The 57,671-nt window shown below is 39.1% G+C and carries 50 protein-coding genes and 2 pseudogenes (1 of these 52 running past the window's edge); 21 read left to right on the forward strand and 31 right to left on the reverse strand.

The window, feature by feature from the left end; genetic code table 11:
* Nucleotides 1-461: 461 nt before the first annotated feature.
* Nucleotides 462-701: a hypothetical protein gene (locus tag ADHAQ_RS0101255; protein ID WP_026461382.1), complete on the forward strand. Its 240-nt coding sequence runs from the start codon at nucleotides 462-464 to the stop codon at nucleotides 699-701.
* Between the two features lie 257 nt (nucleotides 702-958).
* Here the strand turns inward: ADHAQ_RS0101255 and ADHAQ_RS0101260 are convergent, their stop codons facing one another.
* Nucleotides 959-2,065: an MBL fold metallo-hydrolase gene (locus ADHAQ_RS0101260; protein ID WP_034256461.1), complete on the reverse strand. Its 1,107-nt coding sequence runs from the start codon at nucleotides 2,063-2,065 to the stop codon at nucleotides 959-961.
* A 220-nt stretch (nucleotides 2,066-2,285) separates the two neighbouring features.
* Here ADHAQ_RS0101260 and ADHAQ_RS0101265 point away from each other — a divergent pair, with 220 nt between their 5' ends.
* The 3 genes from ADHAQ_RS0101265 to ADHAQ_RS0101275 all read left to right on the forward strand — a co-directional run bounded on the left by ADHAQ_RS0101265 (nucleotide 2,286) and on the right by ADHAQ_RS0101275 (nucleotide 4,527).
* Nucleotides 2,286-2,711, forward strand: a complete 426-nt coding sequence (locus tag ADHAQ_RS0101265; protein ID WP_026461384.1) for a MarR family winged helix-turn-helix transcriptional regulator — start codon at nucleotides 2,286-2,288, stop codon at nucleotides 2,709-2,711.
* A gap of 100 nt (nucleotides 2,712-2,811) precedes the next feature.
* Entirely contained in the window at nucleotides 2,812-3,645 is an 834-nt protein-coding gene (locus ADHAQ_RS0101270; RefSeq protein WP_026461385.1) for an SDR family NAD(P)-dependent oxidoreductase, read from the forward strand.
* A 291-nt stretch (nucleotides 3,646-3,936) separates the two neighbouring features.
* Nucleotides 3,937-4,527: a glutathione peroxidase gene (locus ADHAQ_RS0101275; RefSeq protein WP_026461386.1), complete on the forward strand. Its 591-nt coding sequence runs from the start codon at nucleotides 3,937-3,939 to the stop codon at nucleotides 4,525-4,527.
* A 263-nt stretch (nucleotides 4,528-4,790) separates the two neighbouring features.
* Here ADHAQ_RS0101275 and ADHAQ_RS0101280 read toward each other — a convergent pair whose 3' ends face one another.
* The 4 genes from ADHAQ_RS0101280 to ADHAQ_RS0101295 all read right to left on the reverse strand — a co-directional run bounded on the left by ADHAQ_RS0101280 (nucleotide 4,791) and on the right by ADHAQ_RS0101295 (nucleotide 8,449).
* The gene (locus ADHAQ_RS0101280; protein WP_026461387.1) at nucleotides 4,791-5,498 is read right to left on the reverse strand and encodes a hypothetical protein; all 708 of its coding nucleotides are present in this window, start codon (nucleotides 5,496-5,498) and stop codon (nucleotides 4,791-4,793) included.
* A gap of 354 nt (nucleotides 5,499-5,852) precedes the next feature.
* On the reverse strand, nucleotides 5,853-6,722 hold the full coding sequence (locus ADHAQ_RS0101285; protein WP_157433311.1) for a T9SS type A sorting domain-containing protein: 870 nt from the start codon (nucleotides 6,720-6,722) through the stop codon (nucleotides 5,853-5,855).
* A 207-nt stretch (nucleotides 6,723-6,929) separates the two neighbouring features.
* A complete protein-coding gene (locus tag ADHAQ_RS0101290; protein WP_026461389.1) occupies nucleotides 6,930-7,580 on the reverse strand; it encodes a hypothetical protein in 651 nt (216 codons plus the stop codon).
* Nucleotides 7,581-7,732: 152 nt separating this feature from the next.
* Nucleotides 7,733-8,449 (reverse strand): hypothetical protein, encoded by a 717-nt coding sequence (locus tag ADHAQ_RS0101295; RefSeq protein ID WP_026461390.1) that lies wholly within the window; start codon nucleotides 8,447-8,449, stop codon nucleotides 7,733-7,735.
* 161 nt (nucleotides 8,450-8,610) lie between these two features.
* Between ADHAQ_RS0101295 and ADHAQ_RS29010 the strand changes: the two are divergent.
* The 3 genes and pseudogenes from ADHAQ_RS29010 to ADHAQ_RS0101305 all read left to right on the forward strand — a co-directional run.
* Nucleotides 8,611-8,885: pseudogene (locus ADHAQ_RS29010) on the forward strand (transposase); the annotation flags it as partial.
* Between the two features lie 154 nt (nucleotides 8,886-9,039).
* Nucleotides 9,040-9,564 carry an RNA polymerase sigma factor gene (locus ADHAQ_RS0101300; protein WP_026461391.1) on the forward strand — a complete coding sequence of 175 codons (525 nt, stop codon included), beginning with the start codon at nucleotides 9,040-9,042 and terminating at the stop codon, nucleotides 9,562-9,564.
* 18 nt (nucleotides 9,565-9,582) lie between these two features.
* On the forward strand, nucleotides 9,583-11,154 hold the full coding sequence (locus ADHAQ_RS0101305) for an outer membrane beta-barrel protein (protein ID WP_026461392.1): 1,572 nt from the start codon (nucleotides 9,583-9,585) through the stop codon (nucleotides 11,152-11,154).
* Nucleotides 11,155-11,502: 348 nt separating this feature from the next.
* Here the strand turns inward: ADHAQ_RS0101305 and ADHAQ_RS0101310 are convergent, their stop codons facing one another.
* The 6 genes from ADHAQ_RS0101310 to ADHAQ_RS0101335 form a co-directional block, all read right to left on the reverse strand.
* Nucleotides 11,503-12,459, reverse strand: coding sequence for an aldo/keto reductase (locus ADHAQ_RS0101310; RefSeq protein WP_026461393.1), 957 nt, complete (start codon nucleotides 12,457-12,459; stop codon nucleotides 11,503-11,505).
* A 418-nt stretch (nucleotides 12,460-12,877) separates the two neighbouring features.
* Complete coding sequence (locus ADHAQ_RS0101315; protein ID WP_026461394.1) at nucleotides 12,878-13,135, reverse strand: hypothetical protein; 258 nt, start codon at nucleotides 13,133-13,135, stop codon at nucleotides 12,878-12,880.
* A gap of 42 nt (nucleotides 13,136-13,177) precedes the next feature.
* The gene (locus tag ADHAQ_RS0101320; protein WP_034256463.1) at nucleotides 13,178-14,470 is read right to left on the reverse strand and encodes a TolC family protein; all 1,293 of its coding nucleotides are present in this window, start codon (nucleotides 14,468-14,470) and stop codon (nucleotides 13,178-13,180) included.
* Between the two features lie 16 nt (nucleotides 14,471-14,486).
* Nucleotides 14,487-17,597 (reverse strand): efflux RND transporter permease subunit, encoded by a 3,111-nt coding sequence (locus ADHAQ_RS0101325; RefSeq protein WP_026461396.1) that lies wholly within the window; start codon nucleotides 17,595-17,597, stop codon nucleotides 14,487-14,489.
* 19 nt (nucleotides 17,598-17,616) lie between these two features.
* Nucleotides 17,617-18,681: an efflux RND transporter periplasmic adaptor subunit gene (locus ADHAQ_RS0101330; RefSeq protein WP_034256465.1), complete on the reverse strand. Its 1,065-nt coding sequence runs from the start codon at nucleotides 18,679-18,681 to the stop codon at nucleotides 17,617-17,619.
* Nucleotides 18,682-18,746: 65 nt separating this feature from the next.
* Complete coding sequence (locus tag ADHAQ_RS0101335; protein ID WP_026461398.1) at nucleotides 18,747-19,340, reverse strand: TetR/AcrR family transcriptional regulator; 594 nt, start codon at nucleotides 19,338-19,340, stop codon at nucleotides 18,747-18,749.
* Between the two features lie 417 nt (nucleotides 19,341-19,757).
* Here ADHAQ_RS0101335 and ADHAQ_RS0101340 point away from each other — a divergent pair, with 417 nt between their 5' ends.
* Nucleotides 19,758-19,988: a hypothetical protein gene (locus ADHAQ_RS0101340; protein ID WP_157433312.1), complete on the forward strand. Its 231-nt coding sequence runs from the start codon at nucleotides 19,758-19,760 to the stop codon at nucleotides 19,986-19,988.
* A gap of 285 nt (nucleotides 19,989-20,273) precedes the next feature.
* Here the strand turns inward: ADHAQ_RS0101340 and ADHAQ_RS0101345 are convergent, their stop codons facing one another.
* The 12 genes from ADHAQ_RS0101345 to ADHAQ_RS0101405 all read right to left on the reverse strand — a co-directional run bounded on the left by ADHAQ_RS0101345 (nucleotide 20,274) and on the right by ADHAQ_RS0101405 (nucleotide 35,594).
* Complete coding sequence (locus ADHAQ_RS0101345) at nucleotides 20,274-21,080, reverse strand: DUF4249 domain-containing protein (protein WP_026461400.1); 807 nt, start codon at nucleotides 21,078-21,080, stop codon at nucleotides 20,274-20,276.
* Nucleotides 21,077-23,428: a TonB-dependent receptor gene (locus ADHAQ_RS0101350; RefSeq protein ID WP_051359640.1), complete on the reverse strand. Its 2,352-nt coding sequence runs from the start codon at nucleotides 23,426-23,428 to the stop codon at nucleotides 21,077-21,079. The genes ADHAQ_RS0101345 and ADHAQ_RS0101350 overlap by 4 nt, the downstream gene beginning before the upstream one ends.
* A 233-nt stretch (nucleotides 23,429-23,661) precedes the next feature.
* Nucleotides 23,662-24,792, reverse strand: coding sequence for a BamA/TamA family outer membrane protein (locus tag ADHAQ_RS0101355; protein ID WP_084523698.1), 1,131 nt, complete (start codon nucleotides 24,790-24,792; stop codon nucleotides 23,662-23,664).
* A gap of 347 nt (nucleotides 24,793-25,139) precedes the next feature.
* Nucleotides 25,140-26,282, reverse strand: a complete 1,143-nt coding sequence (locus ADHAQ_RS0101365) for an MBL fold metallo-hydrolase (RefSeq protein WP_034256480.1) — start codon at nucleotides 26,280-26,282, stop codon at nucleotides 25,140-25,142.
* A gap of 55 nt (nucleotides 26,283-26,337) precedes the next feature.
* Entirely contained in the window at nucleotides 26,338-26,604 is a 267-nt protein-coding gene (locus tag ADHAQ_RS0101370; protein WP_084523694.1) for a phosphopantetheine-binding protein, read from the reverse strand.
* Between the two features lie 86 nt (nucleotides 26,605-26,690).
* Nucleotides 26,691-27,290: a TetR/AcrR family transcriptional regulator gene (locus tag ADHAQ_RS0101375; protein WP_026461405.1), complete on the reverse strand. Its 600-nt coding sequence runs from the start codon at nucleotides 27,288-27,290 to the stop codon at nucleotides 26,691-26,693.
* Nucleotides 27,291-27,484: 194 nt separating this feature from the next.
* The gene (locus tag ADHAQ_RS0101380; RefSeq protein WP_026461406.1) at nucleotides 27,485-30,664 is read right to left on the reverse strand and encodes an efflux RND transporter permease subunit; all 3,180 of its coding nucleotides are present in this window, start codon (nucleotides 30,662-30,664) and stop codon (nucleotides 27,485-27,487) included.
* A 38-nt stretch (nucleotides 30,665-30,702) separates the two neighbouring features.
* Nucleotides 30,703-31,755, reverse strand: a complete 1,053-nt coding sequence (locus tag ADHAQ_RS0101385) for an efflux RND transporter periplasmic adaptor subunit (protein ID WP_026461407.1) — start codon at nucleotides 31,753-31,755, stop codon at nucleotides 30,703-30,705.
* A 12-nt stretch (nucleotides 31,756-31,767) separates the two neighbouring features.
* Complete coding sequence (locus ADHAQ_RS0101390; RefSeq protein WP_245590559.1) at nucleotides 31,768-33,120, reverse strand: TolC family protein; 1,353 nt, start codon at nucleotides 33,118-33,120, stop codon at nucleotides 31,768-31,770.
* Between the two features lie 67 nt (nucleotides 33,121-33,187).
* Complete coding sequence (locus ADHAQ_RS0101395) at nucleotides 33,188-33,682, reverse strand: GbsR/MarR family transcriptional regulator (protein ID WP_034256470.1); 495 nt, start codon at nucleotides 33,680-33,682, stop codon at nucleotides 33,188-33,190.
* Between the two features lie 209 nt (nucleotides 33,683-33,891).
* Nucleotides 33,892-34,857: a nucleotidyl transferase AbiEii/AbiGii toxin family protein gene (locus tag ADHAQ_RS0101400; protein WP_026461410.1), complete on the reverse strand. Its 966-nt coding sequence runs from the start codon at nucleotides 34,855-34,857 to the stop codon at nucleotides 33,892-33,894.
* Nucleotides 34,854-35,594 (reverse strand): DUF6088 family protein, encoded by a 741-nt coding sequence (locus ADHAQ_RS0101405; RefSeq protein WP_026461411.1) that lies wholly within the window; start codon nucleotides 35,592-35,594, stop codon nucleotides 34,854-34,856. Before ADHAQ_RS0101405 ends, ADHAQ_RS0101400 begins: the two co-directional genes overlap by 4 nt.
* Nucleotides 35,595-36,820: 1,226 nt before the next feature.
* On the opposite strand from ADHAQ_RS0101405, the gene ADHAQ_RS0101410 reads away from it, so the two are divergent.
* Both ADHAQ_RS0101410 and ADHAQ_RS0101415 read left to right on the forward strand, forming a co-directional pair.
* The gene (locus ADHAQ_RS0101410) at nucleotides 36,821-37,189 is read left to right on the forward strand and encodes a hypothetical protein (protein ID WP_026461412.1); all 369 of its coding nucleotides are present in this window, start codon (nucleotides 36,821-36,823) and stop codon (nucleotides 37,187-37,189) included.
* Nucleotides 37,190-37,249: 60 nt separating this feature from the next.
* A complete protein-coding gene (locus tag ADHAQ_RS0101415; RefSeq protein ID WP_026461413.1) occupies nucleotides 37,250-37,429 on the forward strand; it encodes a hypothetical protein in 180 nt (59 codons plus the stop codon).
* A gap of 1,213 nt (nucleotides 37,430-38,642) precedes the next feature.
* Here ADHAQ_RS0101415 and ADHAQ_RS29015 read toward each other — a convergent pair.
* A pseudogene (locus ADHAQ_RS29015) lies at nucleotides 38,643-38,783 on the reverse strand (IS982 family transposase); the annotation flags it as partial.
* Between the two features lie 619 nt (nucleotides 38,784-39,402).
* Entirely contained in the window at nucleotides 39,403-40,032 is a 630-nt protein-coding gene (locus ADHAQ_RS0101425; RefSeq protein WP_026461415.1) for a sterol desaturase family protein, read from the reverse strand.
* Nucleotides 40,033-40,187: 155 nt separating this feature from the next.
* On the opposite strand from ADHAQ_RS0101425, the gene ADHAQ_RS0101430 reads away from it, so the two are divergent.
* Nucleotides 40,188-40,373, forward strand: a complete 186-nt coding sequence (locus ADHAQ_RS0101430; RefSeq protein WP_026461416.1) for a CNNM domain-containing protein — start codon at nucleotides 40,188-40,190, stop codon at nucleotides 40,371-40,373.
* Nucleotides 40,374-40,637: 264 nt separating this feature from the next.
* Here ADHAQ_RS0101430 and ADHAQ_RS0101435 read toward each other — a convergent pair whose 3' ends face one another.
* The 6 genes from ADHAQ_RS0101435 to ADHAQ_RS0101480 all read right to left on the reverse strand — a co-directional run bounded on the left by ADHAQ_RS0101435 (nucleotide 40,638) and on the right by ADHAQ_RS0101480 (nucleotide 45,651).
* The gene (locus ADHAQ_RS0101435) at nucleotides 40,638-40,883 is read right to left on the reverse strand and encodes a hypothetical protein (protein ID WP_026461417.1); all 246 of its coding nucleotides are present in this window, start codon (nucleotides 40,881-40,883) and stop codon (nucleotides 40,638-40,640) included.
* Nucleotides 40,884-40,887: 4 nt separating this feature from the next.
* On the reverse strand, nucleotides 40,888-41,184 hold the full coding sequence (locus ADHAQ_RS0101440; RefSeq protein WP_026461418.1) for a hypothetical protein: 297 nt from the start codon (nucleotides 41,182-41,184) through the stop codon (nucleotides 40,888-40,890).
* Between the two features lie 774 nt (nucleotides 41,185-41,958).
* Entirely contained in the window at nucleotides 41,959-43,086 is a 1,128-nt protein-coding gene (locus tag ADHAQ_RS0101450) for a hypothetical protein (RefSeq protein WP_026461419.1), read from the reverse strand.
* 1,017 nt (nucleotides 43,087-44,103) lie between these two features.
* Complete coding sequence (locus tag ADHAQ_RS0101470) at nucleotides 44,104-44,394, reverse strand: hypothetical protein (RefSeq protein ID WP_026461422.1); 291 nt, start codon at nucleotides 44,392-44,394, stop codon at nucleotides 44,104-44,106.
* A gap of 87 nt (nucleotides 44,395-44,481) precedes the next feature.
* Entirely contained in the window at nucleotides 44,482-44,856 is a 375-nt protein-coding gene (locus tag ADHAQ_RS0101475) for a hypothetical protein (protein WP_026461423.1), read from the reverse strand.
* A gap of 321 nt (nucleotides 44,857-45,177) precedes the next feature.
* Complete coding sequence (locus ADHAQ_RS0101480) at nucleotides 45,178-45,651, reverse strand: hypothetical protein (RefSeq protein ID WP_026461424.1); 474 nt, start codon at nucleotides 45,649-45,651, stop codon at nucleotides 45,178-45,180.
* A 231-nt stretch (nucleotides 45,652-45,882) separates the two neighbouring features.
* Here ADHAQ_RS0101480 and ADHAQ_RS0101485 point away from each other — a divergent pair, with 231 nt between their 5' ends.
* From ADHAQ_RS0101485 to ADHAQ_RS0101535, 10 genes are all read left to right on the forward strand, one after another.
* Complete coding sequence (locus tag ADHAQ_RS0101485) at nucleotides 45,883-46,263, forward strand: hypothetical protein (protein ID WP_026461425.1); 381 nt, start codon at nucleotides 45,883-45,885, stop codon at nucleotides 46,261-46,263.
* Between the two features lie 774 nt (nucleotides 46,264-47,037).
* A complete protein-coding gene (locus ADHAQ_RS0101495; protein WP_026461426.1) occupies nucleotides 47,038-47,553 on the forward strand; it encodes a hypothetical protein in 516 nt (171 codons plus the stop codon).
* Between the two features lie 555 nt (nucleotides 47,554-48,108).
* Nucleotides 48,109-48,708: an RNA polymerase sigma factor gene (locus tag ADHAQ_RS0101500; RefSeq protein WP_026461427.1), complete on the forward strand. Its 600-nt coding sequence runs from the start codon at nucleotides 48,109-48,111 to the stop codon at nucleotides 48,706-48,708.
* A gap of 11 nt (nucleotides 48,709-48,719) precedes the next feature.
* Complete coding sequence (locus ADHAQ_RS0101505) at nucleotides 48,720-50,141, forward strand: T9SS type A sorting domain-containing protein (protein WP_026461428.1); 1,422 nt, start codon at nucleotides 48,720-48,722, stop codon at nucleotides 50,139-50,141.
* A gap of 87 nt (nucleotides 50,142-50,228) precedes the next feature.
* Complete coding sequence (locus ADHAQ_RS0101510) at nucleotides 50,229-51,371, forward strand: 6-bladed beta-propeller (protein WP_026461429.1); 1,143 nt, start codon at nucleotides 50,229-50,231, stop codon at nucleotides 51,369-51,371.
* A gap of 147 nt (nucleotides 51,372-51,518) precedes the next feature.
* Nucleotides 51,519-51,896 carry a hypothetical protein gene (locus ADHAQ_RS0101515; protein WP_026461430.1) on the forward strand — a complete coding sequence of 126 codons (378 nt, stop codon included), beginning with the start codon at nucleotides 51,519-51,521 and terminating at the stop codon, nucleotides 51,894-51,896.
* A gap of 580 nt (nucleotides 51,897-52,476) precedes the next feature.
* On the forward strand, nucleotides 52,477-54,309 hold the full coding sequence (locus tag ADHAQ_RS0101520; protein WP_026461431.1) for a DUF6035 family protein: 1,833 nt from the start codon (nucleotides 52,477-52,479) through the stop codon (nucleotides 54,307-54,309).
* A 393-nt stretch (nucleotides 54,310-54,702) separates the two neighbouring features.
* Complete coding sequence (locus ADHAQ_RS24165; RefSeq protein WP_034256473.1) at nucleotides 54,703-55,902, forward strand: helix-turn-helix domain-containing protein; 1,200 nt, start codon at nucleotides 54,703-54,705, stop codon at nucleotides 55,900-55,902.
* Between the two features lie 7 nt (nucleotides 55,903-55,909).
* Nucleotides 55,910-56,455 (forward strand): hypothetical protein, encoded by a 546-nt coding sequence (locus tag ADHAQ_RS24170; RefSeq protein ID WP_051359641.1) that lies wholly within the window; start codon nucleotides 55,910-55,912, stop codon nucleotides 56,453-56,455.
* 196 nt (nucleotides 56,456-56,651) lie between these two features.
* A protein-coding gene (locus ADHAQ_RS0101535) for a type ISP restriction/modification enzyme (protein ID WP_026461432.1) crosses the window boundary here: on the forward strand, nucleotides 56,652-57,671 show its beginning. It continues 2,163 nt past the right edge of the window; only the first 1,020 of its 3,183 coding nucleotides appear in the window; the start codon lies at nucleotides 56,652-56,654; its stop codon lies off the right edge, out of view.

A 57,671-nucleotide genomic window follows, 5' to 3' on the forward strand; every position in this document is an offset into this window, starting at 1 on the left:
GGGATGTTAAGGGAACTCTTTATTTTTGATTCAAATATATAATTAAAAATATATTTTATTTAATTTTTACTGGAAACAGCCAGGTTTTTTTGATTATTCTATTTTTTATACGTTCGTATAAAGTTATCGATATAGTATTAAATAAGGTACAGATAAAAGAATGTAGCCAGGCGGGTTACCTTTTTTTATTTATATTAACCCTATGAAGATAGATAAGCAGAAGTTGAAACGGACATTAATTCAAAAAAGAATAAACAAATTAAGCCCTTAGTTTATTTATTCTTTCTATACATTTGAATACCATTTAGATAAAAATGATTCTTTACCAAAATTAAGTTACCTTTGAATATGATCCAAGTACAGATATTTTATCAGTTATTTGGCATAATACCGTAGAATATTTATAGCCTTAACTAAAAGAAACACTAAAAATAATAATAGAATTTATTCGGAATTATGATGTGAAAAACCTTTTAATTGATGCCAGTAAAACCACCATTGACCCTACACTGGATGAAGCCGAATACGAGTCTATAGTAACCTCCTTTGCACAAGCCTTGGCAAAGACCCGTCTACAAAAATCCGCCCGGGTGGTTTCTAAGAACCAAGCACGCGAGACAAAAGCAAAGGAGTTATCCGCTGAGGTTGTGAAGGCAACTCAATTAAATATTCATAACCAAAATTTCCCTACTAGATCCTAGGCTTTAGAATGGCCTTTTGCTAAATAAATTCCAAGACCATTTTCTTTTGGTTTTCCAGTTTGCTTTTGTTGAGTAGTAATTTAATGCGCTGCACTTTTAGTTTTTATTGCGGGCAACCAGCCCGGAAAAGCAGAGCCTTTGACAAAGAAGCAGCAGACAAGCCAACTTTATCTGGCTTTTGATAAGGTTATAGCCTCCATTCCCAGGCAAGGGAGCTTTCAACTAACACTGCCATTTAAGGGAAAAGTGGCTGGAACCTACTGAATATTTTCCCACCAGAAACCGGCATTTGAAACGGCTTCATTTAAAATGACCTTATCTCCAATCAGGGGATGCAACACTGGCAGGTTGATTTTACGAGCCTCCTCTGTCAGGCGGATGATAGGTTCATTCCAGGCATGATTCGAAAGTGAAAATTTCCCCCAATGCCCGGGGAATATCATTTTCGCCTGAAGGTCCACTGCAGCCTGCACCACCTCTTCAGGCATCATATGAATATATTTCCAGCTTTTATCATATTGGCCGTTTTCCAGTATTACAAGGTCAAAAGGTCCAAACTGTTCTCCTATGCTTTTAAAGTGTGTATCATAACCGGAGTCTCCTCCCAGGTATATTTTTTTGGTGGGTGTATTGAGGATGAATGACATCCATAAAGAAGTATTTCTTTGCAAGCCCCTCCCGGAAAAATGCCGGGCAGGAGCCGTATTCACCCTGAATCCACCTCCCAGCAATATCTCTTCATTCCAGTCGCTTTCGGTAATTTTTGCCGTGCTGTATCCCCATCGCTCCAGGTGGGCACCAACGCCAAGACCAGCGAACACATGCATTACCCTGTCTTTCAAGACCTTCATAGTTTCAAAATCCAGGTGATCCCAATGGTCGTGGGTAATAAAGAGGTAATCTATTTCCGGAAAATCCTCGGTGGTATATACGTCGCTTCCGTTAAAACTGCGGGTAGTGAATTTTACGGGTGAGGCACTTCCGCTCAGGACAGGATCAACCAGTATTTTTTTTCCCTCCAGCTGCATAAAATAAGAGGAGTGGCCGAACCACACCAGGATATCTTCGGCCGGATCGAGTTGTAACAGATCAACCTTTCTGCTTGGCAAACTACCGGAAGGCACCCTGCCTGCCCGGTCGCCAAAAACAAACTCCTTCATCATGGAAAAGTAGCTGGAGCCTTCCGTGAGCATAGGGGTAGGACTTAAATTCCGGAACTGACCATTTTTATAATTGAGTGACTGCTGTATCCGGGCCAACCTTTCCCCTGAAGGCACTTTCCCAAACTGGGGCTGTTGCATGAAAAGATAAACCACCCCTACCAGCACACTAAGGATACCTGCAATAATTCCTATGATACTCATTCGTTATAGTATATTCTAATAAACCTGGAGGGTTTCTTTAACCCCGGCACCAGCCAATTGCAGCAGATAATCACTCAGCTAAGCAGCAACAGTACCAACATTCAGAGTTCCTGGCAGACTGCAAGGTAGTACAGAAAAATTAAAACCTGATCGGTTTTATAAAATTAAATTTTGCACAATTTAATTTTATAAAATTTAATTGCAATATATTTACAGGCAAATGGAAAAGCTATTAATTAGAAATCAGCTGTGCTTTAAGTTTTATGCTTTTTCAAGGCACATTACAACTCTGTACAAACCATTACTGGCAGAGCTAGGACTTACCTATCCGCAATACCTGGTAATGCTGGTGTTATGGGAAAAGGAACAGACAACTGTTAAAGTCCTGGGTGAACAATTAATGCTCGATAGCGGAACGCTTACCCCTCTGTTAAAACGATTAGCACAAAAGGGCCTGCTCAACAGAAGCAGAAGCACTACTGATGAGCGCGTTGTGGAAATCAGCCTGACAACCGAAGGAAGAAAAATAAAGCAGAAAGCCTCCTGCATCCCAGACCAATTGATGCAGGCAGTGAATACAGAATCTTCCGATCTTCCTCAGTTGCACGCTATCCTCAGTAAGATGATAGATCAAATACAGGAATAAGTCCAGAAACCAACTCACTGGCACGACCCGTTGCATGAGTTGTGATTTTAAAAACTAAAATCAATTATCGCGTATTGAGGGTACCGATAAGAAATTAAGCATGAACAACGAACTTAAAGATACAACGATCGTTATTACCGGCGGCAGCTCAGGAATAGGTGCCGCCGCTGCCAGGATATTGGCTAAAAAAGGAGCGAATCTGGTGATTACCGGTCGCTCTGCCGATACTAAAATAATCGCCACTGAACTGGGCTGCGATTATTACCTGGTAAATTATTCCAGCTTCTCTGATGTAAGCCGCTTTGCACAGGAATTGCTAAATAAATATCCTAAAATCGATTTTCTGGTCAATAATATTGGAGGCATTATCGCCGATAGGCGCATCACAGAAGATGGCCATGAAATGACATTGCAGGTAAATCATCTCTCCGGCTTTCTGCTCACCCAACTGCTGCAGGAACGCCTGGAAGAATCGAAAGCAATTGTAATCAATACTTCCAGTTATGCCAATGTTGTTGGTAAAATCAACTTTAACGACCTGGAGAATCAAAAGAATTACAGCGCCATGAAAGCCTACGGAACTGCCAAGTTAATGAACATCCTCCATGCCATGGAAATCAACAGGCGCTTTAAAGGCGTTCGGGCGACATCTTTCCATCCCGGTGTTGTTAGAACAGGCTTCGCCCGGGAAGGAAGCAGCCTGGCTAAGTGGTTTTATAATTCAATGCTTAAGAATTTATTTATGATTTCTCCTGAAAAAGGAGCCGATACCCTTATCTGGTTCATTACCGGAGAACAGGCCTGGAGAGAGGGAGAATACTATTATAAAAAAAGGCCGGGCAGAAAGAATCCTCAGGCCAACAACGACAACGCACAAAAGCTCTGGGATAAGTCTGTACAACTTACAAATAATTTTACAGCCCATACCCTTTAAATTCCAACCAGGCATCGCCATGAGCCAGACCTTAAAGTCTTTCTACCATGTTAACTTTCTCCACGGCTTTTTCGAATACCTTTCTTAGTTACTTGCTTTCCACAAAGGCCTTCTAAAGCCTGAAAAACTAAAGGACTAAGTGGAAACAGCTGTAGCGGCGACTAAAAATTGATTTAACCATAACCCGACACTGACCATAGAATTGAAGAACTCGGTTCGGGAAAAACAGGCTACTCAGGAAACATATACCCAATTAACTGGGTGCTTAAATACATTTTTAAAAATATAATTATGACATTCAAACAACTTATCTTAAAAAAGCTTTACCCACTGATCATGCGCTTAACCAAGAATGTGGGTGGAAAAGGCTCTATCCTGAACAACCAGCAAGGCACCAGGCCTAAAGTGCCTTTTTACCAGCTCAGGAGTACTCAAAACAACGGTCAGCCACTAGATTTCAGCGAGTTTAAAAACAAGAAGGTACTATTGGTAAATACCGCCTCTAATTGCGGTTATACCGGGCAGTATGAAGAGCTGCAACAGCTGCACGAACAATTAAAGGACAAGCTGGTGATCGTGGGCTTTCCGTCCAATGACTTTAAGGAACAGGAAAAAAACAATGACAGCGATATTGCCCGGTTCTGCCAGCTAAATTATGGCGTTAGCTTTCCTCTGGTAAAGAAAAGCAGCGTGGTAAAAAGTAAAGAGCAGAATCCCATATACCAATGGCTTACCCATTCCGAGCAAAATGGATGGAATGTCCAGGAGCCCGAATGGAATTTCAGTAAATACCTGATCGATGAAAACGGGGTACTAACCCATTACTTCGGCCCGGCCGTTTCTCCCTTAAGCCAGGAGGTGGTAAAGGCTTTAGAAGCATGACCTCTACTCCCTTGTTGACTGCTCAACCGGGCCCGCTGCCAGCCATCTAGGCTGGGCTATTTTCTCATTTTAGCCTTTCCTATTTTAATATGAACGCGGGAATTAAGCAGCAATACTAGCAGAGTTAGATGTGAACAGCCAGACTGAAACTGGCCAGTTAGTATGAAAAGGTAAATGAGGCGAACACACCCTCTAAAAATTAATTTGGTTTAGCACTGATTATTTATTTTTAGCGGTTGCAGCTTTTGAAAAGCTTTCAGAAATCATCTCTTACTGATAGTATAAACAAAGGCAACCTGGATGCTGGGAACATAAGCATTTTCCCGGTACACGTCCTTCAGGTAAACATCCACTCTTTCGCTAAGTGTAGGAAGTGCCGGTGAAAGTGAACTGTTGGACCTTACATTCATACTCATGCCCAGTTCTAAATGGATTTCCGTATTTTTGAGGTTTATAGGAATACGGTTTCCATATAATACCCCTAATTGCAACAAATTTGATTTTAATGTAGATAATGATGGGTTTCGATTGAATGGACTTGTTGGAAACCGTATACCTGTTGCAAGTTCAATCAACTTATTTTGTGTTTCCTTTCCAGTTAAACTAATCTGCTGCAGAAACCCGCCAACATAATTTTTTTTAAAATTGTAATTAATACCTGCTTCTAAAACAAGCCCAGATTCAAAGGCGTTGTCAATCATCAGCACTACATCTTTTTCAGCTCCGAGTTGCTTCATTGAAAAAAGGATGATAGAAGAATGTGGCTCTGTAAGAACCCCAAATTGAAAATTTGCAGAAAGTCTTTTAGAAACTCGAACTTCATAGCCAATACCAAATTGGATCGGCACTTCTACAAGTGATTTAAAATAATGCTGCACACTGTCCGTTCTCTGTTGGGCAGCTGTTTCTGAAAACGGTAAAAACAATAATAAACCATAAAATACTGTTAAGAATTGCAAAAGCTTCCTCATTTATTAAAATCTTTAGCCACTACTGTCCGAACCCAATAGTGCTCCTGGCTATCCCTACCATGGCCTGCGGCTTTTTCCTCTCGCCCAAGGAATGGCGGCAGCCAAAGATTATTTCGCCCGTATAAAAGCCGAGCGGAAAATAGGTGCTAAATAAGATAGTTTAGAATATATCTGGAGTCTAAATAGATTCCGTATTATGGTGCGTTTTCTCATCGATATTTTCTAAAAAATTAATGGCGAAGCTAAAGTAGCTATGCGATAACCAAGCAGAGAACTACCACCGTTAATGCATTAGCAAAGTATATTCTGGCGAAATTTTAATTCCATCTTGTATTCTCACCCAAATGCTTATCATCATTGGATAAGAAGTTTGCCTATATTCTTTACGTGGTTTTTTTTCAACAAACTCAACAGATACACCCCGGGTGGCAGCACTGTCGGTAACAATACCTGACCTTGGCTACTTACCGGAACTGTTCCGCGGTTCCTTCCCTGCATATCGATTAATTGGGCCTTGCTGTACCCTGGCGGCACCTCTTTTATAATGATTTTTCCGGAGGCGCTTGCCGGATTCGGAAAAACAGAAATAGTAGAAGGGGATTGGGTCTCGTCAGAGATACTGGTAATCAAACAACTTGCCTTGGTTTTCACTACTACCGTGTCTCTGGCGTTACAACCTAAGGGGTCTGTTACCTTAACCCAATAAGAGCCGGGTTGGCCTACTTTTATAGATTGGCTTTTAGCGCCCGTTGACCATTGGTAGGTGGCATTAGGCAAAAATGCCTCTAGGGTTAAACTGTCGCCAGGGCATAATTCGGTTCCATTGGGCGTATTAATAGTAGCTGTCAAAGCAGTACTTGTAATAATAACGGTATTGGGCGATGCACTGCCTATAACCGCCGGGTTGTTGGAAACAACACGTATCCGGTAAAGGAAACCGAATTGTGCATTTTTGGGCAGGGTAGCCATAATAAGGCCCACGTTAAAATTTGTAGTTCCAATATTTACCGGATTAGTAAACTGTCCCCACTTGTTAGAGAGTTGGGCAGTGAAAGTGTTTCCAAACCTAGGGAAAGTGCCCTTGGTGGCGAACCTGACAATAACCTGCGAACCGGCACATGTCCCGGTTTGCAGTACAGAGTCGGTGCTGATGGTAATCTGGGCAAAGGAACTATAGCTAAGCACCAACGAAAGAAATAGGAAAAGTGTAAATTTTTTGTTCATAAACCTAATACCTGAAAGCAAACCAAAGTGCTTGTTTACATTCCTTTTTTTGCGCTGCAAACAACCATGGAGGAACCCTGCGTTTGCAATTTTAGCACCTCGTAGCACTGCTACACTGCTAAAAAATCCCTGCCTAGAGCCTTTTCCTGGCCGTTTTCGCTGGTAAAAGTCAACTGTAAACAAGCTCTAAATGTTTTTGTGAGAGGTTTATTTAATTGTGTAATTGGTAAGGGTTTCTGATTGGTTTACAATTTTGCTACCCTGCAGAGACAGGTTGAAATTACTTTGCACCAGTCCTACTTTGTCTGCGTAATAGAAATCGCCCCCACCTAACGAACCAATAGTAGGTATGGAAACATTTAACCGCACCCGTATTACCTTTGTGAATATCTTATTATTTACCGTAAGCGTAGTGTCCTTGGTTTTTATGGCATAATTTAAATCCGCTGTTAGCGGAATAGGGATAGAGGGAATACTAATAGGCAAAGATGATTTCCAGGTCGCTTTTACGGGTTGGTTATCTTTCAGATAAAGCTCTGAGAAGCCATTAGGCGCTAATCCCGGAATAACGGTTAATTGGTAATACTCATTCGCACTTTTTAAACGGTACCTGTTCTGTCCGTCGGTGCTGGTAAATACTTTGAAGGTCTTGCCAGAAGCGGTAGTGTCTTTGTTGGTAGCCGTTAGCGTGTAGGAAGTCCCCAGGCTGGTTTGGTAGGACCAGGTGCTCCCCGCTGTCATGGGCATGTAATTAGGCTCCGACTTAGGCTCTGGCTTAGGCTCAGTATCAGAAGCATTCTTCTCACATGAAGCAAGAAAAAACAGGGCAAGAATCAAGGATGTCAAATTTATTTTCATTTTTATTGGTTTTTATAAGTAGAGACCCATTTATGGGCAGGGTTAAGTGTGAAATAAGTTAAGGATGCGTTTTAGCGTTTTTTCAGGAAATAAGCTCATTCGAGCTTGTTGTTCATGCTTTGGTAGAGCTATCAGTCCGGTGATATATAATTTTATAAGCGAATGGTGTATGATTTTCCGTTGTTTAGCATAAGGGTAGCTGTATTATTGCCATTAAAGGTTACTTGCCCCTGGTAGCGAGATGGTTTTTTTTGCTCAATTTCTATGTTGAGATGAACGACACCTGATTTGATCTTCCTTGTCTTTTTATCCATGACAATATTAGTAGAATTTAATATTGTTTTTCCTTTGATAAAAGGTTGGTCTTTAAAGGCGGATGTATAACTTCCTTCCTGCACTGCCTGTTTAATGAAATACTCCGTTGAAGAGGCTTCTAAACCAGACACTTCAAATGCAGATGTAGTTTTGCCTGCAGAAGCAAGCATTATTCCGTCAAAACCGGAAGCGCCGCTGGAGCTGAAATTCACCTTTGAAGGCTGCTTATTAACACAGGTAAGGTTCCAGTTCAGTTTTAAATCATAGGAAGAGGAACCAGTAAGGCCTGAATAGCGCTTGGCTAACGTTGTATCCTTTTTGGCTCCACAGTTTTCTGGGGTAAGGAACCGGTCAAGAATATTAATAGAATTATCAAAGTGGGTTAAGAGACCCCCTCTTTCAAAAGTAAGCGCCTGTTTTGTCATTTCTACGGCTACGTCTTCGGTAAAAGAAGGCTCTGGCGCTGGTTCTGAATTTTCTTTACATGATGTAGTAAAAAGGAAAATGAAAGCAGAGAAAAAGAAAAGAGAATTTAAGCTTTTAGGGGGTTTCATGTTTTTAATTTTTAAAGTTTTATTGTTTTTGATTTAAAGTTTGATTGTCTAAACTGATAGATGTAGAGAATTAAAAAATGGTTGGGTGAACAGGAAATATTTTTTTAGACTGTAGGCAGAGAAGTACAATGGCCTGATTTTTCTTAAAGTAATTTAGGGCACAGGCGCTCTTCCTGGACGGCATTCACCTGATAAATAACATCAGTAATAATATGAGGAACTGCCTGATGGAGTTGAAAGATAAAATCCTGGTGTAAGCGGACCTTTAAAGGATGAACACAAGAATATCTGCCAGATTAAGCACTCCGGACATCGGTGCATCGCCAGTTTTCTCTCTAACCTTATCTCAGGATTGTTTGCCTACTGCTTTTTCCCAAAGAAACCGGCTATAAGTTCCCAACAGAGTATGCTCACCAAGTGGGCTTCTTTTATTTAATCGGACTCAGGTTACTAGGTATTTTAGCATGCACCTGATTTAAATTCACTATTTTTCCCAGGGCACCCAACCAAAACTCCTGGTTAAGCATCTATAACAATAACTACTTGCAACCTATACGAACTATAAATACTTTCACGGGTAATAATTTTTTTTGGAATCAGAACTGATAGAAGGCTGCCAAAATCGGGACCGGCAGAGCCAAAGTAAGCTCTACTCTTTATTGGCGCCCAAAATGTTAGTAGTGTGCCTGCGCTATACCAAAAGCAGGGAAGAAGCTGAAGAAGTTTTACAAAAGGGATTTCTAATTGTATTTCAGAAGATTTCACTTTTCCGCTTTGAAGGTTCATTAGAAGGTTGGGTGAGGAAAATAATGGTTAACTGCGCACTTCAGGAAGTAAGGGCTAAATCGCCGATGCAGTACCAAACCCTTCAAACGCTACCAGATATCGAGGATAAGGAGTATATTTTACCGGAAATAAGCGCTAAAGAATTGATTGCATTGATACAGAAATTACCGCCTATGTATCGTGCCGTTTTCAATCTTTATGTTTTTGAAGGAATGAAGCATAAGGAAATTGCATCTCTCCTGAATATTTCAGAAGGTACGTCTAAATCAAATTTATCGGATGCAAAGAAGATACTGCAGAAAACGGTTATGCGGCAAAATAAGGTGTAAAACAAAACATTCGCCAGTATGAGTAAAAAATCTTTAAATGATCTTGAAAGTCTCTTTAGAGAAAAAATAGAAGAGTATCAGGAGTTACCTTCTGACAAGACGTGGCAAGAAATAGAAAGTAAGTTAGACAGAGACCCCTATACTATAGGAAAGGATAATAGCTTTCCTAAAAAATGGACTCTTCTTTCAGTTTTATTTATTATCGGGTTGGTAGGCTGCTTTATTTACTATTACCCCAATTTAAACGCTGAGCGTAGGCAAGCAAACAGCAGCAAAGCTGCGCAAAATCAAATTGGTAAGACCATGCCTGGCAACGTTGCTTTGTCTACGGAACAATCTGTCCAAGAAGTAGTAGCATCTGCCAATAATAAAAACAAGAAAGTAGCCGGAAAGAGTAATGTTGCAGAAATTAGTCTAGGTGAGCTTAGCAGAAACAACAGCGAGTTAGATAGTGAGGCAATAAAAAAAGAAGAAAGAAAGCTGAATGATAAAAGAAAGCAGCCTTATAAAGTAAATGCCTTGCCTGCTAAAAAAAGAAAAATCAGGTCATTTAGCCTGGCCATAAGAAAGAAAAAGGCTTTGAGTATTTTTTCTGAAATAGACACAGAAAATGGAAATAAAAAGGCTAATGCAAATGCTGATTCATTTTCTAAAGGCAACAGCATTTTGGGGGAACAGCCAGGTAAGATGCCTATAGATTCTTTAGGAGAGAAAAACAACTATGCGTTAAAGCCTTTACCCCAACAGAACATAAATAGCCCGATAGAAAAAGCAGATACCATAGAGGCTTTTTCAAGTAATAAAATGCCCTCTGCAGATACCATAGCTGAAAAATTTGCTTTTAAGCAGAAGGACTTGGTGTTTAAACGCCACTTTTCTATTGCCGCAGTTTATGCGCCTAATAAAATCGATAATAAACTAGAACAAGGTGTACAACGGTATAAAGAAGATGATAAGAATGTAATCGAGCAGCAGGAAACAATTAAAAGCTCATTTGTTTATGGCGTATTGGCAGAATATAAGTTCAGAGAACATTGGGCTATCCAAAGTGGCTTGAAGGTTTCTTCAACTACAACCTCTATTCAATCAAAAAATATATTTGCGCGGCCGGAGCTTGCTACCATAACAAGTATTCTTAGCTATAAATATAACTCCACGGCAGGGTTTACTTATATACCAAATATAAGCGGAGTGCTACTTGCGCTAGGTGACAGTGTGAAAACATTACCATCAGTAAGCAAAGTAAATTATGCGGTCGTGCCTTTGACCTTACAGTATTCAACTATGGGGCGTTTGTTTTTCACAGGCTCAGCTGGTGTTAACATTAATTTACTCACTCGTGCCACATTAGATACAGAAACAGACTTCTTTGGTTTCAGGTTCGCTAGAACGTACAGTTTGCAAGGTTTAAAAAAGAGCTATTTTTCTGGCAGCCTTGGGCTGGGTATAGGCTATAATGTGTCTGAAAAAATATCTGTATTCTTTTCACCGGCCCAAACCTTTTCTTTTGGACCAGTGAATGAAAATACGCCTGTAAAAAAATATGAACGGACCATAGGTTACCAGGCCATACTTCGTTACAGGCTTTAACCTTTGTTATACTACTATAAAAATCTTATTAAAGAAAGAAGCTACATCTGTCAGTAAAAATCTGGGGCAAATGCTGTTGAAAAGTTCAACAGCATTTGCCCGGCGATAAAAGATAATTACTGGCTTTTGTCATGTCAGCCTAGAGCTCACTTACCTGCGGAAGGTCGACGGGCATCCCTTTAAAGACGGTGACGTTGGCAAGGGATCCAGTTTGAAATAGCTTTTATCAATTTAGAACTTTAGGTTTAAAATGTTTTCGCAAACAGTTTTACCTTCCTAATCATTTGGAAGTTAAAAACTCTAAACAGCTTCGCGTTGAATAAGAGGAGTAAATTAACATATTTACTTTTAATATCTTTCTCCGGCCGCTGAATCGGGCGGAAAGATGCTGTCAATTTCGGATACTTCTGCTGGACTTAAATTTACTTCCACAGACTTCACGTTTTCTTCCAAATATTTCCGGCGTTTGGTTCCCGGTATGGGCACCAGCTCTTCTCCTTTAGCCAATACCCAAGCTAAGGCTAATTGCGAAGGCGAAATGCCTTTGTCTTTTGCCAGTTGCTCAACCTTTTTTACGATGTCCAGGTTCTTTTGGAAATTTTCCCCCATAAACCTTGGATTAAACCTCCGGAAATCCCCTTCTTCAAAATCATCCGGGCTTTTAATCGCGCCGGTTAAAAACCCCCGGCCTAACGGGCTATATGGCACAAATCCTATTCCTAAACGCCGCGTAGTTTCCAGTACGCCATTGGTTTCTACATCTCTCGTCCACAAGGAATATTCGGTTTGCACCGCAGTGATGGGATGGGTTCGGTGGGCTCTTTCTATGAGGGCTGGTTCCGCTTCCGAAATACCCAGGAAACGCACCTTTCCTTGCTTTACCAGCTCGCTCATCGCGCCAATGGTATCTTCTATGGGCACCTTGGGGTCCATCCGATGCTGGTAATACAGGTCAATGGTTTCTATGCCCAACCGCTTTAAACTCCCTTCTGCCGATTTGAAGACCGTTTCAGGCCTGCCATCAATAACAGCCCCCTCTGGACCCCACATCACGCCAAATTTGGTGGCGATAAAAATGCCATCGCGCTTGCCTTTTATCGCCTGTCCCAGCAACTCTTCGTTAGTATATGGGCCATACAATTCGGCGGTGTCTAAAAAATTGACACCCAATTCCAGTGCCCGGTGGATGGTGGCCACCGATTCTTCGGTGTTATCCCGGTCGCCGTAAAAGGCACTCATGCCCATTAGTCCCAGGCCAATTTCTGATACCTCAGGTCCGTTTTTTCCTAATGTCCTTTTTCTCATCCTTGTTTTTTAAATAGTTTAAAAAATTTGTTAATCGCTTCGTTATAAGTTCAAATAGACTATTTAGAGCGATTGGTCATCCAACGTAATATACTGTTTATCATGTTAGTTGTTTTATTAAGCTTAAATGTAGTCTAATAGAAACGGACAGGTAAGGTAGGAAAAGAAAAAAAGTTAAATTGTACTACTATAAAACGCTTTAATATGTCCAAAATTCCATAAATAACCGCAAAAGCAACTACTAAAATTTTACCTGTTGTCTGGTTAAACTTAGGACTGACTAAACAATCTTAAAAAGCAAGAGGCGGCATTACAATCTACTTTGGGATTCAACTAAACTATTATACTATGACGTGCCAGTCCCAGAGTAAAAAATACCAGCTATGAATAGTACAGGCATAAGCATATATTAGGTTTATCAGGCTGCTTTATCCTGTATATTGCTTTGGGCAAGGATCAACTCAATGAAGGCTTCTACCGTAAGTTGCAATGGAATGCAATTTTCCCGGATTTCTACTGCGTGTTTCCATTCTAATTCGTTTAAAAACCAGTTTATATCTTGCGTAGTTAAGTTAAGGTTTTTTAAGGTTATTTTCTTTACATGATTGAAATCGGCGGGAATAGTCCATTCAGTTTTCATTAGCTGAAAAGTATCTTTGGCAGTAATATTTAACATAGTGAGTGGCATTTTGAAATAAGTAAAAAGAATTTAAATGGTTTATTTTATCTTTCCGTTTAAACTTCCGGTGAAATACTGGTAAACAGTTGCTTTAAGCTGAAAATTAGCATAAGCATTAACATGCGCACTGGATGCCTCCTGGTAAGAAGTCTGGGCGCCCATTAATTCAGTAATTCCGATCAGGCCGCTGGCGTAATTATCCTGGCTTACTTTAAGATTTTCCTGGGCAAGTTCCAGGTTTTCCTTCGCAAACAGAATCTCTTTCCGGACATCGGTCAGGTCATACCAGGCTTTGGTGATGCCTACTTTCAACTGGTTTTGGGCCGATACAAAATTATGTTGGGCTTTTTGTTCGCTGATGGCGCGTTTTTTCATATTCTGCTTTCCCTGGCCCCACCAATCCGAAATAGGTACACTTACTGTTCCCATCGCTATCGGCATGAAACTATTGCCCAGGCCACTATCCACACTTCCGATTTGGGCCGCATTCACACCAAACGATACGGCAGGCAGTAAATCGGCCCGGGTTAGTTTGGTTTGTAGTTTTTCCGCTTCCAGACTTTTTTGCAGCAGCCGGTAATAATCATTCTCCGTTAAGGAAGTATCCGGAACCGTAGCGGCCAAAGCAGGCACCAAGGTAGTTATAAACGTATCCTGCATTACTAAAAGTGAATCGTACGGAAGTCCCACGTACACGCAGAAGTCCAGTAAGGCCAGTTTCTTTCCGTTTTCAAGCTTGCTTTTGTTCAGCAGTAATCTACTGCGCTGCACTTTTACTTTTAACTGGTCATTACGGGCAATCAGGCCGGAAGCCAATAAATCATTCTGCTGCTTCAGAATACCGTCTAATAGCTTTTCGTTTGCCACCAGGGTTTTGTGCTGTTCCTGAATGTTGACCAGATTCCAGTATTTTTGCTCTGTTACCAGCAAGACTGAATCCAGCGATTGTTTGGCCCTGATTTTATTTACTTCCAGTTGCAGGGCCGCCAGCTGATTAGCGGTTCTGATTTTACCGCCTACATACAGCGGTTGGGTAGCGCTGGCCCCGGCGAAATAAAAGTTGTTAATCCCCCGTTCCAGCAAAGGCGGCATGGCACCAATCAAATCCTTGAAACCATAGACACCCACCCCGGTCAAACTAACCGAGGGTAGATAAGCTGATTTAGCTGCTTTCACATCGGCTTCGGCCGAAGCAATATCTAACTTTCCGTTTTTAATGGCCGTGCTGTAGGCTAGAGCGGTCTGTTTACTTTTATCCAGAGTAATGGTATGCTCCTGGGCCTGCGCCAGTAAGGTCAGGCACATAAATATATTTATTAAAATAAGTCTCATAATGGGTATAATATAGTTAAATGGCGGGCACAGGGGTGACGTTATTCTCAGGGGCATGAGCATCTTCTTTGCGGAAAGCCAACCAGTACAAAGTAGGCAAGGCAAAAAGCGTCAGCAACATAGAAACCAGTAGCCCGAAGCAAATTACCGTGCCCAGCGGCCCCCACAGGGTTGAGCGGCTGACAATCATCGGGATAACGCCCACGGCGGCGGCCGAAGAAGTCAGGAAAATAGGCCGCATCCGGCGCTCCGCCGCTACCCGGGCCGCTTCTTTCACACTTAATCCTTCTTTTTCCCGGAGTTCATCGGCAAAGTCAATCAGAATAATACCGTTCCGGACTACAATACCGCACAAGGCCAGTAATCCTAAGAAAGAAGTAAAGCCAAAGGGGTATTGCATCAACATTAAGCCCACGGAAGCGCCCAGTATACTTAGGAACATGGTGGTCAGGCTAAGCACGGCGTGCTTGATGCGCTTGAAGTGCCAAACCAAAATCAGGAAAATAACGACTACGCTCATACCCAACGAAAGCCCCATGGGTAAAATATTTTCTTCCTGCATTTCCAGTTCGCCGCCATAGCTGATGCTCACGCCTTCGGGTACGTTTAAAGCTTTGATAGCGGGTTGAATGTGACCTAGGATGTTGTTGGCTACGGCATCTTTGGTCATGTCCATGCGCACCGTCAGGGTGCGAACCCCGTTGCGGCGTGCAATCTGGCCCTGGTGCCATTCGGGCGCAATTTGGGCTACCTGACGCAGCGGCACCACAGTTTGCGATTGCTGCACCGGAATCCGCAAGTCCAGCAAAGCATTAGTACTGCTTCTTACCGCTTCGCTGGTCTTTACTTTCACGTCTAACGGGTAGCTGGCTTCCCACACCTGGGTAGCCGGCAATCCCTGCATATTCATGGCCACGATGTTGGCCACATCTTCTTTGGTTAGTCCTAAACGCGCCGCTTCGTTGTGCTTCACCTCCAGCCGGATGCCTTCCTTCATTTCCTCATAATCTGTCCGGACCCAGGTAATGCCAAGCTGCTTTTTCCCTATTTCTGTTACCTGTTCACCTATATTTTTAAGCACCGCTATATCGTTGCCGGAAATGCGCACTTCAATGGGCGCCGGGGTGGGTACCATGGTAAGCTGTTTCATCCGGACATAGGCCGTTGGGAAAATATTGCTGTATTTGATTTCGTATTCCCCCAAAATTTCTTCGGTAGCTTCCTGGGTAGTGGTATTAATCAGTACTTGGGCATAGTTCTCGGCCGGCAGGTTGGGCGCATAAAGCGTGTGGAAACGGGGAGAAGCCGTACCGATAAAACTGGTATACGAAACAATGCGTTCGTCCTGGGCCATGATGTTTTCCATCTTTTTCACCACGTTGTCGGTTTGCGCCAGGTTATAGCCCTGCGGCAGGTAAATTTCCATGGCAAACTGGTTGCGCTCTACCTTCGGGAACAACTGCTGCGGCAAAAGCGCCATTAATATTGCTCCAATCACCACCGAAAGAACCGCGAAAAGGGTCGTTAAGACCGGATGATTGATGGCATTGCTGATGTGGCGGTCGAACACTTTTTGCACCCGGTCCAGCATAGATGGTTTCCCAGTAGGGGAGTTGCCGTGGTTTAGCCCTTTCTTAATGAACAAAGTATTAAAATACGGCACCAAAAGCATGGAAATAATCAGCGACAGCGATAAGGCGATAATAATAGTGAAGGGGAACATGCCCACAAAATCGGCCGCTACGCCTTCCATAAAAAACATGAGCGGGGCGAAGGTGGCGGCAATGGCCAGGGTGGCCGTAAATACAGACGGAAATAATTCAACGGCGCTGCTTTCGGCCGCCTTCCAAACCGATAAGCCGTGGTCGAGCTTTTCGACATGGTTGTCAATGACTACAATCGGGTCGTCTACCACAATTCCCAGCACAATAATAAGAGCCGCCAGCGTTACCGTGTTTAGTTCGTAGCCCAGCAGGTACATAATAGCGAGCGTCGCCGCAATGGTAATCGGAATAGTAGCTGCCGCTACCGAAGCTACCCGGAAAGGCAGGAGCAAGAGGGTCACAATAATTACCCCCACCAAGGCAAAGCCAAACTCCTGCATAAAGTGGGAAATAGACTCATCTACTACTTCCGGCTGGTTGGCCAGCCTGGTGATATGGATATCGGCAGGCTGTTTACTTTGTATTTGCTGCAGGCGCGCTTCTACTTCTTCCCCGAAATGCACAATATTGTTCCCAGTCGCCATTTCCATGGAGATAACAATGCATTTGGTGCCATTAGCGGTTACATACGATTCGGGGTCTTCGTATTCCCGTTTGATGGTGGCAATATCGCGCAGGCGAACCACATTGCCGTTGGCATTACTCTGGATAATCTGGTCGGCCAGGTCGGCTTCCGATTTAAAGAAGGACGTTAAATGAATAGGCCGGTCAATTACGTCGCCGTTCAGGCTGCCCGCCTGATTAATGGCGCCTTCCTTCTGCAAAGCCTGCATCAGCGAACCCGACGTTATGCCGTAATTAATCAGCTTGTTATTATCTACATAAATGCTGATTTGTTCGTTTAAGGCACCCACCCGGGTAATTCTGGCCAGGCTACCAATCCCCCGCAACTCATCCTCCATTTCCTCCACGTGTTTCTGTAAGTCTTTGTAAGGCCGGGTTTTGGATTCTACGGCCAGCAGTACCGCCGAGGTGCTGCCGAACTCACTGTTCACCACAAGGCCTAAAACCTCCTGGGGTAACTGAGCTTTTAGTAAAAGGGTCCCGTTTTTTAGCTTATTCCAGAAATCTTTGGTGTCACTGGCCTGTACCTGGGCGGCTACTTCCACGAAAATGTACATTATGCCATCACGGGAATAAGAATAGGTTTTGGTTTTATCTACTTCGTTAAAGCTAAAAAGGTATTCTTCTACTTTTTTGGTCAGTTGCTGTTCTACCTGCTCTGATGACGCTCCCGGATAAACACCCACAATTACGCCTTGCCGGATGGTGAAACTCGGAAATTCGTTGCGGGGCATATTAAAAAGGGCATAAATGCCCAAGGCTACCAACACTGTGGCAAGGGCAAGCGGGAGAGCCTTATACCGCATGGCCCATTCCACCATATTTCTATTTTCTTTCATAAATAAATCGGAAGGCTGTTTACCGCACAATTTGAATGGCGGTGCTGTCAGTTAATTTGTGATAACCGGAGGTGATAAGATTTTCGGAGCCCTGAAGCCCTTTGGTTACCCGGATGCCGTTGTTGTATAAAGTGCCGGTCTGGATGGTTTTACGCAACGCCATTTTGCCGTCGGCACTGGCAACGTACACATAATTTTGCCCGTTCACGTCTACCTGCACGGCTTCTACCGGCACAATCAGCTGGCCGGCAGTAGCCGTGGCGTTGCCGTCTGAGTTATTCTGAAAGGCTACATTGCAAACCATACCGGGCTTTAGCTCTTCACTGGGGTTGGGTAAACTAATTTTAACCGTATAATTGGGAGTACCAGCCGCGGCCAGTACGGCTACTTCGTCCACCGTTCCCTCTATTTGTTTATTGCCTAATGCTGGCACCGTTACTTGGGCTTTATCTCCTTTTTGGTACGTATTTATTTCGGCTTCCGGAATGGGTACAGCTACGCTGACGCGGGAAATATCCAGTATCTGCACCGCCGGTGCGCCGGGAGCCGCCAACGAACCGGCTTCTATTTTTTTAGCACCGATATACCCGCTTTGGGGGGCATAAAGTTTGGTATGGGCAATGTTCTGGTAAGTAGCCCGGGCCGCCGAACGAGCCTGGTCGTATTGCGATTTGGCTTCCAGCATCCTGATTTCGGCAATACTGCCTTTCCTGAAAACTTCTGCAATTCGTTTATAATTTTCCTCCGCCAATCTTACCTGGGCCATCTGAACTTCGTACTGGCTGCGGTAAGCGGTTTCATCTACGGTGGCAATAAGTTGTCCTTTTTTGACAAATTGCCCTTCTGCCACGGGTACGGAAGTTACATTGCCGGATACCAGGAAACTTAGTTGCACCACTTTGTTGGCCTGGATGGTACCGGTATATTCCAGGTGGCTGCCTTGGTTTTGGGCGTTCGCCAACGCCACTGTTTCTACCCGCACCGGTTCAATGGTCTTAACTTTTTCCTGATTCTTTTGACAAGCACTATTGAGCAAGCCAACTACAATTAAAATGGCTGCTAAGGGATTTTTCAGTAGTTTCATGTAATAAATATTTTTTAAACATTCTAACAAAATATGTATTTTTGTCGATTTTTAAGGAAAAAATTTTACTTTAATCCTTTTATAAGGATATCTACCAGCCACTTAAGCCGGTTTTCCAACCCACCCATGCCATTAAAGAGAATTATTTCCTGTTCAAAACTACGAAAGGCAATAACCAGGGTTTCCACTAGAAACTTCTTATCCTCTTGATGAAGTTTAGCGATTTCTCCTTTTTCTATGCCAAGAGTAAATATACCATTCACCGCTTCAAATTCTTCCTGCAATAGCAAACGGTTAAGCGTGAATACTAATTGTTCCTGCTCATTCAGGTCTTTCATTATATTAGCATATTCCATAGTTAAAACCTTTAACCGCTTCAACTTTACAAGATTGTAAGCAAGCAGGTTTTCGGCTAAGGAGGCTTTCGGGTTTATTTTCTCTTTCGCTAATTGAATAATACCCGTAAACTCAGTAATGGCAAATGCCTCAAAAACTTCGGTTTTATTGCCAAAGTAATGATAGATAGTGCTACGGCCTTTTCCTGATGCTTTGGAAATATCATCCATGTTCACTTTCGTGTAGCCGTAACGCCGGAAAACTTCTTTCGAAGCCTTCACAATGTTTTCTTTTACCATCTCAAAATTTGCATCAGATTTCATTCGACAAAATTATAAATTATGTCGAAAAATAAAAATAAATTTTTAATATTTGGAGGCTGTTTTAAATAATAGGAATTAGTGTAATAGGATCTGAAAGTCATAAACAGAGGAGCTAACCAAAAAAATTACGATACACTATTCAACCGATCTAACAAATTCTATTGGGATATAGAAGAGAAGTTTTATTGGCGCAACGGAAGAGACAACACAATTAGCGTTTAATCCCCGGTGTTTAACTTACTTAAAACGGGCCATTAATAGCAGTGGTCGCCTATGCGGGGCGAAAGTTGGCAAGTACTCTATTATTATTTCTGCAAATAGCAGGTCCCAGGCATCGAAAAGCAATTATATGAGCTTCCTATGCCTGGAGCAGGTAAAAAAAGAAAAAGAATATTTTTCCACCGCAGCTGTTTTAGATTGCCTGTATATTACAACAGCGGTGGGCGAGGAGGCAAGCAAGAAAATAAAAGGCAAAAGCAGCATTTACTCGTCGATATGCAAGGTTTTTTGCTGGCTGTTAAGGTTAGTTTAGCTGGGGTAACAGATAGACAGGGAGCTCAGGTAGTTTTAGTAGAACAGACCGATTACAATGAAGTAAGGTTAAACAAGTATATGCAGCTGGTGGCTTGGGGAAAACTAATAAAATAGGTTCAGAAGCTGTTTAGTATTATCCTCAATATTGTTAAAAAGAAAGAAAGTGCTGGCTTTTCTGTATAGCCAAAACGATGGGTAGTTGAAAGAACATTTGCCTGGATTATTAAATGTCGCCACTTAGCCTTAATCAGGAAAGAATAACCACTACATCTGGAGCTTTCATTTTTATTCCAATGTACCAGCTAATACTAAACCATTACAAAACTAAAATAGGTAAACCCTATCTAAGATTAATATAAAACTTTGTATTTTCCTGAAATGACAAATAAAGGATACATTTTATATCACTGTTATACTTGCTGATGTTTCGGCATGGGCGGAAAAATAACCCAATGCATTATTACTAAAATTTCCGGTTGGATTTGCTGGTGATGCCGATTGGCTGCTGCCTGCTAAGTCTTCTTCGCGCAGGAACCTGAATACATTTTCATCAATAGTTTGCAGCACAATAGTTACAACATCGCCAGATTTTAATTCCTGATCACGATCAAAAAAGTTAAAATTAACCAGTTTACCATCCTGAAATTCATCGTTCAAATAGAATAAATCAGCGGAAGCCTGCCCATTTACAGTATAAATAGCTCTATAATAATTTTTTATGCCGGCGGGATCTTGAAATTTAATCTGGGGAAATAAATATCCACTTCTAAATTCAGACTTTTCTATCGAAATTTCATTAATTGCAATGGGTTGTGGCATACGGGAGGCTGCTTCATACGTTTGGCCGTTTGCAGTTACTTTCAGGAAATAATTACGCCCTGGTAGCCCTTTAAAGTTGGTGGTTTTATAAAATCCTGCCCCAGCTTGCCTTAAAATTTCGGAGTTGCCGGCATTATCACTTATGATAACCTGGGCATTATCTATAGTAGGAAAGGTATTGGTTTGATTAAAACTTATACTCTGAGAAAGCAACACGGAGTATGGTCCTGGCCCGTCACTGATATTGGCTTCAATTATAATTCTGGGATCAGCTTCTTTCAGGTCAATATCCAATACTTTTTCGCATGCAGTAGCTACAAGTAAAACAACTGACAATAGCGTCCGGAATAATTGCTGCCTGGAAATTTTATTTCTTTTTATTATCATTTGAATTTAAAATTATAGCTGAAGGAAGGCACCATTTTAAATAGCGCTATCTGAATGGCTTCGGTCCGGTTAGGATCGGTTTCGCTGGGCTCAAATTGAATGATATAAGCATTTTCGCGGGCGTACAGGTTGTAAATAGAGAATGACCAGCTTGACTCAAATTTATCGGTTTTCTTGCGGTTCCATGTGGCGCCAATATCCAACCGGTGGTAAGGTGGCATCCGGTAACCATTCCGTTCGGTATAGAGGTTTTCTACGCGGCCATTTATGCGGTATTTACCACTTGGGAACGTAATGGCATTGCCTGTATTATAAATAAAGGTAGAAGAAAAAGTCCATTTTTCGTTTAAATTATAAATACCTACTAGTGATAAATCGTGGGTTCTGTCTTGTTTAGCCGGGTAATAATTACCATTATTTATAAACTCAAACTGGCGCTCCGACCTGGATAAAGTATAACCCACCCAGCCGTTAAACTTGCCATATTTTTTTTTCAGGAAAAACTCTACGCCATACGCCCGACCCGCACCAATCAATAATTCGCTTTCAACATTATCGTTAAATTCCAGCTGGGCGCCATTGCGGTAATCAAGCTGGTTTTGCATTTTTTTATAATAAACCTCCGTCGAAAACTCATAAGTGTTCTCTTTAAAATTGCGGAAATAACCAACTGAAACCTGGTCTGCCAGTCCAGGCTTTACAAATGGCCCGGAAGGCAGCCATAAATCAGTAGGGCTTCCCGCCGTGGAGTTAGATAATAAGTGTAAATATTGCGCATTACGGCCATAGGCCGCTTTAACCGAATGTTGGTCGCTTAAAATATAACTAATAGCAAGGCGTGGCTCGGGGTTAATATACGTTTTTACAAACTCTCCGGAAGTAAAATTTGTGGTATCAACAGGGTCGCCGGCTGCATTGTTGGTATAAAAATCACCGGGGCCCAGCACACTAAAACCCGAAAGCCGCAGCCCATAAGTCAAGTTAAATTTTTCGTTAATTTTATAGTCATGCGACGCATATAACGCATTTTCCAAGGAATAACGATTCGGCAACTCGCGGCTGTTAATGCCTGAAGCTTCACCGGCCGAAATAGCGCCGGGCACGATTTGGTGATGGATGGCATTCAAGCCAAATTTAAAAGTGCTGCGTGCGCCTGGATAATATTCAAAATCCTGTTTAAAATTCCAGTCCTGGATGCGGGAAATAATATTGAAATCGGCGATGCCGGCATTAATATCAATATTATAATTATAGTTACTGAAAATAAGCGACGTATTAGAGAATAATTTCTCGCTAAAAAGATGGTTCCAACGCATAGTTCCCGTTGAATTTCCCCAATCGAAACCGAATAAATCTTTAAAGCCCAGTACATCTTTCCCGAAATAGCCTGACAGATAAACCCGGTTGTTTTCGTTTATTTTATAGTTGGCTTTGGCATTTATATCGTAAAAAAATAAACGGGAATCACGAACTGAACTATCGGACGATAGTTTCAGGAAAATATCGGCGTAAGAGCGACGAGCCGATATAGTAAACGAACCTTTGTCTTTTACAATCGGGCCTTCTATATTTAGCCGCGATGAAATTAAGCCAATGCCTCCGCTCACCGCAAAATTCTGGTTATTGCCATCGTTCATTTTAATATCCAGCACCGACGACAACCGGCCCCCGTATTCGGAGGGCATTCCGCCTTTGTAAATCGTTACATTTTTAATGGCGTCCGAATTAAAAACCGAAAAGAATCCCAGCAGGTGCGAGGCATTATATACCGGGGCTTCATCCAGCAATATTAAATTTTGATCGGCACTGCCTCCCCGTACATAGAAACCGCTGTTTCCTTCTCCTGCTGATTTAATGCCCGGAATCAGTTGCATGGTTTTAATCACATCCCGTTCCCCCATTAAAACCGGTATAGTATTTACTTCTCGCATATCCAGGCTTTCCACTCCCATTTGGGTTTTAACCACGTTCTCGTTTTGGCGCCGGCTGCTTATTTCCACCGTTTGCAATTGGTTTTCCTGGGCGGTAATAATAAAATCGAGCTTGGTATTTTGCTTTAACAAGATGGTCTTGGAACTTGGCACGTAACCAATGTATTGGGCAATAATAGTATAATTTCCAGCGGGAATGGAAAGGGAAAAGAAACCATAAGCATTGGTAGAAGCTCCTAATGCAGGCAGCTCTTTTACCACAACAGTAGCGCCAATCAGTTCTTCGCCGGAGCGGGCATCCCGTATATAGCCGCTAATGGTATAACGGGCATTTTGTGCCGAAACGTTGGAGAAAATCAACAGGCAAATGAGTAAAGGCAACAAATATCGAATAGAATTAGGGAGATGAAGCAACATAGGAGTAGTAATAAATATTTAGGCAAAAGTACAGCTTAGAAATGCGATTAGCTTGATTAAATGATAACTATTCGACGTTTTCAAAATCCATTAACATATGTTATATCCTTCTCTTTTTATTTTGGATCTGATAATTACCTAATAGAAAAGCTATTTTTAAGAAGCCGTTACGGCTTTCAGATTTACTAGCGACCCTAAACACAACAACTTTAGTTATCCTAGCACTTAGTAATTTATAAAGCTTCTCCTATAAAAATATAAAAGCCAGGTTTTTCTTTGGTAAAGGCAATGTCAAAACGAGTGAAAATATCTTTTTTCGGGAATAACAAAAAGCGTACCCCTCCGCCACCTGAATACACCAAATCTTTAGCTGATAAATTAGCAAATTGATTGAAAACTGTGCCAGCGCTGCCAAACACCGCCGCTCCCCATCTTTTGGCAAATGGTAAAGGCAACAAACGGTATTCTACCTGGGCTGCTAATTGATTGTTGTCCCGGAAACGCCCCAAATAATAACCCCGGTTTATGCTCTCACCACCCAATAAGGCTAATTGGTTAAAAGGAATATCCCCAGAATTAAACTGCCCTAAAACCTGCATGGCCAGTACATCTCGTTGATTAATGCGTTTGTAAAACCGGTTGTCTGAAATAACAGAAGTAAAGGAGAAATCGCTTCCCCAACCATTATGGTATCTTAAAATGGCCAGTTCGGAGAAAATGCCTTCCCGTACATTAAGGACATTATGGCGCTTGTCATAGATAAGTCCTGCCCCTAAACCCAGGTTCGTATACCCCTTGCTGCCGACTGGTAAAGTGATAGGTTCGTCAGAAGAGGATATAAATTTAACCGAGCTTAATCTCTGGAAATCTATCTCCGGTCCCAGGTAAAGATTAGGAAAAATCCGGCGCAGGGCCCGTTCTTTCATTTGCAGCTGTCTGGCATCTATCCGGGCTATATACTCAGCCGGCGAATCTGGACCTATCCCATAGTAAAGCATCGGAAAGCTCTGGAAGCGGAAGCGCCCCGGGAAAATCCATTTATTCTGATGGGAATAAAGGGCATGGTCGAAATACATGCCGTATTGATTTTCCAGGGTAAAAAATGTAAACCCGTTTATTTCACTCAGGCGGTTAGTGGTATCTTGCCGCGCATAATACACATAAAGGCTACTAAGGCCAAATTCCCAACTGGTTTCCGGCCCGTAAGCCACAGTAGGATAAGCCAGAAACCTGGGCTTAGATATAGCCGTGGTGTCGTATAGTAGTTTTTGCACGTACTGCTTAACAAAGCCGGGTACCTGGCCAAAAGCAGGAACAGTACTGAAGGATAGATATACAATAATGGTCAGAAAACCAGTTTTCATAAAGGCTTTAAGTAACGTGAATTTGTTGAGCATAAGCTGGTAAAACATAAAAACTTAGGGTACATCAGTTTAACCAAAAATGAACCCCAGCACTAAAAGGTAGAAAGCTGTGAATAATCGAAAAGGCTCTCGTCGGCACTAAATACTGTTTAAATGATTAATTAACTATTTACATTTTATCTAAACTGCTAAAAATTTTCAACCACAATAGCTTTTGTTTTACTACTATGAGAGCTAAAATAACCCAGTTTGTCCCCGCTGCTATTTTTTCCGGAATGGCAGAAATAGCCACAGACTGACACATGGCTGGGTCTAAACTCAACTAATCACCCTATACATCTTCCTTTTTAATTTGCATAGGGTGGCGGCGTTTGCCACCAACGACTGGTTGGTAGTTTTTGATTTAAAATAATCGTTTCCCCTATTTGGGGTGTGGTGACCGGCACCTGTAAATGCTGAGCCTTTACCATAAGTCTTTGAATGGGTTCGGTCCAGCTATGCATGGCTAGCGTAAAAGCTCCCCAGTGGATAGGCATGAGCACTTGGCCTTTCAGATCGAGATGGGCCTGTACGGTTTCTTCGGGCATCATGTGTATGTTAGCCCACAGTTCATTGTACTGGCCGCATTCCAGCAAGGTAATATCGAAAGGACCGTATTTGTCGCCAATTTGTTTAAATCCCGGAAAGTAACCCGAGTCGCCACTGAAAAATATAGAATCCTGCTTTCCCTGGATTACCCAGGAAGTCCAAAGTGTTTTCATTCGGTCGCTGAGGCCCCGACCGGAGAAATGACGGGCAGGCGTGGAGATTAGTTTCAGCCCTCCTAATTCGACTTCCTGCCACCATTCCAACTCGGTAATTTTAACGGCGGGTACCCCCCAGGCTTCTAAATGAGCACCAATTCCCAGCGGCACAAAAAAATGGCCGGTTTTATCTTTTAATTCCTGAATCGACCCGTAATCCAGGTGGTCGTAGTGGTCATGCGAAATCAAAATAGCATCGATGGTGGGCAAATCAGCTATATCAATAGGGAGGGTGTTGCTAAACCGCTGCGTACCCACAAACGAAACCGGCGACGGTGAGCTTCCCAACATCGGGTCCAGTAAAAGGCGTTTGCCATCTATCTCTACTAAAAAGGCAGAATGACCAAACCAAGTGATTCTGGTGAGAGAATCACTTATGCCGGCAAAACGCCGGGGATCCATTTTTTGCACAGGAATAACCCAGTTGGGCTTCTGGTTTTCATTTTCGTTTAAGGTCTTGGCAATTATTTTCAGAAAACCCGATAAGCCTATATTCATATTGGTTTCAACCTGATTCTGAAATCGGCCATCTTCGTAAAGGCGCGATTTTTGCATAACCATTAAACGATGGCCAGTTGCTTCGCCGCCAAACTGGGGCGAAACATTCAAAAATATAACACCGCCTACTCCCAAAAACAATATAAAAGCGAGTAAAGTTAGGGTGGTCCTTTTTAATATTTTTTTCATAATAAGTCCCCTGGTTAGTAAGCCAAAAGCGGGTGCAGCCATAAATAAAAAGGTTTTATTGGGTACCCAGCGGCGCAGATGTACCTTTATCCTGGATAAAATAAACAAAATCATCTACTGAGTTTAAGGTCACCTCGTCGGGAATGGTAATTTCAAATTTTTTCTCTATTACCAGAATGATATCAATTAAATCAACTAAATCGAAACCAAGTTGTTGAAATGATTTGGTTAATATACGCGAGGTTGGGATGCCTTTTTGCCTGTGAATGATTTGAGCTATATCTTGCCGAAGCAAATGAGATTGATACGTTACCATGGGCATTTATAAAAATCTGATTTAATTAAAAGAAAATGGAATGAATTAACGGAAATCCAGCTTTGATTTAGCCAGGATAAATAGACAAAAAATTACAAGTGGCAATATTTTAGCTTTACCTGGTTTAAAACGATAATACCATCCGACGAAACAAGACCTAATAGAAAATGTTTAAGGTTCAACTGGTAAATATCCTGCCGGTCAAATTCCGACAGCGGGAATAATTCAGAGTTATAAATTATTTGAAGTTGTCCCAGATATAAGCGGGCCGTTACCTTTGAATTTACATCGGGGCGGTACAAACCACTTTGGATACCCCGCCAAAAGTTGGCTTGCAAAAGCTGGATAATATGTTCCTGCTTGTATTCCTGCCAGATTAGATATGCCTGATGATGATATTTTTTTAAATCATAAAAAAAGGCCTCATCCAAATTCAGAAGCTTTTGAATAGCCGTATTAATAGTACTGCAAAACTCATCGATGGCATTTGCTGTAGTTTCGGTGCAGATATGCTTTATTTCTTCTAAAAAAGTAGTTAGGCTTTCAGTTACTAACTGATCTTTATCAGCAAACCATTTATAAATTGTTTTTTTAGAAATACCTAAATCTTCGGCTATATCATCCATTGAAATGGATTTAATGCCGTATTGCCGAAACAATTCAAAAGCTCGCGTTAAAATCCTTTCCTTCATCGCTTTCTACTCTCCAAAATAAAATCATATTACTTTAAGCGCCGGTGTATTTTTCTCAAGTCTTAAACCAAAAGGTTTATTACCGGATATTTAAAGTATTGGTAATCAATAATTATTAAGTTTCTTCGACTTTAATAAGCCGGGTGCAGCAAAACAAAAGGACTCCGCTGCACCCGTGACTTTTTTAAAGAAAGTTAATAATTAGTGCTATGCGCCATTTTCTGTTCTTCCATCAGGGCTGTTTCGTGTTCCAGTTCTTCCAGGGTTTTTTCTTCCAGTTCAATCTTGGTAGATTTATCCAGGCCAAACTTCGCCAGCACGCGGTCGAATAAATAATAGATAATAGGAACGACAATCAGGGTCAGGAACATGGAACTACTCAATCCGCCAATCAGGGCCCAGGCTAAACCATTTTTAGAGGCAGCCACAGCCCCACCCGCTAACGCAATCGGTAACATACCAATTACCATGGCCAGGGTAGTCATCAGGATAGGACGGAAACGGATCCGGACGGCTTCAATCAAGGCCTCTTTTACGGGCACACCTTCAGATTTAAGCTTGTTGGTAAAGTCAACTACCATAATGGCGTTTTTAGCCACTAAACCAATCATCATAATAATCCCCAGAATAGAGAAAATACTTAGTGTTTCGGATGATAAGGCCAAAGCTAATAAGGCCCCAATAATTGCTAGTGGAATGGAGAACAATACCACAAAAGGATACACGTAGCTGTCATACAAGCCCACCATAATCAGGTACATAAAAATGATAGAAGCCAGTAAAGCAACGCCCAAGGTACCAAAACCTTCGGACTGGTTTTTCATGTTTCCTTCGTAGCCAATGGTTACGCCGGTCGGCAATTTCATTTTTCCTAAGCGTTCCTGAATTTCGGCACCCACAGAACCTGCCGGACGGCCTACCACAAAGGAATTCACATTTACAGAAGTTACCCGGTCGGTACGTTCCAGTTTTGAAGGCCCGGAAGCCTGACGGATATCGGCAAACTGACCTAACCGAATTAACTGGCCGGTATTATTTACAAAAGATAAGTTAGATATATCGGTTACATTGCGGCGGTCGAACACATCCAGGCGGATATTGATATCGTAGTTGTTCGTGCCTTCGCGGTATTCGGCATCGGTGTTACCGCTAAATGCCACCTGCATACCGGCGCCCACGCTTTCCAGGGTTAGACCCAAACTCGCCATTTTATCGCGGTCCACGGCTACTTCAATTTCGGGGTTTCCGCCTTCCACGGAAGTTTCCACATCCGAGGTACCCTGTACCTGTACCACCTGGTTCATGACGCGCTGTGAGAAATTAAGCAAGGTATCTAAATTAGGGCCCGATAATACAATCATAATAGGGGCTTGCGCACTACCTACCATTCCTACAGGCACCGGCGTAACTTTTATGCCCGATATTTTACTTTCGATATCGGCTTTTACAATCCGGCTGAATTTCTCGGTACTAAAATTACGTTCTTTTACGTTTACCAAGGCTACGAATACTTCTGATTCATAAGCGTTGCCCTGGCCAGCCTGCGATGAAGAGGTGGCACCAACCGTCGTAAATACTTTTTTGATTTCGGGATATTTCTGAAGGTAGCGTTCTACCTGCGATGTAGCCTGATTGGTTTGCTCTACGGTAGCATTCTTAGGTAATTCCAACTGGAAGTTCACCTCGCCCCGGTCACCGTTGCCAATAAACTCACTCCCAATAAATCCACCCGGAATTAGCATAACCGAGCCAATAAAAGCACCAAACGTTAACAGGATGACAATAATTTTGTGGTTAAATGCCCAGCGTAAGGTACTGGTAAAGCCATCAATAATCCGATCAAGCAAACGCTCAAAACCCAAAATAAAACGGCCGAATATATTTTTATCGGATAAATGTTCTAAGCGCGAAAAACGGCTGGCTAATAAAGGAATCAAGGTAAAGGCAACAAATAAACTGATTAAGGTTGCTACCGCTACCACCACCGCAAACTGGCGTAAAATATCTGAAACTAAACCGGTAGAAAGCGCCAGCGGCACAAATACAACCACAATTACGAGCGTAATTGAAATAACCGTAGAAGAAATTTCGCGGATACCATCGTAGGACGCCTGGGCCGGTGTTTTACCCATTTCCATATGCCGATAGATATTTTCAATTACCACAATCGCATCATCTACCAGGATACCCACCACCAATGATAAAGCCATTAAGGACATCAGGTTCAACGAAAAACCAAATAACCAGATAGCAATAAACGTAGCAACCAGGGATGCCGGAATGGAGACCATTACAATAATCGCGTTTCGGATACTGTGCAAGAACAGTAACATTACCACGGCTACCAATATAATTGCTAATACTAAATCGTGCATAACAGAATCAGCGGCTTCTAAGGTAAACGTAGAACTGTCATTTGCAATGTTAAACTTCAGGCCTACATTAGCATAAGTTTTTTCCAGTTGCGCCAGCGTTGCTCTGGTTTGCTCACTTACCTCCACGGCGTTAGCATCTGATTGCTTCTGAATGGTAATACCAACTGATGGGTTAGAATTAATACGGCTTAAAATATCGATATCTTTCTGTGAATCCTGTACTTCCGACAAATCGCTTAAGCGCACCACCCCTCCGGCATTTTGTCGGATGATTAAATTATTTAGCTGGTCCAAGGACTGGAATTTACCAGCCAGACGAATCTGCGTTTGGCCGTTTGCATCTTTAATTTCACCGGTCGGAAAGTCTAAGTTAGAGTTCCGGATGGTTTGCATTACCTGTAATATGGAGATACCATAAGCTTCCAGTTTATTGGCATCAATATTTACCTTGATCTCCCGCTCCTGGCCACCCAATATTTTTATAGCGGCCACCCCCTGGGCACGGGACAATTGTGGTTTAATTTGCTTATCAATTAAGTCAAAAAATTTGGTAGCCGGCATATTGGCCGTGGCACCCATTTTAATAATCGGTAAGTCGTCGAAGTCAAATTTTCCTAAGGTTGGGGCATCGGCATCCTCGGGTAAACGGGCCAGAATGGCGTTTACTTTCCGCTGGGCATCCTGCAAACTTAAATCTACATTCGTGCCTTGCTTTAAATTGATAACGATAATGGAAAAGCTTTCCTGGGATGTACTTTTTATGGTACTTACGTTTTCCAGCGACGAAATCGCGTCTTCAATTTCCTTTGTAACGGAGTTTTCTACTTCATACGGCGAAGCACCGGGATATAACGTGGTAATAGTTAAAACCGGCGGGCTAAACTTTGGCAACAGCTCATAGTTTAATGACCGGTATGCAGTTACCCCTAGTAAGGTAAGTACAGTAAATACCACCACTACTATTGTAGACCGTTGAATTGATATTTTAGTAATATTCATTTTCTCTTATTATTTAAATCTTATTCCGGAGAAAAGCCTTACATGGCCGATACTTTAACCCCGTCGCGTAAGTTAATTTGTCCGCTTTGCACTACTTTCTGGCCACTGGCTAATCCGTCGGTAATTTCTACCTGGTTTTGTGTTACCGAACCAATGCGTACTTTTCTTAATTTGGCAATATTATTTTCTACCACGTAAACCGACGGATCCTGTAAACTACCTACAATGGCTTCGCGCGGCAATAAAAGAGCCTGGCGGGTATCCGGAATCTCGAATGCCGCGGTGCCGTACATACCAGCCCGCAAGCTATTTTGTGCCGGATTTTTCACTTCAATTTCCACGTCGTATTTCAAAGAATTATCGGCTTGAGCAGCAATGGCTTTTACCGTTCCTGAGATATCTTCGCCGCCACCAGCATTCGCTCTAACTTTTACCGGCTGGCCTTTTTTAATCAATAAAACCTGGCTTTCATCTACCTTCACATTCAGTTTAAGGCGGTCTACATTTACAATGTCGTACAGCTTCGTGGCGATTCCTAAATAAGAACCAACCTCCACATATATTTCGTTTATTTCTCCGGAAATAGGTGCTGTAATACGGGTTTTATTTACGCGCTGGCGGGCAGCTACCAATTGGGCTTGGGTAGAATTTACCGCTAAACGGGCTTCTTCCAGCTGACGTTTAGTAATGGCTTCACCGGCAGCTAAATTCTCAAAACGGCCTAAATCGCGTTTCGCTTTTTCGTAATTAGCCTGTACCGTAGCTAAATCAGCAGTCATGGTATTAGCTTCAACCCGCAGTAATAAGTCGCCCGCCCGCACACGGTCGCCTTTCCGTTTTAAAACTTGTTTAATCTGGCCGGTTGTTTCGGACATTAAGGATAAAGTCTGGATTGGCTCAAAATTTCCCTGCGCGGTAAACGATTTATCAATTTTACCCAACTTGGGTTCAGTTAATTGCACAGAAATGGCATCACTTTTAATTTCGGCTACGGCGGCTTCCGTGGCCATTTCTTTTTTATTATCGATTAACTTGTAAGCTACTAACCCAACCAGTGCTACGGCAACCAGGATATAAATAAATTTTTTCATTTTTGTTTTATGCTATTTTATTAATGTTTTTAATTCTCCTTTGGCTTGTAAATAAGTTAATTGTGCTAACTGGTATTTAAGCCGTTCGTTGTTCAGGTTGGTTTGTGCTTCCCGTAAGGCCACTTCGGTTTCTAATAATTCAGTAAGCGGCGAAAGGCCCTCTTTATATAATTCGTTTGTGTTTTTATAAACATCCTGGGCCAATCTTACATTCCGTTCCTGTGCTTCAATAGACCGTAGGCTGGTTTGTATTTGGGTAACCGCGTTGCTTAAAGCCAATTGGGTATTGCGGGTTAACCGGCTGATATCCTGGTCAACTTTTTCTACCTCAATTTGGGCCTGGCGCATTTGATTTTTGCGCTGGAAACCATCGAAAATGGGGACACTTAACCGCACTCCTAAATTAACTGCTTTGAACCAGGGCTGGGTGCCATCAAAGAAATTAAACTCATTTCGCTGCGCTGAGGTATTGACAGCCCCAAACCCCGAAATCGAAGGATAATAGCCTGATTGGATATTTTTTACGTTCAGTTTGTACAGGTTTTTTTGTACATTTAGTAATTTATAATCCAGACGGGTGGCCAGAATAGCTGCGGCATCCGGACTAGCTGGAATTTCGGTATTAATTACTGTAGTAGAATCTACTACCTCCAGTTTCTGGTCTATCGGTAACCCCATAAAAAATTTGAGGGCATTCTGCTGCTGCTCGTAGTTAGCAACTAACGTCTGGCGCTGATTTTCCAGGTTTATTTTATTTACCGTTACCCGGTTTACCTGTACTTTGGTGGCCACATCATTTTTATACTGCAGGGTTAAAATTTTCTCCAGTTGCACCAGCCGGTTAAAGTTGGCATCAATAGTATTAAATTGTTGTTTGGTTTGCAGCAATTGTAAATACGCTGAGCTGACGTTGTAAATAACTTCTTCCTCGCTCATTTGCGTACGCAACTGATATAAATCGCGGGTGGTATTGGCGGCCTGTAAACCCACAAAAAATGATTTCCGGAAGATTAACTGGTTTAACTCCAATCCCCCCTGGGCATTATACTTCGTGCCAAATTGCACCGGAATTAAGGTTCCGGGCTGACCGGCCAGTTCGCCGGGCAATAATTGTGTGGCTAAAGCCGGGAAAGCGGTTAAGGTACCATTGGCAGCAAGTTGTGGCAAGCCGGAACCTTTTGTTTCTTTTATTTTATATTCGGCACTTTTCTGGTCCAGTAACGCTTTTTTAATAATTTCATTATTAGATATGGCAAACTTCAGTGCTTCTGCCAGGCTTAGCTTGGCAACCGGTTCTGCGGTTTGGGAAAATGCCGGCCATGAAGCAATAAGCCCCAGTGCCAGAGTTAAAATTTTCTTATTCACGTTAATTACTAAATAGTTTTTGAATATTTTAGATTGTTCAGGAATAAATGAACCAATGAAGTAAAAATTAGTTTTTATTATTTTTTTCTTTATTCCATTGCTGCAAGAGTAAAGGCAATTGTTGGAAAATATAGTCCATGAAATCTACCATTTCTTTTATGCTCGCATTATACTCCGGGGTTTCTTTGGTGCGTATGGCTAGCACCTCTCGCATGAGCACATTAATACCAGCCATTACTTCTATTTTATGCCGGAATTGTTCGCGCCAGTTCGATACCTTCAACCGGAAATAACGTCTTCTATCACCGGAAAAGGTAATATATTCTAACCGTTGCATCTGTAGTAACAAGTTAATTCCGTTACTTGTAGCGCTTTTACTTATTTGTAAGGCTACGGTTATTTCGTCAAAAGTAAGCTGTGGATTATCTGACACGTACAAAAGCCCCAATATTCGGGCAGCCACAGGTTGTAAACCCTCGCCTTCGAAGGTAATGCCTATTTTTTCAATTAAATTTTTTTGTTTATCCGTCAGCACTATTTTGGGCTTACAATTAAAAACCATTATTTTTTATTTACTGTTACCCTTACTTAACACTGCAAAGGTAATACAAGGTTCACCAAGTTCAAAATTTTAAGAACTAATTTTATGGTGAATTTTATAGTCTTTGATTTTTTGTTGTTGGTTAAGGAGCGTTACCTGTAAAATTTTATGGATAAAAACTAATGCAGGATGATAGGAAGCTGGGCTTCTTGTAAGGTTGAAATATCTGCTTAAGCATCAAAATTCTTTAAGCGGGCGGCAATTTGCGCTAATGAGTTCAATATTTCCTCTTGAGGTGGTAAAGCACCATACACCAATGATTTAAATTCACCCATATAAGTGGGCAGGAGGAAAGGCCAGCTCTTAAGAGGATCCTGAAATAAAAGGTATTCTCTAAGTGGTTCAGAAGACCAAACTCCCTGGAATTCGCTGCTGCGGGCATCGTCTACCTGTACTGCCTGAAGGCTCGTAAAGAAAGCTTGGCTATTTAAAAAAGAATTTATCTTAGGCTGCTTCAGCAAAGCATTTAAATCATAAACGTGCCTGATTTTAAGCCGCAAATCAGTCATAGGGTCCGGTCCATACGAAGCCCGTACCAAGGCCATTACCTTTTCAGTAAAGGTTCGTTCCAAGCTCACCACATTTACTTCAAATGGTTGCAGAGTATATTGCCGGATGAATTCAAACAGATTACGCTGCGCCAGAAACTGGCCGATATAAGAAGATACCGGCAGGTGCTGGTGGGGATTTGGGCTGGCAAATGCATTAATTTCCAGTAAAATGGTATTGCTGGCCTGTCCGAATGCTGCGTCGGCCGGAGCACCATAATCATGCACCGTTTTGCGGAACCGGGAACCCTTACTGGTTACCGGATCACCCGGAACCTCGGATAAATCTTTTGTAATTTCCTTCCCGATTTTACTTAGAAGGGACCGGACCTGATTCCCCGTCATACTTTCGGTAGCATTTATAGCCAGGTCAATATCCTCCGAAAACCGTTCAATTAGGTTATACGCCTTGGATAAAGAGGTACCCCCTTTAAAAATAGCCTGGTTTACATAAGGAGAATGGGCTAAACGGTACAACACCAAAGTAACCCAATAATCTTTCCGGATAAAGATTTCCCGGATGTTTAAAGCCTGGGCAGCAGCAGTAATGGCATCCTGAAATACTTCCGGATTCTGGTGTAAATTCATATTATGCGCCAGTTTTTTTTATTGGGTAATACCTGCTCACTCATGCCCAAACGGTATTGACTAAGCGGGTTAAGCTTTTTTCTTAAGGGTTTTGCTGCTTCCGAAAACCCCAGAAATTCCAGCAAAGCACCGGTTAAAGCAATGGTAGCGGGATTATAGGTTTGCGCTAATTCAGCTAGACGCAGGATAGCAGTCAATTGAAAACCGGCCAATCGCCGCAACAGGATACGACAGGTTTCGTCGACGCTGGTAGCTGGTATTTTTTTGATGCCCCGGAAGGCATCCAGAATTTCCAGTTGCGGAATATCGCTCTTGTTAAAGATGACCGGACGTTCCGTAATAGTTATTTTGGTATTTCCGACGGCAACAGACCGTTTGCGAAGAGTTTTCTGCGAGGGACGGGTAACCAGCGTAACGGCTTTTGGAATTTGCGTAGTCAGGCCCAACCGGTTGTATAAACCAATACCACCTTCATACATCACATTGCCCTTATCCAAATGAACCAGAGAAGCTATGACATCGCTTTCCTGGGGTTTCAGTGAACCGAATAGGGTTTCTTTAGGCTTAAAGTAATGTCCTTTGCCGTAGCGGGTAATAACCCCCTGGCGGGCCAGGCGGCTCAAAGCAGCCGCTAAAGCCCCGAATTCTGCTGCTGCAAGCTGGAATTGGCTATAGGTAATCAGCTGGCCAGCCGGCATGTCGTCTATTTTTTCCTTTACCTGTTGCATGATGCTCATGATCTTACTCCTGTCTATTAAGCTTACTATCTATAGCAATTGCTCTTTGAGTAGCGCAAAGATAGTTGTTAGTATTATTTTGTCAAGTTTATTAACATAAAAACTTAACAAATGGTTACATTATTCCATTAATCATAATAAGGAGCTCATATCCAGTAGCATCAAGAGGAACATTGTCACCACTAGTTAAAGGGGAGGAAGCCAAATCAGTTACAAAGTGCTGAGATCAATCAAGTTGAATACAGCGGTCTTAAACTTAGACGTCCTAGGGCTAGGTGTTTTACATTTATGGACTAAGTAAATAGAAAAGAGCAAAGCTTATTAAAAACCCATGATTTGGACAAGTAACAGAAAATAAATTCAGGCAAGTTAAAACGTAATTTGGGAAGATTTAAGACATCAACATTATCCTATCAAATAATTCTATTTACAAGATAAATTATTAAGGTTATAAATTTAAAAATTAGGTGTAGAAAATAGGCAAATGGCTTAAAAATTCTAAAAATATTTGCTATAACATTCCCCCTTTACTGCCCCTGAAATTTATGGACTATCGCAAATATATTGCTTATAACCAGATGTCAATTGCCGAGCAGGGAGCCATCTTTTCTTTTTAATTCAAAGGAGCATTGAGAGAAAAATCAGCAAAAGTTTAGTACAATTGTGTCATCGATGATGACACAATTGTACTAAACAATAACTTCACCCTACGCTGCTTACACAAGTTACCTGAATCTATATACCTCTAGACCAATTGTCTGTAATACCGCGAGTAGGAGAGGCTGTTTCCTTACCTTTTCTTTCCTTATAGGAAGTAAGCCAGGTTCTCAAGGAAGAAAGTACTAATTATACCATACGACAACTATATCCTCTATTATGGAAAGTTGTGGAAGTCTATCAAAACGAAGGAGACTTGCAGGGAAATCCCTTTTATTTAAGTTTATTAAGTTAAAAGGCAGTAAGGTTTTTTTAAACGTTCGGCCCATCTTGCGACAGGCCTTTTTCATAGTTAATTTTGCATATAACAACCTCTTATTATTTTCAATAAGAATTATTTTGTAAAGGGTTAAATCTATACAATTATTACTCGATTTATTCTGCCGGTAGAAGATTATAAATTCTTCTAAAAACCCAAGTAAAAATTTATTTCCTTCAAGTATATCAAAAGGTTTTTATCGTATAATTAAATTAATAGGTCATATAATGTTTCTAATATATTTAATGTTATGATTTTGAATAAGTTATTGCTTCCCCTTCTTTGCCTCCTTATTTCTTTCCCTATCCAAGCCAAGGATTTGCCTGATATGATTGAGCAACAAGCACAGGTTCTAACTACACATATGGCCACTGATCTGAACTTAGATTCTCTCACCTATAAATACCTTCAAAATTTAAACAGGGAGAAATTAATTAAGCTTCATGAACTTCAGAAAATGCAAGAAGCCACAGAAGAGTTAAAGCTTAAAATAGTAGAGCAACTAACCTTGGAAATGGATAACCGGTTTAAAAAGATGCTCCAGCCTGACCAGGTAAATCTGTATGAAAATAAGAAAAAGGAACTGCCCTTTTATTCTACTCTCATTAATTTTAAATAAGTAATTTTAATTTATATTAAATAAATAGGGGCCTAAATAATAGCTACCAATTCTTGAAGTATGATATCAATTGATGAATATAAAAAGGCCGCAAAGTTCTTAGAAATATTAAAAAACGCTGCACCTGATACGCTGGAAGCCGCTATCTTAAAAGCATCGACCAAAACCGTTGCACAATTTTATCAGGAGAATTTCTGCAATGAAAGGTATGCACTTTTAAAAGAAAGCGTGCTTAGGTAATTATAAATTACAAATAATTTTATTCCCTATAGACCTTCTTATTAGGATTAAAGCCTGGTTGCCTTAAAAGGCCTTACCTAAGGGAGTGATTCCGGCTTTTAATCAGACCCCTGAAAGAAATCTAACATTAGATATAATCTACCTGAATTATTTTAAGAGTGTTGCAGGGTGGTTAATTTCATAACCTGTGGCTCTATCTTCGTTAGGTAGTCCTGAAGCTCTTCCTGATAGGCAACCATATCGGCTCTTCTTTATAGGTAATGTAAGAGCATAATCTGATCTTCACATTCTTCCAAAGTAAAACAATAGATATGCTCTAGCTTTAATCTGTTTTCAATCTCTGCCAGCATGAATTTATTTTGACTTCCTTTAATAATTCAACCTTGGATTAGTTTGCAACATTAACTACTTTATAAATCCTATCAAATAGGAGAAATACGTAAATGGTTCCCAGTAAAAACAAAAAGCACCCATTTAGTAGAGTGCTTTTCAAACAGAAAACAGTTAAAGCTATTGGTTATATAGCCTAATTACTGTCATATTGTTTATATCCCCTTTTTGGGTTATGTGAGACTTATCTTTTACCTCTTTTCTTAAACCTTCAGTATTAATTATCTGAGCATTGTTCACTGACCAAGCTTTATCACTTGTACTCCATTTCGCTATACTAATAATAATAATCAAAAGAGCGACTTTGAAAGTAGGTATAATGTTATCCTGTATTTTATTTACCATATATTATCCTAATCATCAGACATATACCCTCCAAATCATCAGAATGGATATAACGAAAGAGTTATAGTAAATGGTTCCTTTATTATTACTACACTTTCAAGCGGTAATTCTGAGTAGCTGTTTCATTTTAAATAATAAATTAAATTTTGATGCTACAAATATCTATCCTGTAATTAATAAATACTAAAGAGAATATAAATTAAAATTGTTAAATCATCGATAATCAAATAATTGTAAATTAACAAGAATTTTAAAGGAAAGTAAACTGAAAGGGAATCAGGGGTTTGTTATAAGTAACATGTTATAGTATACAAAGATTTTTACTGGAAAGATGTGGTATTAAACCTAATAGAGAGGAGTTGGTAAAATTCTATTTAACATCCTATCTTTGCAAGGAGTATTGAAGAGGTTTTTTTTCCCTTTTGTAAAACTGCTTGAGAAACAATCTAAATCAGGATTAATTAACTCAAGTTGCGAGCTAAGAGATAATTTGGTTTAGGGTATAAGCGAAAATAAAGAGTATAATTTTAAGGATGAAACCTTTAGGGGTAACGGCATGGATTTTTTTTGGGAACAGGCTAGTGATGCCAGAGAAAGTAGTTTCAATTTGTTTCCGGAATTGCCATTTTTATAATTACCGTATATAAAATACAAGAATTAGGGCAAGTAATACGGTAAGTACGATATAAACGGTATAGATCATGTCATACTTAAATGTACTGCTTCGTTTCCCTAAAAATATACGTTTCTCTTGCTGCCTTTTATAAATTAATTCATAATGGAGTAAGAAAACAATTCCTAATAAACCAGACCAGACCAATAAAAATATAAGCAATAGCTCAACCATTCTAAAAGAAAAAAGCAGTAATTAAAACAAGAATCCAAAATTCATATTGGCCAGCTTTTCTTCATCGCCAATCCCGAAAGTGGCACTTATAAGAGTATCCTTAAAAAATTTAAACCAAACGCCTCCGCTTTTACCTTTATGCCAATAGTCAAGAAAACCGGAAGGAATATTATAATCAAAAAATACTTTTCCCTGGTCATATAATGCCAGTACCCCATCGGGGTAGGAACCAGGAAATGGTAGTTGAACAAAGGTGTCCGGTCCTCAAAATTAGTGAAAATACTGCTACGTCCGGCAAAGTAGGTTCTCTGGTTGCAGTTCTTTTCTCAAAGTATTAATTACAAAGTCATAACAGGATTCGATCATAGTTTTATTGAGAAAAGTCTAAGACCTATTTATTTAGCTTAGCCCATTTATTGCTGGTTCCGGGCATCGTATTAAAAATCCAGTCCCAAAGCGGGGAAGATACCCCAAAAGCCACTTCCGGGGTATTATAATGATGGATGCTGTGGTGAATCCAGAGGATTTTAAGAAAATTTTTGGGTGGAGCATAAGCATGTACCGCATAATGTACCAACAGGTACATGGCATAGCCAAACAGAAAGCCGGATAAAAGCCCGAAAACCAAGTGGCTAAAAACGAAACGGAAAACAAAAAAGAACCCTGAGGCTATTAACAAACTTACCAGCGGGGGCATTGCTAATCGTTTTTTATCTTTCGGGTAATCATGATGGTTGCCATGAAACGTATATTGCACTTTCTTTTTTAATTCTGTATCCGTATTCATATGAAATACGAATCGGTGCGCCACATATTCTACCAGGGTAAATAAAAACCAACCTAAAATAAAGAGCCCAATAGCTGATAATACAGATAAAAAACCATAAATAAAACCAATATACACCAATCCAATTGCAATACTAACAAAGATAATTATGGGCACTCCGATGGGAGTATAAGTAAGTTTTTCCAGAAAAGGATTATTAAATAACCGGGCTTTCCCTTGATGTCGAGGCTTCATAAAAAATTATTTGCTTTGCCTATATACGGTTAATTCTACTTATAAGTAAAAGTAAAAATCAAAATAATAACACAATGCCAAGGTGAAAGCACCTTCTGAAATTTGGGATTTACGTCAACACATATCCTGTAATTTGCCGGCTTTAAAAATTAAAAATGGAAATAATCATCATATTTATATTAAGCCTTTTAAATGGATTTTTTGCGCTTTCAGAAATCTCCATCATTTCGGCTAAAAAAAGCCGCATTGAACAGAAGGCGATAGAGGGCAGCAATGATGTTCTTGAGATTATTGAAGAGTTTAAAATAATGCCGCCTATAAAAATATTAACCTTCAGCTAATTGGGCTTGAAAAACATTTTAAAATAACTTACTAGTACTTGGTAACTCATTCAAGTTAGTTTATAATGATTCAGGCCTAGGATGTAAAATGGTATAGGCCAGGTCAAAATATGAAAGGCATAATCTATTTAACATAAATAATATTATAGGACATTTGGTAAACTCCTGAAATAGCTTTACACTTTAAGTACAAAGTTATGAATAATAGGAATTTAACCGTATAACCTGTTAAGTATTTTCAGGAACCTACCTAATAAATTGGAATTATGAAGCTGTTATTTTTTGCGTTTTATTTGATTTGGTGAGCAATTGTTCTAAATCTGCCAAGCTTTTTTCCGGCACCTGGCACCGCATTACTTCCTCAATAAAGGTAACTAAATTTTGCAATTGCAAAGGATTTGAAACATCAAAATAAGGGGAGGCTAAAAATTTAGATTCCAGCTCTTGATTAGTAACGTGAACAATAAATTCTTCCTGGGTATGCAGTAAAATAGATTTTGCCGTTTCCATTTTGTTAGTTTTTATCAGAAGGCACTTGTTTAGCGTAAATTATATTTACAAATTCAAGAAAATCAATATCTAACATCCGGGCAATTGCCTGTAACTCCCACATGCGGAAAAGGCCCAGATTCTCCACTTTAGCTTTAAAATTTGGCGGATTAATCTTTAATTTCCGGGCAATTGTGGTTTTCGGAACAACTTTAAATAATTCTTCAAAAGTGGTAATTGCGCCTTCTTTTAGGCCAATTTTCGCTTTTACGAATCTTAAATCATCCTCGAAATTAATTTCAGTAATGGGTACCGGGCACATAATAGGAACATTTTAAAAGCAGTAAAAAGAGCGACTTAATTTTACTAGCTTAAATTGAAACAGGAAAATTATCCCTGACAAAATTACCGGTTTTTTTTAATTTTTTTTCCCTTTACTTTATACGTATTTTATACAAAAAGTAATTAAAATTTATCTTTTGGCCGCTTAGTTTTTTAGAATAAATTTATGGTGATTTAGTGCGCTAATAATCAGTTATTTATCAGCTTATTAGGCATTAGGCAATTTTTTTATAGATATAAACAACTAGATTTTTTATATCCTGAGGTCCAATGGCATCCCCTTTTCCCGATAAATGCTTAATTTTTATACTTTTACTGGTCTTTTGTAAGTATATCTTCCAGTAATCTCTTTTTAGTATAATATAGATTATAAAAAGAGTATATATATGGCTGCAATACTTGAATGCCGGTACTCTAAACACACTTTAAAGGCACTTTTTTTTAGTGGCCCGGCTGCAATACTTGAATGGTTAGTAATTTCGGCTGCAATACTTGAACGGGTGGCTGCAATACTTGAACGGTTAGGTACCCTTGGCTGCAATAGTTGAATGGTTGGGCTGCAATAGTTGAATGGTTCTAGCAGTTAGGCTGCAATAGTTGAATGAAAGGGTGCAATACTTGAACGGTTGGCTGCAATACTTGAATGGTTTTACCTATAAGCAGCCTTTTTAGAATCTTAAAATTAACCGGAGGTATCTTTATAAGCCGGTAAAAAAAAGTAAGGCTGCAATACTTGAATGGTCTTAAAAGCTAATTATGCTTTCCTTTTTTCTATCAAATCCCACAACTTACCGTTGAGTAACATAGTTCTAGCTTCGTCCTTGGTTATTTCTTTATTATAAGCTTTGAAGAAACTCTTGGCAATAGCATCTATTTTTAAATTAATATCTTTGCTATTGTTAGTTACCCAGCGCTGAAAAGGATCTTTTTCATCCTTTATTTCCACTTGTTTGTATTTATCGGAAAATATAAATGTTAGTTCTTCCATCAGTTTCAGGAAGAAAATATTATCTCCGATAACTTCGGCTGTTAAATCATGGAATGTCAGCTCTACCCAATATTCCTCCTGGTATGGTTTATCTAAATCCCCTCGAACGAACTGGTACGTAAAATTAAGTTCGCCTACGGTTCGCATCGCTTCCAATACTCTTTTTAAGGATGTTTTTCTGTTCTTTGGTTCTTCTACTACAATTCCCGCAATCCCAGCAAGGTAGTCAACGGTGAATTTGGTAGATGGGATCAGCCTGGAAAGGAGAATATGCCGGGTCTTTTCCAGGAGAACGTACAGGCTCTTTCTACCATCGCCCCCTCTGCCTTTGCCAATCTTGCTATACCCTTTGGTATCAATTATATAATAGCGCTGTAGAAATCCTTCTATTACTTCCGGGGCCAGCCGGATTTCATATAGTTTTACATTTCCGTTATTACGGTCATGATTTAGCTTTATGTCTTGAAGAATAGAAAATTTAGTTAAGTGGGTGGTTTCTCCCTTATTGTTATAAGTATAAGATTTATCAAAGACAATGTTATGGCGGATCATGTTGAGCAGCGCAAAATCAAACACGGTTTTAAAGGTGTGCCCATTGTAAACCGGGGGTGAGGCTTTCTTATTATTTATAAAGAAAGGGTGCACTTCGCAAAGGGTTTGTTTATTGCGGCCTGTTTCCTTGCAAAACTGGCCTAAAGTGAAGGTAGTAAATCCGAACAGATCGTATTTTAATCTTTTAGAGATAAATACAATAAAATCCTTTACTATCCCTGCATCATCAAAAAAACTAGATTCAATGGATTTTAGGTTATCTGCTATACTTCTGTCAATCCTACTGAGGAAGTAATTCTGTTGCATAAAAGATTCCTTATTCGGATTTTCTTGTTCGCTCATAGCCATAAAATTAATCAAATTTTAATTTTTAAACCCTTCTGATACCGATCAGCAAACTGGAAACAAAAGTCAAGAAAAAAGAAAAGGTGATTAATATGGCTGTTTTAACCACAATATAAATTAATTGCACTATTAAAACCAAAATAATCTTCACTACATGAATAAAAAATAGCAAAATTGGCTGGAAAATTTTTATAATCGGTTCCATAAATTTTTGCTTTAGGGTTCGTTTATATGTTCTTTAAAAAGTTTGTAACGACTTCCCATGGAGTTCCTCTGGGAATTCTGCCAGAATTGTTTTTCCTGTTTTCCCGCCTGCATGATTGGTCCCTTTTAATAAGAATAATTCCATAGTCACATTTTATGCTTCAATTAAATATACGAAAGATATATTTTAATGTGCATTAAAACTGCATTTATTTACAAACATTGGATCCGGCCTAAGCTTTTTTCCCTTTTTATGTCGCCAATTTTTTGTTGTGGGAGAATAAGCGGAGAGCTAACCCATTTCCCGGGTTAGTTGGAAGCGTTTCTTCGGCAACATCAATTAAAAAAGCGGTTAGGTAAAATAAGGTACTGGTTTACCTAATGGCTTTTTCGATTCTTTTTAATGATGCAATAGTCCTGCTTTTTCATAAATTATCTGATGGGATATTTTCCATTTCGGGCTGGGAATTTTCCCTTTAGAATATTGCATTCTATTAATTTATTTTTGGAAGGATAAATCTTAAGAAATGAACAATTTAAAAAAAGAATCAAACAACCTCCGCATCTGGGTGTGAATATCTGGCAATTTTTTAGGCCAAAGGGTTTTCCGCCTGTAAAGCGGTTGTTTCCTTTACCCGTTATGTGAATGAAAAAATGATGTAGGCATGGAAGAATATATCCGGCAACACATGAGTGCTTACCTGTATGGCCAATATAAACAGGTTTGATTAAATCAAGAATGCTAGCAACTATTTGCTGGATCAGGCCGACCATGGGGAAAGCAACCAGTACAAATGCTAGCATTTAACTTTAGCTAATGAAGGGATTTTTTACTTTAATGAAGGTGTCAATATCTAATTTCGGGAAGAAGTATTTATAAACATAAACACGTCCAATAGGAATATTACCCAAATTTTTATCTAAATAAGTATCAGCATAAAATGTAGTTAACGGAATTCCATTTACATGCAAAAGTGCTTTGAAAGAAAAAAGAGAGGTCTCTCCCAATTCTTTATAGTGTTGCCATAAAATATTTCCTTTGCTGCCAGAACGATTTTCCTTTTTAACAGCTTTAACAGAACCTGGCTTTTTTAATTTCATATAAGGAGTTTAAAATGGAGTAAAAGTTAATAAATATATTTTATACTATATTCTGCTTTACTTAAAACATAATCACCCTTAAATAAATTAAGCAAGTGGTATGATGATTTCGGTTTCTTCATCCATCTCGTCAATCTTGATATGCTTTTCGAATAGGTCGCTCTCAATCCCAAATTCTTTTAATATGTGTTCCATCTCAGACTTTTCAGGAAGCTTTCCTGATGCATCCGGTTTAAATGAAAAATAATGGCATCGACCATAATGGGGATGATCGACCAGGTAATAGCATACCCAACGTCCAACCGGCACTAGTACCAAATGTCCTGAGTCCTCCCCTGGTACAGCCATCTGCTTATTTATCATATCCAGCAAATCATCTATGGTGTAGATATTTAGTTTGGCATATTCTAAAACCTTTTCTATTTGGCGTTTTGTGGTTCGGTCAAAAGCTAATGTTCCCATCTATGTTATTTATATTATTTCAATTACCGGTTAAAATGCAGAGCGAAATGACTTGAATGAGGGCCGGATTTGTGCTGTCCGTGTATCCGCCTCGTGCATCAGTATATACATTGAATGTTGTATAAATTAATATTTCTGCTGTCACGTTATTGTTATTTGTTCGTTTATTTTCGATTAATGTTTTTGCTGTCGGTCATTTTATGCTAGCCGCTATCAGGTTCCAGCTAACAAGCCTTTAAATGCTTCTTAGCGTTCAGTATATGCAAAGCCCGTCGCAGAGCAAGTGTTTTGTATATGCATTTTTAGTTCTCGTTTTTCAACCTAAAATTTATAAACAAGCTGAATTCTAGCACTTGGAAGAAACAAAAAACGTAAGTTGCTCTCATCTTCATAAGTATCATCAGGGATCTTTCTTCCCCAAAGTTTTATAGAGGCCCCGAAGTCAGTATTTAAACCAAATCTATTGGTGATATTTAAGTGTCTACCGATGCTAGGCGTTAAATATAAGGTTTTAAAAATCTTGGTGCCATTATCTTCATATATATAAGTAAGCCTTTGACCAAAATGCCAGGTTGGAAGAGTGGCAAATTTTCTAGAATAATGAAAATTTAGTTTGTGTTCAAGGGTGAAATGAACAGAAGTATATGATTCTAAAGGAATGTAACCGAAATTAAATCCCAGGCTATTTCTTTTTGCAATATCTCTATTTAGCCCTATTTGCAGAAATTCTGGAAGTCCAATTCCTAAGGCTACTTCCCAGTTTCTTTCCTGGGCAAAAACGCCATTTACTAACATTAGCAAAACTGCTATTAAAAATGGATTTTTGAATGTAAACTAGTTTTCCTTAATATAAATGAGACCTAACTACACGCAAAACGGAGTTCGTTTCGGTTATTGCCTATAGAAATAAAATCTTCCTTTCCCAATATTATAAAATTTCATTATACCAGAAGGTCAGTGAGCATCAATTTTTTATTCACTTATTAAGTAAAAACCGTATAATCTTACTTTAAATGGTTTTCTTTCATGGCTCCTGTTAAAAAAATTCTTACCTCTTTGCAATTCCCGAATTCGGAATTAATGGTAACCTATTCCGATGTGCTAAGATATGTCCAGTATAGGCTTAAAATATTGGGGCATGGGCAGCTTAAAGCCTTCTGTCAGAAATTTTCTTTTCCGTATAACAGTGTGGTTAACCTGAAAAATGGAACCCTTAAAAGAAAAGAGCACTGGCTACTCCAACGCATTTTAGCAACTCTTTCATTTGAAACTTCAGCACTTCAAAATCCTTTGGCTACTGGTGACATGGACCGTTATTATTATCTATTCCCAGGACAGAGCGAACTTCAACAGTTTAAAGAGCAATTAGCCATTATAGATAAGCAGGTCCCGATTTTTCCAAGTTAAATTGCTTAGAAAAAAGATTTTATTCTGATTTAGTGACTTTATACTTTGGACTGATATTAATATATAAGGCGAAGGCAAACTCCCAGCATTTTTTGGAAATTCGTTATGACAGCCTTTAACTATTGAGCTTTAAAGTTAATTTAGTCTAAAAGAAGGCTTATGCATTGGAAAGCATCCTATTAAAAATTAAATCAAGATATAGTAATTCCGGTTTCAAGAACAATTTTATTTAGTAACAGTAGAAATTTATCAAAATCTTTCGGATAAGCATTTGAACCATAGGTATTAATCTTAAAATTTTTGGATTCAGCTTTCAGCTCCCATTGGGTACCGTCGTACATGGGGTTGCTATAGTATCTGGACGCAATGTATCGCTAAGGATATAAGAATATGATAATGAGCAATATTTAAAGCGTTAAAATATTATAAAAATTCAATTAGCAAATACAAAAGTAGCCATTAAAGCTTACCAAGGCCCTTTCAAAGGCTTACCGATACAAAATGGCTGAATACTACAGGAACCCCATAAGCTCTTTTATGTTAAACAGGATAGAACAATCGCTAAAATACCAAGTCAACTAGATAAATAATTAAATACAGTATATTAGCCAGCTGCTTAAGGGTATATGGTGGCAAACCTAGATACAAAAACCGGTTTCTACCACTCCACCCAAAGGCTCAATAACCGGAACGACACTCCGTTTAGCCGCCCATATTGGGTTGTAGACCGGAACTCGTTCCGTTTATCCATTAGTTGGGTGGTATAAAATAACTATGAGAAAAATTATTCCATTACTTTTCTTATTTATTGTTAGTTGTACAAGTATTCAAATACCTGTGCAGGAAGAACAATCTTTAAAATTAATTTTTGAACCTGAATCTAATAAGACAACCCAATTCTATCCAGTAGAAGATGCCGGGGAATTTTTAGCTAGTATTTTGAACCTGCGAAACATAGCTAAGGATAGTATTAAATATGCACAGCTTGAATTAAGGCAAATAGACAATAAGAACATTCAAATCAAAAGCATATTTAAAGAGGAAGTAAATATTGCGGTATTACGTGGAGAATTTAAAGAGAAGGTATTTAGAATAAGAACTAAACGCCAGACAACTGGTATACCGCCTTTAGCATGGGTATTAAAAAGCACTTCTAGCTCATTGATTAAAAATAGTGAGGGAGATTTAGTTTTTTACCAACATAATGGGGGAGTAATTTTTCTAACCCTTATGCCAATTTTTGGGACTAGTAATGGTCAAAATAAGTATATTTTCCGATCAGTTAATTGAAAAAAAATAACACCACACAACCACACCTAAAAACCACCAGGGCGCTTTTTAGGACCATACGTTGGGCTTAATTCTCCACATATTAACTATTAATTTCTGTAGCTAACGATAGCCTATTTCGAAGGGGATTCGTATTTTTCACTGATGCTCTATGTTAAGGCCGTATTTTAATTGATGCATTACAGCTCGCGCGTAATTCTGGCTAGGAATGCAATGCTTCCTTAGGAAGATATGATAATTTCAGTGGTGGCTCCCTGGAGACCCCGTTCAGGATACTTATAGAATTCTACAAGCATTCCCTTAGAGCAATTTTTTAGCTTATTTTAAAAACTGAAAAATCAGTTAAGGGCCTTTCTTTGCCTTTTCAGAGACCACATCATTGAATTTTCGCCGTTTTTCACTACTTTCAACAATAGCGTTAGTCAGGATATTAAATCTAATCTAACATTTTGAATCATTTTTAAAATTTAAAAGAATAGTTTTTAAATTATTTTATAATCCCATGTAACTTTTAGGCAGGTTCAAGCCACTTACTATTATATCAATCTATGAGCCATGCCCGAACCCTCACCAGAAATTAATAAACAGGCCGTATTTTTACAGCTTTACCAGCCCGTTCATGATCGTTTTGAGCGCTACTGCCAAGCCCAGACCAGCAATAATGTTGATGCTAAGGATTTAGTGAGCGAAACGATACTAATTGCTTACGAAAAATTCGATAGCCTGCGAAATACCGATGCTTTTCTTTCCTTCTTATTCGGGGTGGCTTCTCGCCTGATTAAAAATAAATCAAAAAAAAATAAATTCTGGGGGATATTTAAAGAAAAGAAATCCGAAAGAATCAAAGACCAAACCCTAAACGCTGAAGCTGCTACTGATATTAATATTCTCTATCAAGCTTTAAACCAACTACCCGAAAATCATAAAGAGGCAATAATTTTATTTGAAATTTCCGGCTTCTCCCTGAAGGAAATTCAAGGAATCCAGCAGATTAGTTTATCGTCTGTTAAATCCCGCTTGGTCAGAGGCCGCACTAAACTGGCTCAAATCCTGAAAGACCACGAAACAGATATTTATAATTCCAAAATTCCTTTAAGAGGTATTTCCAACCAGCCTATGCCTTCCCAAAATCTACCACTTACAACAGTTTCCTAAAAAATAGAATTATGAAAAACGACCAAAATTTGTTATCCCATTATTTCGAAACTGCTAAATCCCAACCATCAGTAATTTCTATTGATGAAATAAAAGAGCTGATACAAACCGTTGCCAGCCCAACTTCCAAGGTACACTCCTCTAAAGCATCTTTTTCTTCGATGCATAAATTATTCGTAATTGGGACCAGTGTTGCATCCCTGATGGTGGCTTCTTTTTGGTATGCCCTGGAGAATTTACCTGTCTCAAAAAACGAATCTAAGCTATCTAATATAAACCCCACGGAACAAAATGAATCAGTACATACCAACCCTGGTGAAACTACTGGTTCAACTACTTCCACAATTGCACAAAGAGGGCAAGTAAAGAGTTCTTCTGAAGAAAATCCGGGAAGTTCTAATAGCTCTACTTTTATTCTTTCAAATGAGCAGGTAGCCAAAAATGATGCGGAAAGCCTATTAGATTCACCGGATAATGGTTCTAAACCATACTTAACGGTAGACCCTCAAACTTTAAATAAACTTGGGGCTGGTGTAGGAGCAGAAGGAGTGAAATTCCATTATTATATGGATGAAAGTGCCGGCAGTATTGCTAGTGTAACTGTTAAAGGAAATCGACATAACAGAGGGTCGTTTAAATATACTATTCAAGGTAGATTTAAATCCACAACTAAAAATGCAGCTGGTAGAGATACCACCTATTTTAGGGCTGAGGCTTTTCATAAGAAGTATTTATATTATTTAAAAATTGAAAACCTCTTAGCTAACAAAAGAATCCCAACGCCCATTTTCGCTTCAAATATACAGGGTACCTTTAAAACAGGTAAGTTCAGGAACTTCGAAAGGAAGTTTGATCATACTATTGATTTTTCCAAGCTTGTCCCCATTTTGGTAGAAACTAATAATGCCGATAAAGATGAAGCTTTACTTTGGTTTGAGCCTACCCCAGCGTTCTTAGAGGTATTGCCATCAAATCTTGCTAAAGAGTCATTAGCCATAATAAACAGGCGTACCCCAAAAGAAATTGAGATGTTAAAGTCTCATGAAAGAAGCATGAATAGAGAACAATATTACAGAGTTACAAAAGTACCTGGAATTAAAGAACTTAATAAACCTAATTCAAAAATTCTCAATGGGGAATCGCCTAAATCTGCATCCGCCTCTGATATTAAGCTGACCAATCTTATTGTTTACCCTAATCCTACCAGCGAGTGGCTTAATTTAAAAGTTACCATGCAGGAAAAACAAATTGCCAAAATATATTTAACTAATTTAAACGGGCAATTAGTCAAAGTTTTGCAGTCGTCCGCTTTACTGTCTGCCGATGAAAATTTAATTTCTTTTAAGGTATCAGAATTGCCTTCTGGCATGTATGTTTTAATCCTTCAACTGGAAAAGGGCAAACCATTAACGAAACGAATTATCATAAAATAAATACTGCCTTATTACTGGCCCAACAAAGGCTAGTAATTAGGTTATGTTTAAATCATAAAAAGGCCAATATTATCTAATACATTTTGCATGAGAAAAACTGGGTTATACCTATTTCTTATTTGCTCATTTTTTTCTTGTGATAATATTGCAAGCCAAAATGATACAATCTTTTTAAAAAAGATTGAAATTAATCCCCAGGAAGCAACGCCTAAATTTCTGGAAGACCTGGCGGAGGAGACGGTTTTTACCCCACTAACTCCTCCGTTTGGGTTAAAAATCAAAAAAATTGACCGTGTATTCTTTGCAGACAGTCTTATTTTTATTTTAGATAAAAGTCTTGATGCCGTCCTCATTTTTGGAAAGGATGGTAAAATGCTTAATAAAATTCCCGCTAAAGGCAAAGGTCAGGGTAAATTCACCCAAATAACAGATGTGTTTTTTGATAAGATTGAAAAGAAGGTTGAGGTATATGACGGTGCAATAAGTAAAATTGTTATTTATGATTTCCAAGGCAAATTTATAGAAGAAAAAAATATAAATTCTCCGGAGAAGTCTGGGGCTATGTTTTATAAATTTAACAACAATTACTTTTTTGAACGAATCACAGTAATTAAAGCAGATAAAGGGAGGTTATCTGTATTTTCAAATAATAACCCTTCTTATAAAAAAAGCTTTTTAGAAATACCAAATTCAATATCTAATGTTGCTTATGGAGTTAATTTTAATGCGGCCATATTTAGGGATTCTCTTTTTTATATTCCCTTATTGGATAATAAAATATATTCTGTTTCTGCAAATGACGCTAAACCAGTATATGAATTAATTCTGCCGGAAAAATACTTGGTTCCAGAAAAACTGGTAAACGGTCCAGCAATGGAAGACTATAATGAGTTTTTAGGAATTATGTCTAACCAGGGTGCCGTATATGGCTTTTCTCATCTGTTTATGAATGAGAATTATATTGCCGGCTCCTATAAAGAAGGATATCAACCATGGTCTCTTAAATTCATTTATTCAAAGCGCACTGGCAAGACTTTAAATTATACAAAATTGAAAAGTCACGTTGTACCTTCTTTGAATGTTTCAGGAAGTGTGATAGGAAATAATGGTGACTACTTTATTATAAATATTCATCATTTGCAATATGAAAATCTACCTGTAAACACAAGTAAATTTAAATTAAAAGGAAATTCCATTATTTTAATGCAAATTAAATTTAAAGAATTTTAAATCAGATGGCTAATAGATGAAGGGGATTAAAGGTGGTAAAGCTAATTTTAAATTTAAAACAAGACAAAGCTGTTACACCCAAAGACTCAATAACCGGAACGGCACTCCGTTTATCTGCTAGTTATGCTTCATGTTAAATAAGAAAGAATGGTATATAACAGAATTTGTATTTCCACGGACGACACCTTAAATACTTATAATACTATAACACAGATATTAGGAATTGCACCTACGGAGTTTAAAAGCAATAATAAATTCGATAATAGCTATGGCGTATGGACTTATTCAGTAGATATTAATGACGAAGAACCATATTTTGATTTTATAAATAATTTCCTCGATATCCTTGAGCCTAAATTTGACAGCTTAGAAAAGATTGGTATCCAAAAAGATGACATTTCTTTTTGGCACCTTTATGAATACGACCAACAATGTTCGATGGAATTTCAACCTCTGGAAATGAAGCGACTTGGTGAAAGTGGAATAACCTTATGTATTGACTGTTGGGAAAAAGCCAGTGAATAAAAAACCACGAAAGCATAACACAATATAAACCAAACCCTGCTTCGCTACGGGCTTGGCATATACCCGTCCGTTATCTGAAGATGCTTATTTAAAAATCTGTCTGAAATGTCTTTCAGGCGCTGTCTGATACAATTTCGGACAGTTTTCGAAGCTGTCCGGGCAGTGTCTGATGGCTGTCCGAGCTTCTATCAGCCAATGGCTGGAAGCTGGTCGAAAAGAGAAAAGCTCCCATTCATAACATGTTTTATGTTAAATAGAGATTTACCTCACTTCCTTTTACGATAATTTAGATTATTAGAAGATCGAATTTTTTGCTAGCCATGAGCATATTTAAGGGAATCGTAGAATACGAAAATCGAAGGGAAGATCAACCAGCCAAACCAATCAATACAACTTTAACTAGTGTTGAAATCGCCCGTGATTTAGTAGGCAAGTACAACACTTTAGTCGCGTGGTCTAGCATGCCCTAGATACCTAAAAATTTTACGAAATAATTATTGGTTATGAAAGGCAATGTAGAAAATGCATAAAAAACATTAAATTACAGTGTATCCGATAATCCTGATTTTTCTGAAAGAAAATGCAAACTATTAAGAAACTTACAATTGAGGATGTTCTAAATTTAGAGACTGGAGAACAAATTAATTCATATAAGTTTTTTCAAAAGCCGCTAGATGAATTGGTTGAGGTTCGGTCAGAACTTCAAAAAGCTATAAATAGGTATAGGGAGCCCTTATTTGTTTGCAATTTCTGTAAACAAAAAATTAGAATCAGAGGAGGGGTTGCAAGTGATGGAAGGAAAAAGAAAGGTTGTTTTCATTTTGCACATTTGAAAGACAGTGAGGAGTGCTCTATAAAAACAAATAATACCTTGACTCAAGAAGAGGTAAATAGGATTAAATATAATGGAGCGAAAGAAAGCGCTTTACATATTCAATTAAAAGAGCAGATTGCTGCACAATTATATAAAAACGAGAAATTTAAGAAAGAAATTTCCTTAATAGAGATAGAAAAAGTTCTTAAAAGTAAAGCAATTGATAAAGAATGGCGAAAACCTGATATAAACGCTTATTTTAAAGATAAACGTATCGCTTTTGAATTACAGCTTTCAACGACCTGGCTTAGTGTTATTACTGAACGTCAACACTTCTATAAGGAGCAGCAAATTTTCATTTTATGGGTCTTTTATAAATTTAATATTAATGATGTAACTAGAAGGTTAACAGATAATGATGTAATCTTTACAAATCATCATAACGCTTTTATATTCGATGAAGATTGTCTTTGGCAGTCAGAACTAGAAAATGATCTTGTATTAAAGTGCTTTTATAAAAGATATTATATTGATCAACTTGTGCTTAAGGATACGTGGGAAATGGTTTATGTTACCCTATCTCTGTTAACTTTTGACACTAATAATTTTAAAGTTTATTACCATGATGGAAAAAAGCAAAAAAAGGAGCTAGAGCAAAAGATTGATGAGGAGTTAAATAAAAGAGCAATAGAATTAAAGATAGAGCAAGAGGCTAAAGAAAAGGAAACAGCCGAACGTTTAAGAATAGAAGCTCAGAAAAAAGCAGAAAAAGAAAAAAAACTAGCAGAACAAAGAAAGTTACAAGACCAAATCAGAAGAATATCGATTGATATAGAAAATTATAAAAGTGAAAAACTAGAATTACAACAAAATATTAAAGGCTTTGAATCCAAAATTAAAATTAGAGAAGATATAGTTACTCAGTTACAAAAGTTTACAGATCACACTTATGATTTCATTGCTGGTGATAATTATAATAATCCCTTTTATGATCTCAATGAGATGGTAAAAAGCCTACAATTTCGGTACAGCGATCAGATAAAACAAATTAAGATACTCAAAAACAACTTAAATCATGAAGGGCAACAGTTGAGAATTAAGCAAGCAGGAATTCCTAGATTAGAGGCGATTTCTATAGGAGGTAAAACATATAAAATCATACCTAAGGAAGAGACTTTATTTAATCAGTTACGATCCAATTGCCTGTTTCTTTATTATATTCCAAAATCCGAAGTAGATACTTTATTTGCTACCTCATCAATTAAACCAATAAAATCAGAAAACCATTTTGTAGAGCTTTTTACTAAAAATAATATTCATTTAATGGCAGATTATGAGCTGGAGGTAATTGGCTATAAAAGCCAAATGCAAGAAAATGGTGAAGGCTTGGCTAAAATAGCTCAGGATATACTAGATATAAAACTACAAATAAAGAACCAGATTGGAGAAACGATAAAGGAAGATATAAAATCTTTAACAGATAAGAAGCAGCAGGAGGAATTAAGTTACAATAGACTCGATAATGATATGGAAGTTTTAAAAGATTTAAAAGATCAATTTACTATAGACTTAAATATTTTGTTAGATAATTACAAATAAACTAAATTCTCTGATTTAAGCTCTTTCTCATTACTATTGCTATAAGTACTCCTATAATCCTCATTCTTTGTAATGCTGTAGCTCATGCCTATGAAAAAGCAGCAATTTCCTTAGGCCAATAATGCCCAAAAACATTGGTTTATCTAATGAAAGTTATAGCATATATGCACCTGTTTTCTTAAGACTAAAGACTTTATGTTTTTAGTTTCGATGATATTATAACCAGAATTTATTTCTATTTTACAAAATATATATCATCATATTCCCATATGATTTATGGCTTCCTGTCATTTTAAATATTGTAATTAACTCTAAAATAATTTGGTATAATTTTGTTCCAGCACATGTATATAATCTTAATTATTAGTATATTTGTGGCATAAAATTATACCAATGGAAGAAGAGGAAATTCAAAAACAGCTTTTAGATAAGGTATATGAGCATTTAGCTAGTGCTCCAGCTCCAAGCTTAGCTGTTTTGATTGAGAAGCAATGTGATAAGTATGGTATATCACAAAGGCAGTTAAGCCAAATACTAGATCTTCAAAGACCTTCATTAAGTAGAATTCTAGAAGGAGAAGCACAAAAACTAGACGTATTAACACTTCTTAAAATTCAACAGTTTTTAGGTCTAAGTGTAGAAACAATTATTAAAACTTATGTAGCAAATATCCAGGTAACTGATATAAAATCCTTACAGGATTCTGCAAAAGCAACATTTATTGTAAAAAACTTTGATCTAGAAGGCCTTAAAAGATGTGGCTTTATTAAATCAATTACTGATTTAGATGAAATTGAACATCGGTTAAAGACATTTCTTGGCTTAGAAAATATTCTTGAATATGAAACGGAGGTAGGTTCAGCATTATTCAGCCGCAATGCTAGAAAATCGCATGATAAAATGCGGGAGCTTTGGGTTAAATCAGCCTACATACAATTCGATCACATTAAGAATCCTAATCCATATAGTAGAGAAGCTCTAATAAGTATTATTCCTAAGATTATTCCTTATACCCAGGATATTCATAAGGGACTCTTAACTGTTGTAAGGGCATTGTATAATATTGGCGTAACTGTCATTGCCCAACCTTACTTAACAAAGACTTCTGTTCGGGGAGCGACCTTCATAATCAATAATAAGCCTTGTATAGTTTTAACTAGCCAAAATTATGCTACACTTTGGTTTACTCTTATGCATGAGCTTCACCATGCTCTTTATGATTTCGAAGCAATTTCTACTACATCTTATCATGTTAGCGGAGAATCAGATGTGTTTTTAATCGAGGAAGAAGCCAATAGTTTTGCGAAAAGAATGCTACTATCTGATGATAAACTGATTTACATTAAACCTTATATAAATACTCCTCAGCTAGTACAGGAATATGCAAGAAGATTAAAAATACACCCTTCTATCATCTATCAATTTTACTTATATGATGTAAAAAGCGATGATGCTTATAAGTTTTATAGTAAATATTTACCAAAGTCTGATAGTGCTTTTAGCGCTATTACTGCTGTTGATTGGACAAGTTATAATGAAACTTTAATTGAACGGGCTGACATCACCAAACAAGTATTATCAGAAACAAAATAAAAATTTTATGAAAGATTTTGAAGAATTCGAGAACTCTGAAAATTCAGATAATGAAGAGAATAATGCCAAAAAAGACAACATAAATCCAGAAAATAATTCTGAAAGCCGCATTAATAGGGATGAAGAAATAAGGCGAATGGCTGAAGAGGCGGATAAAAATAATGAACGTCAACTTGACTTCTTTGGCGAGCTTCCTATATATAATGAAGAAGAGTTAAAAGATTTTTTTGGGAATATGCAGAACCCATCTGAATCTTATCGTCTCTATTATGGGATAAGAAAGATTTTGATGAACTATCTTCCTAAAGGTAAGGAAAACGAATCACTTCGAAATATGATATACGAACAGAAAAATATATTCTTAACTCAAGGAAAGGTTAAAGATGTTAATGGTTTTCGTGGTGGAGATAGCCGGATGGCCTTAATTGATACTGAGCTAAATGTGGTCTTAGAAAAAGTAAAAGAATGGGCTAATCATGGAGCTCAAACTTTTGATATATTTCTTTCTTTGAGGGATTTAAATATCGAGAAAGGGTATCTTAAAAATGATTAATAAAATGTTTGTAGTCTTAAGTGCAAACATTCGGAATCAAGGCTGGAGTGAGTAGGAATAAAAAATACTTATTTTATTGGGAATGGTCAGTAACCAGACCTATTTAAGGTTGTATTTTTTCTAATCTTCCTTTTGGTTATAATATTATATTTACTGATTGTAAATGTCCAATATACCCTACTGCTTAAAGTTCTAAATGAGCATATCTGAATACTTAGAAAAAATAAATATCCGCTTTAAAACTGGGATTTCGCGCGAACATAGTTACCGCGGGGATTTACAAACCCTACTCGAAAGCATAGCTAAAGATGTGTTGGTTACGAACGAGCCGGCAAGAGTAGCCTGTGGTGCGCCTGATTATATCATTACCCGCAAAGATATTCCGGTAGGTTACATCGAGGCAAAAGACCTGGGGAAGCCGCTCAACAGCAAAGATTACAAAGAGCAGTTCGACCGCTATAAAACTTCCCTCAATAATTTAATTATTACCGATTATTTAGATTTCTGGCTGTTTAAAGATGGGGAGTTTGTTACCAGCATTAAAATTGCCGAAATTCAAAATGGGCAGGTTGTTCCTTTACCCGGAAACTTTGCTACGTTTGAAACTTTTATAAAAAATTTCTGCCAATATATTGGGGTAACGCTTAAGTCCCCCGCTAAATTGGCGGTAATGATGGCCGACAAAGCAAAGTTCCTGGCCCAGATTATAGAACGCGCGTTAACCGAAGACAGCAACTACCAGAACCAGACGCTGCACGACCAGATGCAGGCGTTTAAGGATATATTAATTCATGACATTACCCCCAAGGAGTTTGCCGATATATATGCCCAAACGGTAGCCTACGGCATGTTTGCCGCACGTTTGCACGACCCCACGCTGCCCACTTTCTCCAGGCAGGAAGCAGCCGAACTGATACCGCGCACCAACCCCTTTCTGCGCAAATTATTCAGTTACATTGCCGGGCCCGATATTGATGACCGCATAAAATGGATTGTAGATGCGCTGGCTGATGTATTTAGAGCGACGGATATTCTGACGCTGCTCACCAATTTTGGCCGCGCCACCCAAACCCACGACCCGATTATTCATTTTTACGAAACGTTTTTGAGCGAATATGACCCCGCTTTGCGCAAAGCCCGGGGCGTTTGGTACACGCCCGAGCCGGTGGTAAAATTTATTGTGCGCGCCATAGACGATATTTTAAAAACTGAGTTT

Source organism: Adhaeribacter aquaticus DSM 16391, assembly GCF_000473365.1.
Lineage (GTDB): Bacteria > Bacteroidota > Bacteroidia > Cytophagales > Hymenobacteraceae > Adhaeribacter > Adhaeribacter aquaticus.

Bases quoted from the DNA above. Each gene is read 5' to 3' on its own strand.
- ADHAQ_RS0101260 (WP_034256461.1), bottom strand. From the start codon at position 2,065: ATGAGTATCATAGGAATTATTGCAGGTATCCTTAGTGTGCTGGTAGGG.
- ADHAQ_RS0101265 (WP_026461384.1), top strand. From the start codon at position 2,286: ATGGAAAAGCTATTAATTAGAAATCAGCTGTGCTTTAAGTTTTATGCT.
- ADHAQ_RS0101270 (WP_026461385.1), top strand. From the start codon at position 2,812: ATGAACAACGAACTTAAAGATACAACGATCGTTATTACCGGCGGCAGC.
- ADHAQ_RS0101275 (WP_026461386.1), top strand. From the start codon at position 3,937: ATGACATTCAAACAACTTATCTTAAAAAAGCTTTACCCACTGATCATG.
- ADHAQ_RS0101280 (WP_026461387.1), bottom strand. From the start codon at position 5,498: ATGAGGAAGCTTTTGCAATTCTTAACAGTATTTTATGGTTTATTATTG.
- ADHAQ_RS0101285 (WP_157433311.1), bottom strand. From the start codon at position 6,722: ATGAACAAAAAATTTACACTTTTCCTATTTCTTTCGTTGGTGCTTAGC.
- ADHAQ_RS0101290 (WP_026461389.1), bottom strand. From the start codon at position 7,580: ATGAAAATAAATTTGACATCCTTGATTCTTGCCCTGTTTTTTCTTGCT.
- ADHAQ_RS0101295 (WP_026461390.1), bottom strand. From the start codon at position 8,449: ATGAAACCCCCTAAAAGCTTAAATTCTCTTTTCTTTTTCTCTGCTTTC.
- ADHAQ_RS0101305 (WP_026461392.1), top strand. From the start codon at position 9,583: ATGAGTAAAAAATCTTTAAATGATCTTGAAAGTCTCTTTAGAGAAAAA.
- ADHAQ_RS0101310 (WP_026461393.1), bottom strand. From the start codon at position 12,459: ATGAGAAAAAGGACATTAGGAAAAAACGGACCTGAGGTATCAGAAATT.
- ADHAQ_RS0101315 (WP_026461394.1), bottom strand. From the start codon at position 13,135: ATGTTAAATATTACTGCCAAAGATACTTTTCAGCTAATGAAAACTGAA.
- ADHAQ_RS0101320 (WP_034256463.1), bottom strand. From the start codon at position 14,470: ATGAGACTTATTTTAATAAATATATTTATGTGCCTGACCTTACTGGCG.
- ADHAQ_RS0101325 (WP_026461396.1), bottom strand. From the start codon at position 17,597: ATGAAAGAAAATAGAAATATGGTGGAATGGGCCATGCGGTATAAGGCT.
- ADHAQ_RS0101330 (WP_034256465.1), bottom strand. From the start codon at position 18,681: ATGAAACTACTGAAAAATCCCTTAGCAGCCATTTTAATTGTAGTTGGC.
- ADHAQ_RS0101335 (WP_026461398.1), bottom strand. From the start codon at position 19,340: ATGAAATCTGATGCAAATTTTGAGATGGTAAAAGAAAACATTGTGAAG.
- ADHAQ_RS0101345 (WP_026461400.1), bottom strand. From the start codon at position 21,080: ATGATAATAAAAAGAAATAAAATTTCCAGGCAGCAATTATTCCGGACG.
- ADHAQ_RS0101350 (WP_051359640.1), bottom strand. From the start codon at position 23,428: ATGTTGCTTCATCTCCCTAATTCTATTCGATATTTGTTGCCTTTACTC.
- ADHAQ_RS0101355 (WP_084523698.1), bottom strand. From the start codon at position 24,792: ATGAAAACTGGTTTTCTGACCATTATTGTATATCTATCCTTCAGTACT.
- ADHAQ_RS0101365 (WP_034256480.1), bottom strand. From the start codon at position 26,282: ATGAAAAAAATATTAAAAAGGACCACCCTAACTTTACTCGCTTTTATA.
- ADHAQ_RS0101370 (WP_084523694.1), bottom strand. From the start codon at position 26,604: ATGCCCATGGTAACGTATCAATCTCATTTGCTTCGGCAAGATATAGCT.
- ADHAQ_RS0101375 (WP_026461405.1), bottom strand. From the start codon at position 27,290: ATGAAGGAAAGGATTTTAACGCGAGCTTTTGAATTGTTTCGGCAATAC.
- ADHAQ_RS0101380 (WP_026461406.1), bottom strand. From the start codon at position 30,664: ATGAATATTACTAAAATATCAATTCAACGGTCTACAATAGTAGTGGTG.
- ADHAQ_RS0101385 (WP_026461407.1), bottom strand. From the start codon at position 31,755: ATGAAAAAATTTATTTATATCCTGGTTGCCGTAGCACTGGTTGGGTTA.
- ADHAQ_RS0101395 (WP_034256470.1), bottom strand. From the start codon at position 33,682: ATGGTTTTTAATTGTAAGCCCAAAATAGTGCTGACGGATAAACAAAAA.
- ADHAQ_RS0101400 (WP_026461410.1), bottom strand. From the start codon at position 34,857: ATGAATTTACACCAGAATCCGGAAGTATTTCAGGATGCCATTACTGCT.
- ADHAQ_RS0101405 (WP_026461411.1), bottom strand. From the start codon at position 35,594: ATGAGCATCATGCAACAGGTAAAGGAAAAAATAGACGACATGCCGGCT.
- ADHAQ_RS0101410 (WP_026461412.1), top strand. From the start codon at position 36,821: ATGATTTTGAATAAGTTATTGCTTCCCCTTCTTTGCCTCCTTATTTCT.
- ADHAQ_RS0101415 (WP_026461413.1), top strand. From the start codon at position 37,250: ATGATATCAATTGATGAATATAAAAAGGCCGCAAAGTTCTTAGAAATA.
- ADHAQ_RS0101425 (WP_026461415.1), bottom strand. From the start codon at position 40,032: ATGAAGCCTCGACATCAAGGGAAAGCCCGGTTATTTAATAATCCTTTT.
- ADHAQ_RS0101430 (WP_026461416.1), top strand. From the start codon at position 40,188: ATGGAAATAATCATCATATTTATATTAAGCCTTTTAAATGGATTTTTT.
- ADHAQ_RS0101435 (WP_026461417.1), bottom strand. From the start codon at position 40,883: ATGGAAACGGCAAAATCTATTTTACTGCATACCCAGGAAGAATTTATT.
- ADHAQ_RS0101440 (WP_026461418.1), bottom strand. From the start codon at position 41,184: ATGTGCCCGGTACCCATTACTGAAATTAATTTCGAGGATGATTTAAGA.
- ADHAQ_RS0101450 (WP_026461419.1), bottom strand. From the start codon at position 43,086: ATGAGCGAACAAGAAAATCCGAATAAGGAATCTTTTATGCAACAGAAT.
- ADHAQ_RS0101470 (WP_026461422.1), bottom strand. From the start codon at position 44,394: ATGAAATTAAAAAAGCCAGGTTCTGTTAAAGCTGTTAAAAAGGAAAAT.
- ADHAQ_RS0101475 (WP_026461423.1), bottom strand. From the start codon at position 44,856: ATGGGAACATTAGCTTTTGACCGAACCACAAAACGCCAAATAGAAAAG.
- ADHAQ_RS0101480 (WP_026461424.1), bottom strand. From the start codon at position 45,651: ATGTTAGTAAATGGCGTTTTTGCCCAGGAAAGAAACTGGGAAGTAGCC.
- ADHAQ_RS0101485 (WP_026461425.1), top strand. From the start codon at position 45,883: ATGGCTCCTGTTAAAAAAATTCTTACCTCTTTGCAATTCCCGAATTCG.
- ADHAQ_RS0101495 (WP_026461426.1), top strand. From the start codon at position 47,038: ATGAGAAAAATTATTCCATTACTTTTCTTATTTATTGTTAGTTGTACA.
- ADHAQ_RS0101500 (WP_026461427.1), top strand. From the start codon at position 48,109: ATGCCCGAACCCTCACCAGAAATTAATAAACAGGCCGTATTTTTACAG.
- ADHAQ_RS0101505 (WP_026461428.1), top strand. From the start codon at position 48,720: ATGAAAAACGACCAAAATTTGTTATCCCATTATTTCGAAACTGCTAAA.
- ADHAQ_RS0101510 (WP_026461429.1), top strand. From the start codon at position 50,229: ATGAGAAAAACTGGGTTATACCTATTTCTTATTTGCTCATTTTTTTCT.
- ADHAQ_RS0101515 (WP_026461430.1), top strand. From the start codon at position 51,519: ATGGTATATAACAGAATTTGTATTTCCACGGACGACACCTTAAATACT.
- ADHAQ_RS0101520 (WP_026461431.1), top strand. From the start codon at position 52,477: ATGCAAACTATTAAGAAACTTACAATTGAGGATGTTCTAAATTTAGAG.
- ADHAQ_RS24165 (WP_034256473.1), top strand. From the start codon at position 54,703: ATGGAAGAAGAGGAAATTCAAAAACAGCTTTTAGATAAGGTATATGAG.
- ADHAQ_RS24170 (WP_051359641.1), top strand. From the start codon at position 55,910: ATGAAAGATTTTGAAGAATTCGAGAACTCTGAAAATTCAGATAATGAA.